The sequence below is a fragment of the Mesorhizobium sp. M1329 genome, assembly GCF_040318035.1.
Taxonomy (GTDB): domain Bacteria; phylum Pseudomonadota; class Alphaproteobacteria; order Rhizobiales; family Rhizobiaceae; genus Mesorhizobium.
The window spans coordinates 114,781-170,411 of sequence record NZ_JAMYLN010000004.1; the positions used below are offsets into that span (position 1 = coordinate 114,781).

Annotated in this window: 56 protein-coding genes, 1 tRNA gene and 1 pseudogene; 27 read left to right on the forward strand and 31 right to left on the reverse strand. The window is 62.0% G+C overall.

Annotated features, from left to right (window positions below; all coding sequences use genetic code 11):
- The first annotated feature begins 429 nt into the window (after positions 1-429).
- The 3 genes from NKH21_RS05475 (at position 430) to NKH21_RS05485 (ending at position 2,116) form a co-directional block, all read left to right on the forward strand.
- Positions 430-1,188 carry an SDR family oxidoreductase gene (locus NKH21_RS05475; RefSeq protein ID WP_352863411.1) on the forward strand — a complete coding sequence of 253 codons (759 nt, stop codon included), beginning with the start codon at positions 430-432 and terminating at the stop codon, positions 1,186-1,188.
- A 121-nt stretch (positions 1,189-1,309) separates the two neighbouring features.
- Positions 1,310-1,585: a hypothetical protein gene (locus tag NKH21_RS05480; protein WP_352863413.1), complete on the forward strand. Its 276-nt coding sequence runs from the start codon at positions 1,310-1,312 to the stop codon at positions 1,583-1,585.
- A 120-nt stretch (positions 1,586-1,705) separates the two neighbouring features.
- Positions 1,706-2,116 (forward strand): cupin domain-containing protein, encoded by a 411-nt coding sequence (locus tag NKH21_RS05485; protein ID WP_352863415.1) that lies wholly within the window; start codon positions 1,706-1,708, stop codon positions 2,114-2,116.
- Positions 2,117-2,808: 692 nt separating this feature from the next.
- Here NKH21_RS05485 and NKH21_RS05490 read toward each other — a convergent pair.
- The 4 genes and pseudogenes from NKH21_RS05490 to NKH21_RS05505 form a co-directional block, all read right to left on the reverse strand.
- Positions 2,809-3,090 (reverse strand): PAS domain-containing protein, encoded by a 282-nt coding sequence (locus NKH21_RS05490; protein WP_352863417.1) that lies wholly within the window; start codon positions 3,088-3,090, stop codon positions 2,809-2,811.
- Between the two features lie 568 nt (positions 3,091-3,658).
- Positions 3,659-3,796 (reverse strand): LuxR C-terminal-related transcriptional regulator, encoded by a 138-nt coding sequence (locus NKH21_RS05495; RefSeq protein WP_352863572.1) that lies wholly within the window; start codon positions 3,794-3,796, stop codon positions 3,659-3,661.
- A gap of 267 nt (positions 3,797-4,063) precedes the next feature.
- Entirely contained in the window at positions 4,064-4,426 is a 363-nt protein-coding gene (locus NKH21_RS05500; protein WP_352863574.1) for an SPW repeat protein, read from the reverse strand.
- A gap of 336 nt (positions 4,427-4,762) precedes the next feature.
- Positions 4,763-5,948: pseudogene (locus tag NKH21_RS05505) on the reverse strand (ABC transporter ATP-binding protein/permease); the annotation flags it as partial.
- Positions 5,949-6,806: 858 nt separating this feature from the next.
- On the opposite strand from NKH21_RS05505, the gene NKH21_RS05510 reads away from it, so the two are divergent.
- From NKH21_RS05510 to NKH21_RS05535, 6 genes are all read left to right on the forward strand, one after another.
- Positions 6,807-7,391 carry a glutathione binding-like protein gene (locus NKH21_RS05510; protein WP_352863419.1) on the forward strand — a complete coding sequence of 195 codons (585 nt, stop codon included), beginning with the start codon at positions 6,807-6,809 and terminating at the stop codon, positions 7,389-7,391.
- Positions 7,392-7,458: 67 nt separating this feature from the next.
- The gene (locus NKH21_RS05515) at positions 7,459-7,698 is read left to right on the forward strand and encodes a hypothetical protein (RefSeq protein ID WP_352863421.1); all 240 of its coding nucleotides are present in this window, start codon (positions 7,459-7,461) and stop codon (positions 7,696-7,698) included.
- A 65-nt stretch (positions 7,699-7,763) separates the two neighbouring features.
- Positions 7,764-8,828: an alpha/beta fold hydrolase gene (locus tag NKH21_RS05520; protein WP_352863576.1), complete on the forward strand. Its 1,065-nt coding sequence runs from the start codon at positions 7,764-7,766 to the stop codon at positions 8,826-8,828.
- Between the two features lie 152 nt (positions 8,829-8,980).
- A complete protein-coding gene (locus tag NKH21_RS05525; protein ID WP_352863423.1) occupies positions 8,981-9,925 on the forward strand; it encodes a Dyp-type peroxidase in 945 nt (314 codons plus the stop codon).
- A gap of 102 nt (positions 9,926-10,027) precedes the next feature.
- Positions 10,028-10,468, forward strand: a complete 441-nt coding sequence (locus NKH21_RS05530) for a VOC family protein (RefSeq protein ID WP_352863425.1) — start codon at positions 10,028-10,030, stop codon at positions 10,466-10,468.
- 188 nt (positions 10,469-10,656) lie between these two features.
- Positions 10,657-11,601, forward strand: a complete 945-nt coding sequence (locus tag NKH21_RS05535; RefSeq protein ID WP_352863427.1) for an alpha/beta fold hydrolase — start codon at positions 10,657-10,659, stop codon at positions 11,599-11,601.
- A gap of 454 nt (positions 11,602-12,055) precedes the next feature.
- On the opposite strand, the gene NKH21_RS05540 is transcribed toward NKH21_RS05535, so the two are convergent.
- Both NKH21_RS05540 and NKH21_RS05545 read right to left on the reverse strand, forming a co-directional pair.
- Entirely contained in the window at positions 12,056-12,379 is a 324-nt protein-coding gene (locus NKH21_RS05540; protein ID WP_352863429.1) for a conjugal transfer protein TraD, read from the reverse strand.
- Position 12,380: 1 nt separating this feature from the next.
- Positions 12,381-12,707: a conjugal transfer protein TraD gene (locus NKH21_RS05545; protein ID WP_352863431.1), complete on the reverse strand. Its 327-nt coding sequence runs from the start codon at positions 12,705-12,707 to the stop codon at positions 12,381-12,383.
- 172 nt (positions 12,708-12,879) lie between these two features.
- Here NKH21_RS05545 and traA point away from each other — a divergent pair, with 172 nt between their 5' ends.
- The gene (gene traA, locus NKH21_RS05550; protein WP_352863433.1) at positions 12,880-15,927 is read left to right on the forward strand and encodes a Ti-type conjugative transfer relaxase TraA; all 3,048 of its coding nucleotides are present in this window, start codon (positions 12,880-12,882) and stop codon (positions 15,925-15,927) included.
- Between the two features lie 127 nt (positions 15,928-16,054).
- The gene (locus NKH21_RS05555; protein ID WP_352863435.1) at positions 16,055-16,258 is read left to right on the forward strand and encodes a helix-turn-helix transcriptional regulator; all 204 of its coding nucleotides are present in this window, start codon (positions 16,055-16,057) and stop codon (positions 16,256-16,258) included.
- Here NKH21_RS05555 and NKH21_RS05560 read toward each other — a convergent pair.
- Entirely contained in the window at positions 16,249-16,479 is a 231-nt protein-coding gene (locus NKH21_RS05560; RefSeq protein WP_244734471.1) for a helix-turn-helix domain-containing protein, read from the reverse strand. The genes NKH21_RS05555 and NKH21_RS05560 overlap by 10 nt on opposite strands.
- A gap of 154 nt (positions 16,480-16,633) precedes the next feature.
- On the opposite strand from NKH21_RS05560, the gene NKH21_RS05565 reads away from it, so the two are divergent.
- Positions 16,634-17,224, forward strand: coding sequence for a hypothetical protein (locus NKH21_RS05565; protein WP_352863437.1), 591 nt, complete (start codon positions 16,634-16,636; stop codon positions 17,222-17,224).
- Positions 17,225-17,663: 439 nt separating this feature from the next.
- Entirely contained in the window at positions 17,664-19,292 is a 1,629-nt protein-coding gene (locus NKH21_RS05570) for a recombinase family protein (RefSeq protein WP_352863578.1), read from the forward strand.
- Here NKH21_RS05570 and NKH21_RS05575 read toward each other — a convergent pair.
- A tRNA-Met gene (locus NKH21_RS05575) sits at positions 19,249-19,325 on the reverse strand. The genes NKH21_RS05570 and NKH21_RS05575 overlap by 44 nt on opposite strands.
- A 236-nt stretch (positions 19,326-19,561) precedes the next feature.
- Here NKH21_RS05575 and NKH21_RS05580 point away from each other — a divergent pair.
- Positions 19,562-20,521, forward strand: coding sequence for a Gfo/Idh/MocA family protein (locus NKH21_RS05580; RefSeq protein ID WP_352488920.1), 960 nt, complete (start codon positions 19,562-19,564; stop codon positions 20,519-20,521).
- Between the two features lie 12 nt (positions 20,522-20,533).
- Here the strand turns inward: NKH21_RS05580 and mnmA are convergent, their stop codons facing one another.
- Positions 20,534-21,724 (reverse strand): tRNA 2-thiouridine(34) synthase MnmA, encoded by a 1,191-nt coding sequence (gene mnmA, locus NKH21_RS05585; RefSeq protein ID WP_352863440.1) that lies wholly within the window; start codon positions 21,722-21,724, stop codon positions 20,534-20,536.
- A gap of 261 nt (positions 21,725-21,985) precedes the next feature.
- Here mnmA and sciP point away from each other — a divergent pair, with 261 nt between their 5' ends.
- A complete protein-coding gene (sciP, locus tag NKH21_RS05590; RefSeq protein ID WP_023679563.1) occupies positions 21,986-22,261 on the forward strand; it encodes a CtrA inhibitor SciP in 276 nt (91 codons plus the stop codon).
- A 57-nt stretch (positions 22,262-22,318) separates the two neighbouring features.
- On the opposite strand, the gene NKH21_RS05595 is transcribed toward sciP, so the two are convergent.
- The gene (locus tag NKH21_RS05595) at positions 22,319-23,245 is read right to left on the reverse strand and encodes an NADP-dependent oxidoreductase (RefSeq protein ID WP_352863442.1); all 927 of its coding nucleotides are present in this window, start codon (positions 23,243-23,245) and stop codon (positions 22,319-22,321) included.
- Between the two features lie 92 nt (positions 23,246-23,337).
- On the opposite strand from NKH21_RS05595, the gene NKH21_RS05600 reads away from it, so the two are divergent.
- Complete coding sequence (locus NKH21_RS05600; protein WP_352863444.1) at positions 23,338-23,733, forward strand: winged helix-turn-helix transcriptional regulator; 396 nt, start codon at positions 23,338-23,340, stop codon at positions 23,731-23,733.
- 53 nt (positions 23,734-23,786) lie between these two features.
- Here NKH21_RS05600 and NKH21_RS05605 read toward each other — a convergent pair whose 3' ends face one another.
- Complete coding sequence (locus NKH21_RS05605) at positions 23,787-24,164, reverse strand: flagellar export protein FliJ (protein ID WP_023719275.1); 378 nt, start codon at positions 24,162-24,164, stop codon at positions 23,787-23,789.
- A gap of 449 nt (positions 24,165-24,613) precedes the next feature.
- Here NKH21_RS05605 and ctrA point away from each other — a divergent pair, with 449 nt between their 5' ends.
- Positions 24,614-25,309, forward strand: a complete 696-nt coding sequence (gene ctrA, locus NKH21_RS05610; RefSeq protein WP_006203583.1) for a response regulator transcription factor CtrA — start codon at positions 24,614-24,616, stop codon at positions 25,307-25,309.
- A gap of 106 nt (positions 25,310-25,415) precedes the next feature.
- Here ctrA and NKH21_RS05615 read toward each other — a convergent pair whose 3' ends face one another.
- Both NKH21_RS05615 and chpT read right to left on the reverse strand, forming a co-directional pair.
- Positions 25,416-25,784, reverse strand: coding sequence for a response regulator (locus NKH21_RS05615; RefSeq protein ID WP_292659972.1), 369 nt, complete (start codon positions 25,782-25,784; stop codon positions 25,416-25,418).
- Between the two features lie 239 nt (positions 25,785-26,023).
- Entirely contained in the window at positions 26,024-26,653 is a 630-nt protein-coding gene (gene chpT / locus NKH21_RS05620; protein ID WP_292659970.1) for a histidine phosphotransferase ChpT, read from the reverse strand.
- Positions 26,654-26,993: 340 nt separating this feature from the next.
- On the opposite strand from chpT, the gene NKH21_RS05625 reads away from it, so the two are divergent.
- Together NKH21_RS05625 and NKH21_RS05630 are read left to right on the forward strand one after the other, a co-directional pair.
- Positions 26,994-27,575, forward strand: a complete 582-nt coding sequence (locus NKH21_RS05625; protein WP_352664551.1) for a DUF1134 domain-containing protein — start codon at positions 26,994-26,996, stop codon at positions 27,573-27,575.
- 147 nt (positions 27,576-27,722) lie between these two features.
- Positions 27,723-28,886: a coiled-coil domain-containing protein gene (locus tag NKH21_RS05630; RefSeq protein ID WP_352863447.1), complete on the forward strand. Its 1,164-nt coding sequence runs from the start codon at positions 27,723-27,725 to the stop codon at positions 28,884-28,886.
- A gap of 40 nt (positions 28,887-28,926) precedes the next feature.
- On the opposite strand, the gene NKH21_RS05635 is transcribed toward NKH21_RS05630, so the two are convergent.
- Complete coding sequence (locus NKH21_RS05635) at positions 28,927-29,724, reverse strand: TrmH family RNA methyltransferase (protein ID WP_352863449.1); 798 nt, start codon at positions 29,722-29,724, stop codon at positions 28,927-28,929.
- Between the two features lie 314 nt (positions 29,725-30,038).
- On the opposite strand from NKH21_RS05635, the gene NKH21_RS05640 reads away from it, so the two are divergent.
- Entirely contained in the window at positions 30,039-31,043 is a 1,005-nt protein-coding gene (locus NKH21_RS05640) for a L,D-transpeptidase (protein WP_352863451.1), read from the forward strand.
- 54 nt (positions 31,044-31,097) lie between these two features.
- Here the strand turns inward: NKH21_RS05640 and NKH21_RS05645 are convergent, their stop codons facing one another.
- The 4 genes from NKH21_RS05645 to NKH21_RS05660 all read right to left on the reverse strand — a co-directional run bounded on the left by NKH21_RS05645 (position 31,098) and on the right by NKH21_RS05660 (position 33,749).
- The gene (locus tag NKH21_RS05645) at positions 31,098-31,436 is read right to left on the reverse strand and encodes an ArsR/SmtB family transcription factor (RefSeq protein ID WP_292663671.1); all 339 of its coding nucleotides are present in this window, start codon (positions 31,434-31,436) and stop codon (positions 31,098-31,100) included.
- A 173-nt stretch (positions 31,437-31,609) separates the two neighbouring features.
- Positions 31,610-32,371 (reverse strand): HugZ family pyridoxamine 5'-phosphate oxidase, encoded by a 762-nt coding sequence (locus NKH21_RS05650; protein WP_352863453.1) that lies wholly within the window; start codon positions 32,369-32,371, stop codon positions 31,610-31,612.
- Positions 32,372-32,387: 16 nt separating this feature from the next.
- Complete coding sequence (locus tag NKH21_RS05655; RefSeq protein WP_352863455.1) at positions 32,388-33,149, reverse strand: 3-hydroxyacyl-CoA dehydrogenase; 762 nt, start codon at positions 33,147-33,149, stop codon at positions 32,388-32,390.
- A 63-nt stretch (positions 33,150-33,212) separates the two neighbouring features.
- Complete coding sequence (locus tag NKH21_RS05660) at positions 33,213-33,749, reverse strand: GNAT family N-acetyltransferase (RefSeq protein WP_352664563.1); 537 nt, start codon at positions 33,747-33,749, stop codon at positions 33,213-33,215.
- A 282-nt stretch (positions 33,750-34,031) separates the two neighbouring features.
- On the opposite strand from NKH21_RS05660, the gene NKH21_RS05665 reads away from it, so the two are divergent.
- The gene (locus tag NKH21_RS05665; protein WP_352863457.1) at positions 34,032-35,021 is read left to right on the forward strand and encodes a glutathione S-transferase family protein; all 990 of its coding nucleotides are present in this window, start codon (positions 34,032-34,034) and stop codon (positions 35,019-35,021) included.
- A 10-nt stretch (positions 35,022-35,031) separates the two neighbouring features.
- Here NKH21_RS05665 and NKH21_RS05670 read toward each other — a convergent pair whose 3' ends face one another.
- Positions 35,032-35,517 carry an ABZJ_00895 family protein gene (locus NKH21_RS05670; RefSeq protein WP_352863460.1) on the reverse strand — a complete coding sequence of 162 codons (486 nt, stop codon included), beginning with the start codon at positions 35,515-35,517 and terminating at the stop codon, positions 35,032-35,034.
- 63 nt (positions 35,518-35,580) lie between these two features.
- Complete coding sequence (locus NKH21_RS05675) at positions 35,581-36,081, reverse strand: NUDIX domain-containing protein (protein WP_352863462.1); 501 nt, start codon at positions 36,079-36,081, stop codon at positions 35,581-35,583.
- A gap of 53 nt (positions 36,082-36,134) precedes the next feature.
- Between NKH21_RS05675 and NKH21_RS05680 the strand changes: the two genes are divergently transcribed.
- On the forward strand, positions 36,135-37,079 hold the full coding sequence (locus NKH21_RS05680) for a metallophosphoesterase family protein (protein WP_352664768.1): 945 nt from the start codon (positions 36,135-36,137) through the stop codon (positions 37,077-37,079).
- A gap of 39 nt (positions 37,080-37,118) precedes the next feature.
- On the opposite strand, the gene NKH21_RS05685 is transcribed toward NKH21_RS05680, so the two are convergent.
- The 4 genes from NKH21_RS05685 to leuA form a co-directional block, all read right to left on the reverse strand.
- Positions 37,119-37,736, reverse strand: coding sequence for a hypothetical protein (locus NKH21_RS05685; protein WP_352863464.1), 618 nt, complete (start codon positions 37,734-37,736; stop codon positions 37,119-37,121).
- A 133-nt stretch (positions 37,737-37,869) separates the two neighbouring features.
- Positions 37,870-38,673: an alpha/beta fold hydrolase gene (locus NKH21_RS05690; protein ID WP_352863466.1), complete on the reverse strand. Its 804-nt coding sequence runs from the start codon at positions 38,671-38,673 to the stop codon at positions 37,870-37,872.
- A gap of 212 nt (positions 38,674-38,885) precedes the next feature.
- On the reverse strand, positions 38,886-40,676 hold the full coding sequence (locus tag NKH21_RS05695; RefSeq protein ID WP_352664571.1) for a tetratricopeptide repeat protein: 1,791 nt from the start codon (positions 40,674-40,676) through the stop codon (positions 38,886-38,888).
- A gap of 143 nt (positions 40,677-40,819) precedes the next feature.
- Positions 40,820-42,556, reverse strand: coding sequence for a 2-isopropylmalate synthase (leuA, locus tag NKH21_RS05700; protein ID WP_352863468.1), 1,737 nt, complete (start codon positions 42,554-42,556; stop codon positions 40,820-40,822).
- A gap of 811 nt (positions 42,557-43,367) precedes the next feature.
- Here leuA and NKH21_RS05705 point away from each other — a divergent pair.
- From NKH21_RS05705 to NKH21_RS05715, 3 genes are read left to right on the forward strand one after another with little or no spacing between them, the layout of a single operon-like run.
- Positions 43,368-44,534 (forward strand): ATP-grasp domain-containing protein, encoded by a 1,167-nt coding sequence (locus tag NKH21_RS05705; RefSeq protein WP_352664575.1) that lies wholly within the window; start codon positions 43,368-43,370, stop codon positions 44,532-44,534.
- A 4-nt stretch (positions 44,535-44,538) separates the two neighbouring features.
- Positions 44,539-45,315, forward strand: coding sequence for an esterase family protein (locus NKH21_RS05710; protein WP_352620494.1), 777 nt, complete (start codon positions 44,539-44,541; stop codon positions 45,313-45,315).
- An 18-nt stretch (positions 45,316-45,333) separates the two neighbouring features.
- Positions 45,334-45,648 (forward strand): nuclear transport factor 2 family protein, encoded by a 315-nt coding sequence (locus NKH21_RS05715; protein WP_352664577.1) that lies wholly within the window; start codon positions 45,334-45,336, stop codon positions 45,646-45,648.
- Between the two features lie 18 nt (positions 45,649-45,666).
- On the opposite strand, the gene NKH21_RS05720 is transcribed toward NKH21_RS05715, so the two are convergent.
- From NKH21_RS05720 to NKH21_RS05735, 4 genes are all read right to left on the reverse strand, one after another.
- Complete coding sequence (locus NKH21_RS05720) at positions 45,667-46,755, reverse strand: AbrB family transcriptional regulator (protein WP_352664579.1); 1,089 nt, start codon at positions 46,753-46,755, stop codon at positions 45,667-45,669.
- A 422-nt stretch (positions 46,756-47,177) separates the two neighbouring features.
- A complete protein-coding gene (locus NKH21_RS05725) occupies positions 47,178-47,486 on the reverse strand; it encodes a putative quinol monooxygenase (protein WP_352664581.1) in 309 nt (102 codons plus the stop codon).
- Positions 47,487-47,535: 49 nt separating this feature from the next.
- A complete protein-coding gene (locus NKH21_RS05730; RefSeq protein ID WP_352664583.1) occupies positions 47,536-48,333 on the reverse strand; it encodes an SDR family NAD(P)-dependent oxidoreductase in 798 nt (265 codons plus the stop codon).
- A gap of 73 nt (positions 48,334-48,406) precedes the next feature.
- The gene (locus NKH21_RS05735; RefSeq protein WP_352664585.1) at positions 48,407-48,865 is read right to left on the reverse strand and encodes a DsrE family protein; all 459 of its coding nucleotides are present in this window, start codon (positions 48,863-48,865) and stop codon (positions 48,407-48,409) included.
- 101 nt (positions 48,866-48,966) lie between these two features.
- On the opposite strand from NKH21_RS05735, the gene NKH21_RS05740 reads away from it, so the two are divergent.
- Positions 48,967-50,055 carry a hypothetical protein gene (locus tag NKH21_RS05740; protein ID WP_352863472.1) on the forward strand — a complete coding sequence of 363 codons (1,089 nt, stop codon included), beginning with the start codon at positions 48,967-48,969 and terminating at the stop codon, positions 50,053-50,055.
- A 222-nt stretch (positions 50,056-50,277) separates the two neighbouring features.
- Here the strand turns inward: NKH21_RS05740 and NKH21_RS05745 are convergent, their stop codons facing one another.
- Positions 50,278-51,207, reverse strand: coding sequence for a cation diffusion facilitator family transporter (locus NKH21_RS05745; RefSeq protein ID WP_502911853.1), 930 nt, complete (start codon positions 51,205-51,207; stop codon positions 50,278-50,280).
- Between the two features lie 32 nt (positions 51,208-51,239).
- Positions 51,240-53,429 carry an anthranilate synthase gene (locus tag NKH21_RS05750; RefSeq protein WP_352863474.1) on the reverse strand — a complete coding sequence of 730 codons (2,190 nt, stop codon included), beginning with the start codon at positions 53,427-53,429 and terminating at the stop codon, positions 51,240-51,242.
- Between the two features lie 320 nt (positions 53,430-53,749).
- Here NKH21_RS05750 and NKH21_RS05755 point away from each other — a divergent pair, with 320 nt between their 5' ends.
- On the forward strand, positions 53,750-54,520 hold the full coding sequence (locus NKH21_RS05755; protein ID WP_352863476.1) for an isocitrate lyase/PEP mutase family protein: 771 nt from the start codon (positions 53,750-53,752) through the stop codon (positions 54,518-54,520).
- A 14-nt stretch (positions 54,521-54,534) separates the two neighbouring features.
- On the opposite strand, the gene NKH21_RS05760 is transcribed toward NKH21_RS05755, so the two are convergent.
- Positions 54,535-55,584, reverse strand: coding sequence for a M14 family metallopeptidase (locus tag NKH21_RS05760; RefSeq protein ID WP_352863481.1), 1,050 nt, complete (start codon positions 55,582-55,584; stop codon positions 54,535-54,537).
- Between the last annotated feature and the right edge of the window lie 47 nt (positions 55,585-55,631).

Here is a 55,631-nt window from a genome sequence, read left to right on the forward strand (position 1 = left end):
CGAAGCGCCCCGAACGGCGACAACAAAGTCGTGAGCCGAACGGCGGCTTTACTCGTCCCTCGGCAATAGCCGATCGGACAGCAAACGGCCCCAAAGCTGCCTGACCAGAATGCGCCTCAGTGCGGTCGAAGAGCAACTTGCGGCCGGCCGAAGCGGCCTCTCGGCCGACCTTAATGGTGATGGCCCTGACCGGTCCCGGGCGGCATGCCGGCTTAGCTAGTACCTCAAGTCGCTGTCTCCCTGCTGACAAGAATCCCCATTCGACGGATGCATTCGTCCTAGACCTTCGCATCGCATGACAGATGCTTCCGGTCGATAGCCTGGACCGGCAGCCCCGGTGCACTGTCTCGAACGAAGACAAGCGATGCGCCGGCCACTTGGCCGCTCGATCAGAAATCGAACCCGAATCACGAACCGAGGAAGTACGTCATGAAGATCGTTGTTATTGGTGGAACCGGGCTGATCGGCTCGAAGACAGTCGAGAGGCTGCGTAAGAAGGGCCATGATGTGCTCGCAGCGTCACCTAACGGCGGCGTCAACACGATCACCGGCGAGGGTCTCTCCGAAGCGCTTGCGGGAGCGCAGGTCGTCATCGACCTGGCGAATTCGCCCTCTTTCGAGGACAAGGCCGTTCTGGAGTTCTTCGAGACCTCTGGCCGGAACTTGCTCGCAGCAGAAAAAACCGCCGGCGTGAAGCACCACATCGCCCTTTCGATCGTAGGCGCCGAGCGTCTGCCTGATAGCGGCTACATGCGCGCCAAGATGGCCCAGGAAAGACTGATCCGAGGCTCCGCAATCCCATACACGATCGTCCACTCGACGCAGTTTTTCGAATTCCTGAGCGGCATTGCCCAGTCGGGTACTATCGGGGACATCACGACAGTCCCAAGTGCCTATTTTCAACCAATCGCGTCTGACGACGTCGCGGACATCATGACGGACGTGGCGCTTTCGCCACCGGTCAATGGCGTGATCGAGATTGCGGGCCCAGAGCCGATCCGCATGAGCGACCTCGTTGCGAGATTTCTGAAGGCAACGAACGATCCGCGTAAAGTAGCAGCGGATCCCCACGCACGCTATTTTGGCACGGAACTTAACGATCGCTCCCTCGTGCCAGGCGACCATCCGCGCATCGGTGCAACGGACTTCGAAGACTGGTTCGGCCACGCCCAGCTCCAGCGGAACTGATCTGTGATTTGCGTGCCGCTCGACGCATCGGTTGCCTCAAGATCGGATCTCCGTTGAGCAACCAAATTAAGTTGCTTTCCAATTTAGCACGAAAGTTCAAGCAGCGTGTAAGGCAGATAAAATGACATACCGCGTAAAGAAGGAAGCGGACGCCAACGGCTACTCTGTCTTCTTTGTCTACAAAGACGAGAAATATGTCGCCGGCCCGTGGCCAAAATACTGGCAGGCGTCGCGTTTCATCGAAACATTGACTGAGGGCCGCTACATGGCAAAAGCCGACAGAACGGCTGTAATGCGGGGCCGAAGAAGCAACGGCAAATTGGTTTTGCGCGATCAGCGCGAGAACCAACCCCCGCTTCTTTCCAGTCAATGCATTGGCCGACCCAGCTCGACATAGCTCGCCTTCATCAGGTCATAGGCTCACGCCGCTTCCCCCGGCAAGAGCCTGATCGCCGGCCGCCCCTCCCATCGGCCGGCGATCCCTTCTTCACCTCATCGCAAACAAGGAACCAAACCTATGATTAAGACCATCCTCTGTACCGCTGCTCTTGCAGCTGTTTTTGCTACCGGGGCCAAGGCCGACGATTCTTCAGGCGCAAAGGTGACTATGGTCTACGACCACCAACTCCCGAATGTGCCCGGCAAGAGCATGCGTGCCGTGCTGGTCGAGTATGGGCCTAGCGGTAGCTCCCCGTCACATACTCACGCGAAGTCGGCCTTTATCTTCGCAACGGTTCTGGAAGGCGCGATCCGCAGCCAGGTCAATAACGGGCCAGTGACCACCTATCGGACTGGCGACAGTTGGTCCGAGTTCCCCGGTGATCATCACGGCGTCAGCGGAAATGCCAGCACCACCGAGCCTGCTCGATTGCTTGCCGTGTTCGTCGTCGATACAGACGACACAAACTTGACGACCTTCGAAAAGTGAGGTCGACGGAAGGTAGGGCGATCTCGGAGGACTTTGATGCACATCGAACAACTCAACGCGCTGACAAAGGCTCGCCTTATGGTGATCGAGGCCAACTCGGCGGTACAAGCCGCGGCGCTTTCGCTTTCGAAGCCTGGCATTGGCCTTGTCGTTGTATGCGGCGAAAACGGAGCGGTGGCTAGCGTGCTAAGCGAATCCGACCTCATCCGCCACCTCACCAGCCCGATATCGCAGGCCCCCAGCGTCCGCCCTCATGTCCAGCCCGCTCGTGTCGTGCGGTCCGGGAGATGATCTCCGCTGGCGGCGCGCAGGGCGCGCGAGCCGCTCGTACACCACGCAGTGATTCCTGCGCGCGGACCTCGTCGTCGATGTCGAAGTTGACGCCGTACCAGCGAAGGATTGTTTCGTCTTCGTCGCGCAACGGTTCGAAGCGCGAAGATATTCGCCATCCTTCCGGCACAGCCGACCTCTGTGCTGGAGTGGCTCTCCCCGGGCAATGACTTCTGAAGCACGGCGTTGACGCCCGCCTGGTCATCCGGATGGAACAACTCCACATGCGAGGCGAACTGCCGCGTGCCTCGCGGTTCCTCCCTTGGCTGAACTGATGCCCGCCCAGTCTGCGAACAGTTTGTTGAAATAGTACGGCAATCCCGCCGGCGTCATCAGCCAGATCATCGTGGGCACCGTATCGATCAGCAGCCTGAACTCCTCTCGCTCCTTCGCAGCGCGGTCTCCGCTTTGCGCCGGTCGATGTCCTCGGTGTGGCGATGCCAGCCGAAGATTCGCCCCTGGTCATGGCGCGAGGCAACACCGGTATCGCGAAACCACAGATAGGTGCCATCGAGCCGGCGCAAACGCTTTTCTTCGATCATAGGCTCGCCCGTCTTTAGGCTGTGGCGCCATTGCGCCATGCTCGCCTCGACATCGTCGGTATGGACAAATTTCCGCCACCAAGAAAAGTCGTCGGCATCCATGATCTCGCGCATTTCCTCGACCGTGACGCCAATGTACCCAAGGGCTGCGGGAGTGAGAAACCGAAGGCGTCCGTCCGGACAGGCGGACCAGGCGATGCCCGGAATATCGGCGATGCCCGACCCGGCGCCCTGGTAAAGCCGGTCATAGAAGCTGATGGTCCCGAAGATTCTTACCACCAGCCAAAGTGCAAACGCCCCGAAACAAACGCCGCGAACCGAGCAAGACCGTTCTCTGTGACGTATTCCGGCGACAGCAGATAGCCGCTGACAGCAAGCTGGCGGCTGCTACCGCACCCAATCCCGCCTTCCAGCCCATGCAAACGCAGACAATTGCGACCACGACCAACAGGTCGGATGGCTCATGGGTTGAAAGCGTAACCAAAACGCATCCAACGCTAATCGCGGCAGCCATGGGGGCGCGCTGCCGCGATGAGGTTAGTTCCATCTGAGACCTTTTGGATGCGGTTCCCCGGCCGACCTGTCATCGTGGCCGCGTCTACTCAGTTCGCAAAGCGCCCCGTTTTTTTTACCGATTCTGCGACTGCTTTCCCAGCAGCCGAAGCCATCTTCAACTGGCACTGAAATAGGTTGGAGGCGGCTGACAATCGTTGAATGGATGTGAGACGGACCGCGCCTTTTTCTTCTTCATCACATTGGTCCGATGAACGTTCACAGTCACTTCGCTAAAACCAAGATCGACCGCAATCTCCTTTTATCGCGCCGGAGACCACGAATCCGGGGCTGAGGAAAACGACAACTTCTCCTCAATATCTGACGTCACGGAAGCATTGAGGCCAGTGCAACACGACAAAGGATTATTAGGCATGGAGGTTTTTTTAGACAGACTTAGCCTGAGTATAGGGCTCCATCTGGTTTGAGCGCTGCAGCCGTGCAGCAGCATTGGAGGCGCCGAGGCGTAGGAGGCAAGCCGAAACTCCCATCGCCGCGCCGCGGCGCCCTCCGGGCAACAGAGTTAGTTGGGGCTCGAATGGGCTTGCGCCCTGCGACTTGCCACGAGTTGCGCCGCAGCTATTGTCCCTACGCAACCCCCGACCAGGACATGCGTCCACATCGGCCCCTGCGCCGATCCGAACCCGAGCAGGAATGGAGCGACCACCGCCCAGCACCCCAAGGTGAGGTTGGACCATTCCGCCCAGTCCCCGTAGCGGTAGAGGGCCACGGCAGAGCTGCACACAATCAGCGCGCCCACGACCCCAGCGTCCCAAGCCGCAGCAGGTAGCCCGACGAACATGATTGCGGCGCAGGCCAAGCCTGCGCCGAGAATAAGGTTGGTCCATTCCAACCCCTTGTTTGGTGCATCATTTCTCATTTTCATCTCCTTCTTCAGCCGTGCCACGGAGGTGGCCGGTACGCGGAGAATGGGGCAGTCCCAGGTACCCGCCAATTCTACGCAGGCACCTGTTCGTCGATGCTAAAGTCTAGGGCCTCCGGGCGCGATGATTGTAGAAGATATCGATGCGCTCGGTCACAGCTCGTCAGGGATGTGCGATCCCCAGCATACATGCCAAGTGGCATTCCTCCGCTCCGAGGAGCAAAGACGTTGCCCGGCCAATAGCATTTAGCAGACCGTGTAAGTTGACGTCTGTCCTTACTCTCAAAGCAATCCGTGAGGGGAGTGTCCAGCGGCGAGAAGAGGCTGCTTGCCCTTCTATTCGGGACAGCAGGTCTCAAGTTTCTCGGGGGTCAGGCCCATCGGCATTGTCGCCGACTTCGATGGGCTTTTTCATGTCGTGCACCACGTCGGTCTTATTCAGCGCGATGCGAAAATCGGCAACACGCATCAGCGTGGCGCGCCAGTCGGCGATGCTGCCGACGTTGTTGATGAACCAGCGCAGCGAAGAATTCATCTGGTTAAACGCGCCGACTGCCATCATCAGTCCGCCGAATCCTATCTGGCCCGAGAAATACACAGGTGCCGCGATAAGGATTGGGACCACGATGCCAATCCAGCCGTAAGTGTTGGTCACCCATGACAGGTTGATCTGGGCGGTGTAGATGCGCCGCATTGCTGTCAGCACCGCACTGAGGTCCATTTCGAGCCGTCGCTTAGCGTCGGCCTCGCCATGGTAGAGCGCGATGGCATCGACATTTTCGTTGATGCGCACCAAGGAGGAGCGCAGTTCCGCTTCCCGTGTGTAACGATCACCGTCGAGGTTGACCAGCGGGCGCCCCACCAGCCAACTCAGCCGCGATGCTATGCCGGCATAAAGCAGCGCCGCCCACACCATGTAACCTGGTATCGCCAAGGGATAACCGCCAATGTGGAAAACGAAGCCAGAAGAAACCCGCCAGAGCACCTCAACAAAAGACGCCAGCAGGATGAACGACTGCAGCAGCCCGACCCCGAGGTCCGTCGACAGATCGGAAAGATGCGCGGCGTCCTGCTGCATGCGCTGATCGGGATTGACGCCGATAGCACCGGCATTTGTCAATCGCAACGCCGACGCCGGGTGCATCCATTGGTCGATCAGGTCGAGCGTCAACGCCTCGCGCAGCTTCAGCCGGATCATCTGGTTAAGCCAGACCTGGCTAATATTGAGCACCAGAAGGCTGCCGGCAATAAGGGCAAAGATCACAAGCTGATATAGGAGAACCGGCAAGTCGCGGCGCGCCAGCGCGTCGTAGAAGGGCTGGTTCCAGCTGTTGAGCACGACCTGGCCGATCGATGTCGCGCCAATGACTGCCACGATCCCAACCGACGTCCAGAGCAGCCACTTACGGACCGGCGATGCCTTCAAACCTAGATGGATCGTCGCCAATTGGTCGCCGAGGCTGCTGGCCTCGACCGAGACGGCGGCCATCTTGACACCGGAGTTGTCGTCCGCTTGGTCAACCATACATGAGATCCATGCTCACGAGGCGGGTCACATCGGCGCCACAGACGTGCCGCGAACTCGGATTGCGAGCGGGTTCGTCGCGGTTACCGTGCTGGCCAGGGTTGGGAATGCCGTTTGCCGGTTGAGACGGCGGAAAGACCGAGGCCTCGCCCGGTCCTGAAATCAATGCCCGCCGGTTAATAGCCCCGGTTGCCCCGGCCAGATTCTTACTTGGGACTGATCGGCCTGCGGACGGTCTGCGGTACGCCGGCGTTCTTGTCTGCTTTTTTGCTCGATGCCGTATGCACTGCGTCGGTCGCAGACATCTGCGGATCGGCGCCGGACCCATAATGGTCACCTCCGGCATGATGATGACTCCTGGCTTTGAAAAAAAGCTGCTTCATTGCGTCGGCGGCGCTTCGCGCAAATCCACGCTTCGGTCTTCGCGCCGCGTGTCAGCTTGAAATATGCCAACCAAGGCAGGATGTGAGCCATCGTGCCAAGGGCACGCGCTTCCGACACCTTCGTCTATGGTCTCCCGAGCGAAGGAGTGGTCGGACTGTCGAGCGCGCCATGTCCAGGAGGGCGGGGACTCTGGTTCCTCCTGACCCATTCCTGATTTGAGCCGAGACGCTCGGCGTTGAGCGTGCCGCAACCACGGAACAATGTTTCAGCTCGACCGATACCTCGGCATAGGCACGGCTAGCAGTCGGTGTCGTAGCCATCCCCACCGCCAAGTGCGAGTTCTGTGGAGCGTCGTGGATGCCGACGGCGTGGATGCCGACTGCAAGGACGACCGGCGCATCGCACTGAGCAGCCTTCCGCCCGACGACAGCCAATTTTTCGAAACGTCATCGGGATTTCAGAAAGGGAAAGACCGTGAAACTCTACTACAGCCCTCTCGCCTGCAGCCTGGCCGACCACATCGCCTTGGAGGAGGCTGGTGCTTCCTTCGAGCGCGAAACCGTCAATCTCAAAACCAAGCGGACCGGTTCCGGGGAGGATTTCACCACCGTGACGCGCAAGGGGTATGTTCCAGCCCTCGTGCTGGATAGCGGGGAAACGCTGACAGAAAACATCGCCGTCCTCGATTGGATCGCGTCGCAATACCCGGCACTGGGAGTGGAAGGGCCAATGGGCCGTACGCGCGTTCTCGAAGCGCTGACCTACGTCTCCACGGAAATACACCGAAGCTTCAAGCCCATGTGGCACCAAGGCAGCGATGCTGAAAAGGCCAAGGCGCGCGCGACGATTACGACGCAACTCGGCCTGTTCTCGGACGAACTCAAGACCGACTATCTGTTCGGCGACAAACCCAGCGTCGCGGATTTCTATCTTTTCGTGATGTTGCTCTGGGCCGCCCGCTTCCAAGTCCCCGTTCCCGCGCCTTTGGAAGCGCTCCACGCCCGAATTGCGGCCCGTCCGGCTGTTCGCGCCGCGATGGTTCGTGAGGGTCTCGTCTAACTGCGGAAGTTGGCCGGTGGCGCGTCCTATCGCCCTTGAGCCAAGGCATACAACAGAGGAGCTATTCATGCTTGCGTTGCTGCAGAATCTCCACCTGATCGCTGCCGGGCGCGGCGATGGGTTACGTCCCGAATTTCTAAAGATGGAGGCCGAGGCGCCACTCAGCATCGTCTTCCCGCACGTACAAAAGCAGGTTCCTACGTTGCCCGGCAAGGGCGTCAAACTTCAGGTGGTGGCGTCACTCACGCCCGGCCGTCCTGAACGATTGCCACGGCATGCAGCCTGGCACTGCCAAGTCGATGAATGAAGGTGATGCCAAAGCTGCGTCAAACAGCAGGGCATCCGATCTTGCCCTGGAAAGAGGTTGCAACAATGGAAAATGCAGAACCGCCGAAAGAGATCGATCGATCTCGCAGGGCTTTTGTCGGCGCCGCGGCGATCGGTCTGGCTGCTACGCAGTTCACGACAGTTCTCACAGCTCAGGCACGACCTGTTTCAGGGTTGGATGGAGCAACGACAGAGCGGTCGACGGCCGCTTCCTTCGCAGTGCTCAGGCAAGCCGACGCTGGCGTCCTGAATGTCGGTTACGCTGAGGCGGGTCCGCCCGACGGTCTCGTGGTTATCCTCCTTCATGGCTGGCCCTACGACATCCACAGCTTTGTCGACGTCGCTCCGTTGTTGGCGATGGCGGGCTATCGCGTGATCATTCCGTATGCACGCGGCCATGGCACGACACACTTTCTTTCCAGTCAGACGGCCCGCAACGGCCAGCAGTCTGTGCTGGCTGTCGATGTCATCGAATTAATGGATGCGCTGAAGATCAGCCATGCGATCATCGCCGGCTATGACTGGGGCGCGCGCACGGCCTGCATCGTCGCAGCGCTCTGGCCTGAGCGTTGCAAAGCCCTTGTCTCGGTCAGCGGCTATCTGATCGGCAGTCTCGCGGCAAACAGAATGCCGTTGCCGCCGAAAACGGAGCTCCAATGGTGGTACCAATACTATTTCGCCACGCAACGCGGTCGGGCCGGCTATGAAAAATACCGGCGAGACTTCGCAAACCTTATCTGGCGGATCGCCTCGCCGAAGTGGGACTTTGATGACGCCACGTTCGATCGCAGTGCAGCGTGCCTCGACAACCCGGATCACGTCAGCATCGTCATCCACAATTATCGCTGGAGGCTCGGCCTGGCACAAGGCGAGCCGGAATTTGACGCCCTGGAAAAACGGCTGGCCGAAAGTCCCCTGATCACGGTGCCCACCATCACACTCGAAGGTGATGCCAATGGCGCACCCCATCCCGACAGCAGCGCCTACGCCAAGAAATTTTCAGGCAGATACGACCACCGGATCATCACTGGCGGTATCGGCCATAACTTGCCGCAGGAAGCCCCGCAGGCCTTCGCCCAAGCGGTCATCGACGTCGGCGAATACCGATGAGGCAGGCAGATACTGGTGAGGCAAGCTGATGATCGGCTGGTCGCGGAGCTGATCCTGGGCTTGCCTCGAACTGGGCAAATCGCAACTCGGCATTTCCGCGCTTTTGCCGTCAACTCAGCGGAGTTCCGAGTGATGTATCGAAAGGATCTATCGTGGATTCAACTGTGCCATCTGCTGTTTCGCAACCGGTCGTCACGCAACTGACGCGGGCCGCAATATTTCTCGTCGTGACGATCAAATCCGGGCCCGAACATGACGCGGCCGTGCGCGCCTTGTGTGGCGATCTCTCCGCGCTCCTGCGCGCAGTTGGGTTCCGCGACCTCGAGGGTCGGTTGTCATGTGTCATGGCGTTTGGGTCTGAAGCGTGGGACCGCTTCTTTGGAGCGCCCAGGCCGAAGGACTTGCATCCATTTCGCGAGATCCATGGCCAGCATCACGCTGTCTCGACGCCAGGCGACATCCTGTTTCACATCCGGGCCGCCCGGATGGATCTTTGCTTCGAACTGGCGACACAGATCATGTCGCGGCTCGATGGCGCGGTATCGGTGGCGGATGAGGTGCACGGCTTCAATTACTTCGATGACCGCGACCTGATGGGTTTCGTCGATGGGACCGAAAACCCGGTGGATCACGACGCCGTCAAGGCGGCGATCATCGGCGAGGAGGACCCCTCCTTTGCGGGAGGAAGCTACGTGATCGTGCAGAAATACCTGCACGATCTGAAAGGCTGGAACACGCTTCCCATCGAGCAGCAGGAGGGGATTGTCGGCAGAAAAAAGATCTCTGACATCGAGCTCGACGATGCCGTGAAACCGATCTTCGCGCACAATGCGCTGACCACGATCGTCGAGGACGGAGAGCAGTTGCAGATTGTGCGCGACAACATGCCGTTCGGCGACGTCGGCAAGGGTGAGTTCGGCACGTATTTCATCGGCTACGCCCGTTCGCCGCGCAGAATAGAGCAGATGCTGGAGAACATGTTCGTTGGCCGGCCGCCAGGCAACTACGACCGCCTGCTGGATTTCAGCCGCGCCGTCACCGGCACTCTGTTCTTCGTGCCGTCGGCGACATTCCTCGAAAACGTTGCCAAGGAGTAAGCGGTCACCTCGATTGCTGGCCCGGCCCGTCGGGCGGCCACCGAATTTGAGAACATACGAAGATATGGTGGGCAAACCACCCTTTAAGGAAACGATTGGGTTTTGTTGAAAGACGACGTCCCTCCGGTGCCCATAGCCGTTGATTTGAAAGGTACGGACATGCTCAAGGATCATGCATCGTCGGCGATTGTGCCGTGCGCCAATCTCGCTCGGGCTAGGGCCTTCTACGAGAGTATCCTCGGCTTGCCGCTTCTCGCCGACCACGGCAACGGCTTCGTCTTCGGAACCGGTGCAACGAAGCTCAATGTCTATCTCAGCGATTACGCCGGTACCAATCGAGCAAATGCCGTCATCTGGGCGGTAGCCGACGAAGTCGAGATGATCGCCGCGGACCTGCGTGCAAAGGGGGTGGCGCTCGACGAATATCCCGAGGGCTTTGACCGGGTAATCGACGGAGTTCACGTAAGGGGCGCGCTTCGCGTGATCTGGTTCAAGGATCCGGATGGCAACATCCTCCACCTCACCAGCGGTAGCGCCAATTGACGGCGATCGTAATTTTCTCGTGCAGCGGTCCCGGCATGAAGACGGGATCCGCACCCCTTGCCCACGCGATGCATCAGGTCGCCAGGGCGTTTCACCAAGTGGCGACATACCATTATGGGGGGAACTAATGCCTTGGAATAGATGCCTCGAGGGCACCGGCGCCATATAAAAAGGGCCTGCCGTAGGAGATGAGCTTGCCCGATCGCCTTTTGAACAAGTTTCCATTCGCCTTCATGGCGGCTGCTTTGCTCGCGGTGTCCGCACCCGCTCAGGCACAGGAACTGCCCTATCCAGCCGACTTTCGCACCGAGGAGATCGAGGCGCATGGCGTGACGATCCACGTGCGCATCGGCGGCAGCGGACCTGCGATTATCCTGATCCACGGCTTTGGCGAAAGCGGTGATATGTGGGCTCCGCTGGCTGCAAGCCTCGTCCGAAATCATACCGTTATCGTTCCTGATCTTCGGGGCATGGGTCGATCGTCGAAGCCGGCAGGCGGCTTCTCTAAGATGAGCCAGGCTACCGACACTGCTGAGTTGATGGACAAACTGAAGATCGTGCAATCCGATGTCGTTGCGCATGATATTGGCAACATGGTCGCTTTCGCCTTTGCGGAGAAATATCCAGACCGGGTAGCCAAGCTCATAGTGATTGATGCGCCGATCCCCGGGGTTGGCCCATGGGATGAGATCGCAAAGAACCCGGCGACCTGGCATTTCCGTTTTGGTGGCCCCGACATGGAGCGGCTCGTGAAGGGGCGCGAGCGCATCTATCTCGATCGCTTCTGGAACGAATTTTCGGCAGACCCAGCGCACTTCACGGAGCGGTCGCGACGCCATTATGCCGCGCTTTATGCGCTCCCTGGTGCAATGCACTCTGTGTTCGAGCAATATCGTGCCTTCGATCAGGATGCGAAAGATAACCGGGCATGGGCGGTCGCTCACGGAAAGCTGGCGATGCCCGTGCTGGCGTTGGGCGCAGAAAAGGGTCTCGGCATGCAAATGGCGGACATCATGCGCGCCGCTGCTTCCGATGTAACCGCCGGGCTGATCCCGAACTCCGGTCACTGGGTCATGCAGGAAAACCCTGCTGCAACGGTTCAACTCGTCCAGGCCTTCGTTGATAAGCCCTGAGCAGCCTTTCATCAACCCGGATCGGCGGTGGGTGAAGCGGACCGTCTCGTCAAGGCTCGGTACCTTTTAGAGATCGAGGCGCGCGGTGAGCTCGACCTGGCAGTGCATATGCAGGCCGCTCTCCGCTCTGCGATGTGGAGGGGATGAGGCGGCCGAGGCGCGGTCGGTCAGCTACTGAATGTCTGGTATGCCCTAACAGGACGTTGATTGTTTTCGCGCTGAGCGTCAGCAGTTGGCGCACGGCTGACCTCTGTCGTGTCGACAGGAACATCGACTCTCGGACGCGATCAGCGGATTGCCTTCAAAGACCTTCGGCTACCGTCCGGGAACTCAAAGCGCCTGAATCTGCCTGCGCCTCTTCCGGCTGAACGACCATCATCGCATGGATTGTGGCTGCGACCTTGTCGGCCGCCGAGATCAGGACGCTGTCTATATGATGATGCGCTAGGTCGATCTAGCCGCGATGCCGGGCGGCGATGCGATATTTGAGGTCTCCACGCCGCCCGGCATCGGTCACATTCAGTCCTATGACGGTTGCTTTCTCAAACGCGCCTATTGAACGTTCCGCATCGAATGCCTCCTTCCCCTTTCTGGCCCACAGTTCCCGCGCCCGTCCACCGTCCTCGCTGTTGAGCTTTTCGGCCATCCAAATCATGGCGCCGTAGATGGTGGCGCGGTCGTCGCCGGTCTGGTCCACGATCCGGGACTTGACGACGAGACCGCCAAGTTCGATGAGCTGCCTTGTACGCTTGCGACGCTCGACCTGCCAGGTGCGCATATCATGCTGAGCCAGAGCTGCTTGCCGGCGATTGTGTGCTGCCTGGTTGCGCTTGAGCGCTGCGAGGGTTGCGCTGAGATGCCGGAGCAGTTCGCCGGGACCTGCTTTCGAAAAACATCACTCCACGCTTGGCCCATGCCTCACGCTTCGAGGTGTCTTTCGTCTCAGCAATTGCGACCAGTGCGCCGGCCAGTTCGTCGGTATTGAGCTGATCGGCCCCGGTGGCGATCACCAGCTCGCCAAGCCGCTGGACCTTGCGCGTTTTGAGGTCTCGCGCTTTTTCTTCCAGCGCCTTCAGTTCGGCGTCAAAGTCCCGCGGTTTGCGCATGGCTGTCTCCATTGATTGTCGATCTCTGGATGATAGTTGAGCGTCCGCCGGAAGGCTTCAGGGTAGCCGAGACAGCCCGGGACGGGCTGGTCCATCCCGAGATTTTTTCAAGGGAGGGCGCGCTTATACGTCGTGCCGACGTGCGCTTTGACGTGCAAATGATCCTGTCGCGATGGCGATCTATCATCTTCACGTCAAGGTCATTGGCCGCAAGGCCGGCTCGAGTGCTGTGGCGTCGGCCGCCTACCGCTCAGCCTCACGGCTGCGTGACGAGCGCATCAATCGCACTCATGACTTCTCGGCCAAGCGCGGCGTCGTCCATTCCGAGGTGATGCTGCCGGAGGATGCACCCGAAGCCTGGCGCGACCGCGAACGGCTTTGGAACGATGTCGAGGCCTTCGAGGTGCGCAAGGATGCGCAGCTTGCCCGAGAGGTGGAGTTCGCCCTGCCGCGCGAACTGAGCCAAGCGCAAGGCATCGAACTGGCGCGCGACTTTGTTCAGGCTGAGTTTGTCAGCAAGGGCATGGTCGCCGATCTTAACGTGCATTGGGACAGGGCGGAGGATGGCAGTCCCAAGCCGCATGGTCATGTCATGCTCACCATGCGGGCCGTGGACGACAATGGCTTTGGCGCGAAGGTTCGAGACTGGAATGCTACCCAGCTGGTCGAGCGCTGGCGCGAGCGGTGGGCGGAGCTGGCCAATGAACGCCTTGCCGAACTCGACATCGACGCCCGCATCGATCACCGCAGCCTGGAAGCGCAGGGTATTGTCCTGGAGCCGCAAACGCAGATTGGTGCGCCGGCCCAACGCATCGAGGGCAGCGGCCTTGCTGCTGGGGACATTGAAGCGGATCGCGCCGAACTGCATCGCGAGATCGCGCGCAACAATGGTGCGCGCATCATTGCCGATCCATCCGTGGCGCTCGATGCCATCACGCATCAGCAATCGACCTTCACCCGAAAGGACATTGCGAAGTTCTCGCATCGCCACAGCGATGGAGTGGAGCAGTTCAACGCAGTGGTGGCCGCCATCAGGACTGCACCTGATCTGATTGAACTCGGCAAGGACGGACGCGGCGAAGACCGCTTCACCACAAGGCAGATGATCGAGACCGAACAGCGCCTTCACCGCGCTGCGGAGCGTATCGATTTGGACGAGCGACACGCGGTGAGTGACGCACATCGCGAGGCAGCGCTGGCGCGGGCTGCGCATCGCGGGCTTGTCCTTTCGGGCGAGCAGACCGATGCGCTTGCGCACATCACCGGGGATCGCGGTCTTGATGTCATTGTTGGCTTTGCCGGAACGGGCAAGAGCGCCATGCTGGGGGTTGCGCGCCAAGCATGGGCAGCGGCGGGCTACGAGGTCCGAGGCGCCGCACTCTCCGGCATTGCCGCTGAGAATCTTGAAGGCGGAGCAGGCATCTCGTCACGCACCATCGCCAGTATGGAGCATAGCTGGGGACAGGGCAGGGATCTGCTCACCGCGCGCGATGTCCTGGTGATCGATGAGGCCGGCATGGTCGGCACGCGCCAGTTGGAGCGCGTGCTCTCCCATGCTGCTGAAGCTGGCGCAAAAGTCGTCCTCGTCGGCGATCCGCAGCAGTTGCAGGCAATCGAAGCCGGCGCTGCATTCCGCTCGATCCACGAACGCCACGGCGGCGTCGAGATCGGCCAGGTGCGTCGGCAGCGCGAGGACTGGCAGCGCGATGCTACGCGCGATCTGGCAACCGGCAGGATCGGCGCTGCTATCAGCGCCTATGACGCGCAAGGCATGGTGTATCAGGCTGCAACGCGCGACGAAGCGCGAGCTGAACTCGTCGAACGCTGGGATCGCGACAGGCAGGCGCACCCAGAGGCAAGCCGGATCATCCTCACCCATACAAACGACGAGGTGCGCGCCCTGAACCAGGCAGCGCGTGAACGCATGCGCGCTGCGGGCGATCTCGGCGACGAGGTTCAGGTGAATGTCGAACGCGGTGCAAGGGCCTTCGCCAGCGGCGACCGGGTCATGTTCCTGCGCAACGAGCGCGGACTTGGCGTCAAGAACGGCACGCTTGGTATCGTGGAGGAGCTCAGCACACAGAGCATGACCGTGCGCACCGATGACGACAGATCGGTTCGCTTCGACCTCAAAGACTACGCGCACGTCGACCACGGCTATGCCGCGACCGTTCACAAGGCGCAGGGCATGACCGTCGACCGGACCCATGTGCTGGCGACGCCGGGCATGGATGCGCATGGCAGCTACGTCGCACTGTCGCGGCATCGAGACAGGATGGACCTGCACTATGGCGGCGATGACTTCAGGACGCGGGAGCGGCTCGACCGGACGCTGTCACGCGACCGAGCCAAGGACATGGCGTCGGATTACGAGCAGGTCGACCCGGCGCAGAGCTATGCCGAGCGGCGCGGCATCACGTTCCGCGAGCGTGTGGTCGAAATCGTGCGCCGGATTGTTCCGGAGAAGCTGCGCGACAGGATCGGCGGATTGCTGGACGGGTTGCGCTCGCCCGGAGATGGCGAGCCCATGCAGGAAGGTCGACCTGGGCCGGGAAGGGAGAGTGTTGGGGTGCGGATCGGAGATGCAGGCCCGACGCCCGGCAGAGGAAATCTCGCCACAGGCGTGCCGCACGACACGAATGTGCCGGTGGACGCGGAAACGGCGTTGCGCAGCGCTCGTACGAAGGCGCTTGTGCGTCACGCGCGCGCGCTCGACGCGATGACGCACAACGCAGATGCGGACGGGCAGGGCAGTCCCGACCAGATGCGCGAACTGAAAGAAGCCCGTATCGCTTTCGAGGAGGTGCGGCCGCATGGCTGGCGCGATGCCGAAGCGGCTTATGTGAAAAATCCCGAACTTGTCCGCGAGGCGGGCGCCGGCCGCGTCAGCCGTATCGTGCTTGCTCTCCAGCTTGAAACGGAAATCCGCACCGGATTGGACAACGATCCCTGCCGCCGCGCCGAGCGGTTCGTGGAACGTTGGCAAAAGCTCGACCGTGCGGGACGGGAGCAATATCAGGCCGGCGATATGTCCGGCTACAAGTCAACGCGCTCGGCCATGTCCGATATGGCCAAGAGCCTTGAACGCGATCCTCAACTGGAATCGCTGCTGGCAAACCGCAGGCGCGAACTCGGCATTCACGTCGACTCCGGCCGCCGACTCGGGGCGGAACTCGCGTTCAGCCATGGCATCGGTAAGGGGCGAGGCATCGGGATCTAAGGCATCCGATTTGCCGTCGTTTCCACCCCGCAGGCGGCCGAGACGACAAACCTGATTGCGCCTGGCAGCGGTTTGTCCTGTCTATCCCCGCAGACATCAGCAAGAACCAGTAAGGTGCAGGCAAGCCATGACCGAGCCGGATCGTATTATACGCCTCAAAACTGTCCTTGCCCGGACTGGCCTGTCCCGTTCAACCCTCTATCGCAAGATCGCCGAAGGCACGTTCCCGGCTCAGATCAAGATCAGTGTCAACGGAGCTGGCTGGCGGGAATCCGATATCATTCGGTGGGTCGACAATCCAGTTGCATGGCGACCAGAGCGTCAGGTCTGATTGCGCGACAAACGAACGCCAGGGCCGCCGCCGTTCTCTGGGATAAACTCTATTCCCGCTGCTTCGAATGTGTTCCGTAGTGCAGAAACGGTCGTCCCCTTTAGTTGTTCTCCCCGTTCAAAGCGGGCAACAGTATCAGGTGAGACCCCGGCATTTCGAGCCAAGTCTCTCGTCCCCCACCCAAGGGCAACGCGCGCCATCTTGCACTGGATGACGTTCATTTCGTAACGTCGATACGATTTGCGTTGATCTGCATCGTCACTTGAGATATCGTAACCCTGATACGATTATGGGAGTCGCTTACTGCGGCTGCTGATGGTGTTACGACCACCCTCAGCAGCCTTGCCACGCCCCAAGCTGTTAGGAGCTCGGATCATGACTGATTCCGACAATAGCACGACTTTGCCTTCCGTCACGACCAGTCGCCGCGATCGGCAGAACGCAAGTGAGCCTGGACATTTGGAGGATACAGACCCAGCAATTCTGCTGATGCGAGGCTGGTCGCGGGCACAGCACGTTTCGCACGTCCTTTGCCGACTTCAGCAGCGCCTAGAGAGGCGCGTTCTCGACGCTGCAGACCCAGAAGGGATAGATGAGAAGGTCGGTTATTCAATCGCTTGCCAAGCGGAGGTAGAGGCCACAACTGCGGCTCTAAAGCTTCAGGACAAACTCCCCCACATACAGGCGAGGTCGCTTCTTGGCATCGTCGCCAAGCTCGAAATCATCGCTGGCGCGGATCGCGACATCGACGATCCAACAGACTTCCCTTGGCCGCACATCGCGTCGGTCCTCCGTGATTTGAAAAAGATCGCGGGCGGCCTTCCTCTTGAACGGCCTGAGCGATCCATCGTTCAGGCTGACTGTAAGCGATTTCAAGCGAAAGCGGCCGATCTGCTCGGTCTGGAAAAGCATGCATCTAAACTACGTTTGGGGGCGGCAACCGTCGTTGGCACCAGCTCAGGATAGAAATCCTTCTGTCCACCGTGTTTGTTCAACCGACGCGACTCAGTGCTAACGCGGGTTTTTCGTTACGACAGGTTTGAGCCGGAGTATCGGATCAGGGCGAAGTTTGTCCGAATAGCACGCCTTGCTATCCCTTTCTGCGAGCGTCCATTGTGGCGAATTACCTTGTCTCGCGCATGAGTGCATCTTGCGAGACATGGAGGAGCTACGTTTTCTTGGCATGCTTGATAGTCGGCGGCCATCCTGCCGACTGCTATCGTTTGGGGTGCGATGCCCTCCGCTATTTTTGCCCCGTTGCAAGCTGTTCCTGCAATGGTGGTGAAGTCCCGTAAGCGGGTCTTGCGCAAGGCGCCCGACCGGGCGATTCTCCGCCTTGCAAGAGCTCTCGCTCGCCAAGCGGCCCGCGAAGACCATGCGCGAGAACAGGCCGAGAAAAATCACCATGAATCGGACCGCGATCTACGCTCGTTTCTCAACCGACCTCCAGAATGAGCGATCGATAGACGATCAACTCGCTTTATGCCGAGCATACGCAGAACGTGAGGGGTTGAACGTTGTCGGGACGTTCGATGACCGAGCCCGCTCCGGCGGCTCCGTCCTGGGCCGTGACGGTTTGCTTCAGCTGATGGATAAAGCGCGTGAGCACGAATTCGACGTACTCGTCGTAGAGGCGCTTGATCGACTATCGCGCGACATGGAAGACCTTGCGGGCATTCACAAACGCCTTTCGTTTCTCGGCATCGAAATTCGTGCCGTCCACGAAGGCGTAGTGAACACGGTCTTGGTCGGCCTACGCGGTCTTGTTGGCCAACTCTACCGGGAGGACATCGCTCACAAAGTCCGTCGCGGCCAAGCCGGCCGAGTCAACTCGGGACTCCATGCCGGTGGATTAACCTATGGCTACTCTTATGTGCTCGGCGATCCTGGAAAGCGGCTGATCGCCGAGGGTGAAGCGGAGATCGTGCGTCGTGTCTTCAGGGAGTATGTCGATGGACAGACCCCGCGCGACATCGCCCACAAACTTAATAACGACCGCATACCGCCGCCCCGTGGGCGAGCCTGGAATGCATCTACTATCAATGGAAATGTGCAGAGAGGGACGGGGCTGCTTCACAATGAGCTTTATGCTGGCCGCCTGATCTGGAACAGGGTCAGAATGATCAAGGATCCTGACACGGGGAAACGTGTCTCGCGCCCAAATCCCCAGGGGGACTGGCGAGTAGTCGCAGTGCCCGACCTCGCTATTGTTCCGTCCGACCTGTTCGACGCAGCACAAGCACGCAAGAAGGCGCGTGCAACCACTCATCCAAGCCACCAGCGCCGACCACGGCACATGTTGACGGGGCTCCTGAGGTGTGGTGCCTGTGGTGCGGGAATGTCGTCAAAAGGCGTGGACAAGTCCAAGCGCATTCGCATCCGCTGTTCCGCCGCGACTGAAAGCGGAACATGCGCCGATCCCAAGACCTTCTATTTGGATACGGTCGAAGCTGCAGTTCTGAACGGCCTTTCCGCCGAGTTGCGCCATCCCGAAGTGATTGCCCAGTACGTCCAGACCTACCACGAAGAACGGAAGCGCTTGGCAGCCGACACCCATGCCAGGCGCAGCCGTTTGGAGCGACGGCTTGAAGAACTAACTCGGGAGATCGAGCGCCTAGTCAACGCCATTGCCAAGGGCTATGGCGACCCAGCCGTGCTGGGACCGCAATCAACAACGCTGAATGAAGAGCGTAAGGGAATTCTAGCCGAGTTGGATCGGGTGCCGGCCGCTACGGGAGTGATCGCGCTGCACCCTGCGGTGCTCGCTCGCTATGAGGAACAACTAAACCAACTTCGGACCGGGCTTGCTAAGGGCATTGCTTTTGGCGATTCCGAATGTGCAGAGGCAATGCGCGACTTGGTCGAAACCGTCACGGTGTTTCGAGATCCATCGAGGATCGGCGGCGTCGAAGTCGAAATCGCTGGGCGGTTAACGGCACTCTTGGGCGAGGGTGCCTTCCCCCACGGCGTCAAAGGAGCGGGGGGAATGGTGGTAGCGGGAGAGGGACTTGAACCCCCGACCCCAGGATTATGATTCCCGTGCTCTAACCAACTGAGCTACCCCGCCAGGGCGGCGAAGGCCCGAAATCCAGCTTAAATCGGCAGGCATATCGGCGCGTTCGCCAAGGTCGCGCGGATATAAGGTTGCGAGGCCAAGCCTGTCAAGCATCGAAGTGGCTGCCGCGCCGGCATATTGCTGGCGCCCAAAGCTTTGCCGGGCAGACATTTGGGCGCACAGGCCGGGGTTGAGTTCAGCGAGGCACGTCGCTATGTCTCGGCCACGAAAGCCATGGTCATGAATTGATGAAACCGCGCATTGCAGTCCTCGGTTGCGGATACTGGGGCAGCAACCACATCCGCACCCTCAAGGCGCTCGGCGCGCTGCATGCGGTTTCGGACGTCAATCCGGCGCGTGCGGAGGGTTTTGCCAGCGAGCAGGATTGCCTGGCAATCGAGCCAGAGGCGCTGTTTGCCCGCGACGATGTCGATGCCATTGTCATGGCGCTGCCGCCGCAGTTCCATGCCGACATGGCGGTGCGCGCCGTGCTCGGCGGCAAGGACGTGCTGGTGGAGAAGCCGATCGCGCTGACGGTGGCCGATGCCGAGCGCTCGGTGCAGACGGCCGCCGACAATGGTCGTGTCTTCATGGTCGGCCACGTGCTGCGCTTTCATCCCGCCTTCGAGACGCTGAAGGCGCTGATCGACAATGGCGAGCTAGGCGAGGTCCGCTACATCCACTCGCATCGGCTCGGCCTCGGCAAGTTCCACACCGAAAACGACGCGTTGTGGGATCTGGCGCCGCATGATCTGTCGATGATCCTGGCCATCACCGGCACGGAGCCGGTCGAGGTGCGCGGCGAAGGCGCTGCTCTTCTCGACAATCTGAGCGATTTTGCGCATCTGCACATGCGCTTTCCCAACGGCTTGCGCGGCCATCTGTTTGCCTCGCGGCTCAACCCTTACCGCGAACGGCGGCTGACCGTTGTCGGCACCAAGGCGATGGCGGTGTTTGACGACGTCGAGCCGTGGGAGCGCAAGCTTGCCGTCTACCGCCACGCGGTCTGGCAGGACAGCGGCCAATGGGCGTTCACCGCCAACGAGCCGTCCTATGTCGCGGTCGGCGAGGGCATGCCGCTGACGCGCGAGCTGGAGCATTTCATCCACTGCATCGAGACACGGGCCGAACCGCGCACCAGCGGCGAGGAAGCCATCCGCGTGCTGCGCATCCTGACCGCCGGCACCGTCGCCCATACAAGGTCCTAAGCGAAACGCCGCCTATTCGGCGGGAACCCGCGCCGGCTGGACGGCCAGCCGCGTCAGCATCGCCTCGGCTTCGGCGCCGCGCTCGGAGCGCTCGATGAAGCCGCCGCCGAACACACGCGCCTCGTTGCCATCGTCGGAATAGAGCACGCAAGCCTGACCGGGCGCGATGCCGGATTCGCCGTCGACCAGCTCCACCGAAGTGACGCCGGCGCGGTGATGCAGCACGGCTGGGCGCGGCGGCCGCGTCGAGCGCACCTTGGCGAAAAGCTCAAGCCCGGCCGGCGGGATAGCTGTCAGCGGGCCATCGCCCAGCCAGTTCATGTTGCGCAAGAAGATCTTGTGGGTCTCCAGCGCCTCGCGCGGGCCGACCACGACACGGGCCCGGTCGGCGTCGAGATGAACGACGTAGAGCGGCTCGCCCGAGGCGATGCCGATGCCGCGGCGCTGACCGACGGTGTAGCGCAAAATGCCCTCGTGGCGGCCAAGCACGCGCCCGTCTATATGGACGATGTCGCCCGGATTGGCGGCAGCCGGCTTCAGCTTGGCGATGATGTCGGAATATTTGCCCTGCGGCACGAAGCAGATATCCTGGCTGTCCTGCTTGGCGGCGACTGTCAGTCCCATCTCCTCGGCGATGGCGCGAACCTCAGGCTTCGACAGGCCGCCGAGCGGAAAGCGCAGATAGTCGATCTGCGCCTGGGTGGTGGCGAACAGGAAGTAGCTCTGGTCGCGGTCGGCGTCGACCGGCCGGTAAAGCGCGCGGTGGGCGCCATTGGCGCCGGAACGGATGTAGTGGCCGGTGGCCAGCGCGTCGGCGCCGAGTTCCTTGGCGGTCGCAAGCAGGTCGGCGAACTTCACCGTCTGATTGCAGGAAACGCAAGGGATCGGCGTTTCGCCGGCGACATAGCTCTCGGCGAACGGGTCGATCACCGCCTTGCGGAAGCGCTCCTCGTAATCGAGGACATAGTGCGGGATGCCGAGCGTCTCGGAGACGCGACGGGCATCGTCGATGTCCTGGCCGGCGCAGCATGAGCCGGCCCGATGCGTTGCCGCGCCGTGGTCATAAAGCTGCAGCGTAACGCCGACGACGTCGTAGCCCTCGCGCTTCAGGAGACCGGCAACGACCGACGAATCGACACCGCCCGACATGGCGACGACGACGCGGGTGTTTTCGGGGCGTCGGGGAAGGTCGAGGCTGTTCATGGTTCTTTCGTTCTGCGCGGCGCTTCAATGCCAATGGCCGGAATATAGGTCAAGCGTCTCGGCTGCGCCAGCTTTGCCGGGGCGGCTCATTTTTCCTGCCGGGTTCAACGCGCTTGCCGGCAGATGTTTCAAATGCCGATGAAAAGGCTAACGCCGCGTTCATGATCCTTACCTAACCATTAGGGTCTGCTTAGGCAAATTTTAAAGCTGTGGCGGTAATGTGGTGGGGATTGGGTCTTTGAGTTTTTTGTAGAGAGTACGATGACCGATCTAATTAGACCGCGAGTCAAATATGTTATCGGGCCAGACGGCAGCCCACTTACCATCGCCGATCTGCCGCCGACAAACACACGTCGCTGGGTTATCCGGCGCAAGGCGGAAGTTGTGGCGGCGGTGCGTGGCGGGCTTTTGAGCCTCGAAGAGGCGTGCCAGCGCTACAAGCTCACCACCGAGGAATTCCTGTCCTGGCAGGCGTCGATCGACGAATATGGCCTTGCCGGCCTGCGCACCACGCGCATTCAGCAATACCGGCATTAGGCCGATAAGGGCGCTGATCCGCGCCCTTACGTTTGCGAGGGGCGACGATCTGCGATTTCAGACCGTCAGCACCACCTTGCCGATCGGCCTGGTGGCGAGAAAGGCATGGGCGGCACCGGCCTGTTCGAGCGGAAACGCCTTTGCCACGTGGACGGCCAGCTTTTTTGCGTCGATCAATTTGCCGAGTTCCACCAGAGCGGCACGGTCGGGCACTACGGACATGCGCTCGACGCGGATGCCTCGCGTCCTGGCCTTTGCCTTGGTGGCATCGCTGACATCGAGCAGCGACACCAGAACGCCGCCGGCCTTGAGCACTTCCAGCGATTGCTCCGCATGCTCGCCGCCGAACGGGTCCAGAACCAGATCGATGTCGCGGGCCTTCCCGGTGAAATCATCCCTTGTGTAGTCGATCACCTCGTTGGCGCCGAGCGAGCGGACGAAATCGAGCTTTTCCGGGCTGGCGGTTGCGACGACGTGAGCGCCGCGCGCCTTGGCGATCTGCACCGCCAGATGGCCGACGCCGCCGGCTGCGGCGTGGATCAGCACGCGCTTGCCAGGGTCGAGCCGGCCATGGCGGACAAGGCCTTGCCAGGCCGTCAGGCCGGCCAGCGGCAGCGCGGCGGCTTGCGCGTGATCTATGCCTTCAGGTTTCGGCGCAAGCTCATCAGCCGGGACTGCGGCGAGTTCGGCGTAGGCTGCCCCCTGTTTGGGAAAGCGCGTCATGCCGAAGACGGCATCGCCGACCTTGAGGCCGGAGACGCCGGAGCCCAGCGCATCGACAATTCCCGAAACATCCCAGCCAAGGACAAAAGGCGGCTCGCCAAGCAGCGGATAGTGGCCGCCGCGCACCGCGCCGTCGACCGGGTTGATGCCGGCCGCCTCGATGCGGACAAGCACTTCGCCGGCCTCGGGTGATGGCGCGGGGCGATCGGCGATGACGAGGACGTCGGGTCCGCCGAAGGAATTCTGGATAATGGCACGCACGGGAGACTCTCCTGCTGGTTTGATATGCCACTATCATTTGGATAGTTACTTTCTCTTGTCTAGTATGTACCTTTATGATATATACGCACCTTATGGATAGCGACGATTGTTTCCCTTCTGGCTATGACGCGTTCCGACGGACGTGCCCGTCGCACGCCGTGCTTGAGACGCTCGCCAGCAAATGGGTCTACCTGGTGGTCTGTGCGCTGCGCCGGGGCCGGCTCCGCAACGGCGAATTGGCGCGCAAGCTCGAAGGCATCACGCCGAAAATGCTGACGCAGACGCTGCGTATCCTGGAACGCGACGGCCTGGTCCGGCGCGAGGTTTTCCCGGTCATTCCGCCGCGGGTCGAATATGAGCTGACCGAACTTGGCCAGAACCTGGCAGGACTGCTCAATCAGATCAGAGCCTGGTCGGAGCAGCATGTGCCCGACATCAAAAATGCGCGCGCACGGGCGGCGGAACAGCAAGAAGACCTGGGTGTCTGAGGCGGCACCGTTCGGTGCCCAGCAATGGCGCAGCGGGCATTAAAGCCTTGTTTTCAGCCGATCATGGCGCTGCGGCCGCCGGCTTCCGTGTCGCGCGCCTTGGTGTCGCGCGATTCGAGCATCTCCGCCTTGGAAAGTTCGGCTTCGGCTTCGCTCAGCAATGACTCGGCGACATTTCGCTGCTGGGCGAGGTCGCTTTGCGAATTTCTAAGGTTGTCGCGGCGCAGGCGTGCCGCCTTGGCGAAGGTCGGATAGGCAAAGTGATTGATGTCGGTGATGCCGGCCTTCTTCTCTTCGGCAGCGATCTGAAGTTCCAGCTCGACGGCCATGCGCTCGAATTCGGCGATCATCATGTCGAGCTGCAGCAGCTGCCGCCGCTTCTCGCTCACCTGAAATTGCTTCAGCCGAACGAGGTTTTCACGTGACTTCATGATTCGGTACTCCCGGAAACGCACACCTGCACATATCGTCCAATTCACCCGGCAAGGCCCAGGCTTGACCCGTTTCCACCGGCTTTCCCCGAACTATGGGAAACAAACTCCTAAAGTTTTTTGCCGGCGGTAACCATTCGTTTACGGGCATTGTTAATCATACGGCTCAGGACTTAAGGGCGGGTAAAAATTCTGCTTCTCGTCGCGAAACCCGGCCAACGAGTCCGAAGAGTCACTTAGTCTGGCTTATTAATGTGCCGCATTAACGGTTTGGGTCTGTGATTCGTTATTGGATTCAGCAAGGTGTAGAAAGGGGTTAAAAAATCTGATACCGTCACGGACGGGAATTAGGTTTTATTAACCATTCGATGGCAGCCTCTGCTCAGGCAATCACTGCTCCGGTCCTGGACGGGTCGTGAAATGGTCCGGCAGCAGAAAAGGGGAATGAAATGCGCGTTCTGCTGATAGAAGACGACAGTGCAACCGCACAAAGCATCGAGCTGATGCTGAAATCGGAAAGTTTCAATGTCTATACGACCGACCTTGGTGAAGAGGGTGTCGATCTAGGCAAGCTTTACGATTACGACATCATTCTCCTCGACCTCAATCTCCCCGACATGTCGGGCTATGAAGTTTTGAGAACACTTCGCCTTTCCAAGGTGAAGACGCCGATCCTCATCCTCTCCGGCATGGCCGGTATCGAGGACAAGGTGCGCGGCCTCGGCTTCGGCGCCGACGACTACATGACCAAGCCCTTCCACAAGGACGAACTGGTCGCCCGCATCCATGCCATCGTGCGGCGTTCCAAGGGCCATGCCCAGTCGGTCATCACCACCGGCGACCTGGTGGTCAATCTCGATGCCAAGACCGTTGAAGTCGGTGGCCAGCGCGTGCATCTGACCGGCAAGGAATATCAGATGCTGGAACTGCTCTCGCTGCGCAAAGGCACCACGCTGACCAAGGAAATGTTCCTCAACCATCTCTATGGCGGCATGGATGAGCCGGAGCTGAAGATCATCGACGTCTTCATCTGCAAGCTGCGCAAGAAGCTCGACGCAGCGTCGGGCGGGCAGAATTACATCGAGACCGTCTGGGGCCGCGGCTATGTGCTGCGTGAGCCTGAAGATATCCGGGTCAGCGCCTGAACCAGGGGTGTGATCTCAAAAAGTGGGCGCCCGGTTTTCGGAAAGATCCTGGCAAAACAACAAGATAGAGCTCATCCGATTTTCATCGGAATGGAACAGGCTCTGATCAGGCGGCAATCTTCAAGGCGCGGAAGCACTCGAGCAATTGCGGCCGGTTGAACGGCTTCAGCAGGTAGCCCTGGGCGCCGGCGCGCTTTGCCCGCATGATCGCCCCGACGTCGACCTCGACCAGCGAAATCAAGACTTGCGGCAACACCGGGCTTTCCATGGCGCGCACGCGGCGGATGAGGTCCTGCGCCTGCATGTCCGGCAAGGCGCCGTCGACGACGATGATATCAGGCATGTCGACCGCGCACATCTCGATCGCCTCATGGCCGCTGGCGGCTTCGATTACCATCATGCCGGAACCGCCCAGGATACGCCTTGCAACCTTCCTGATGACGCTCGAATTGTCGACGAACATGCAGCGTTTCATTCCCGGACCCTCTTTGCCATGCGGCGAACCGGCAGCGTCGTGGCATCTGCCGGGGACCATAGGCCGATCTGGTAAAGAAGCCGAAAAGCCGTTAGGTAAAATTTTCCTGAAGTTTTTTTAGCGGGATCTTCTTTCGCAATGCTTCATGCGATCAAAACTGCAAACCCATCTCACAGGTATTGAGACAGCGCCGCAAATATGACTTGGATAAAATACTTTCCCCGCTCTTCCGGAGAACTTCAGGCTGCAGAAAGGACGATCTCGTCGGCGGTTGCATGGATCGATATCGTCATGTTGGCTTCGCGGGCCAGGAGCAGGGTGTAATAGGGCTGCACCGAATGCGCGTCGATCGGCTCTTCCGGCCTGTGGCCGGAATGCAATTCCAGGAATTTGGGCGGCACGCGCAGCATCGGGCCGCTCGCCGCGAGCGCAAAGCGCGGCTCGGTCTCGAGGTTCTCCAGCGTGACCACCAGCCTGCCGCCGCGCGGAATGGCGGCGTTGGCGACGAGGATGAGATTGAGCAGCAGCTTGACCTTGTTCTTGGGCAACAGCGCGCGGGTCCCGTTCCAGATCAGTTCCGGCTTCTCGTTCTTCAGGAAGGCGAAGGCCACGGCCTCGGCGTCCCCGGTGTCGATCAGCATGCCGGCGGAACCGGCGGCGCCGAAGGCGATGCGGGCGAATTGCAGGCGGGCGGAAGCGTTCTTGGCGCTTTGGCGGATCAGCTTCATGGCGTCTTCGTCGGCGCCGCCTTCGTCGAGCAGCTCAAGCCCGTTGTTTATGGCGCCGACCGGCGAAATGATGTCGTGGCAGACCCGGCTGCACAGCAGTGCTGCCAGGTCGGGTGCGGAAAGGGTGAAAAGCTCGGCCATCGGCAAAAATCCCTGCAAATTTCACAACACAATGACCGGGCGATCATGATCACGCCTGTCCACACGAATCACGCTCTCTCCCAAGCATTCTGAATACACAGCGCTTGTGCGTGCAGCAACAAATCCAAAATCATGGTTGTCGAAAATGGCGTGTTCACGCAGCCGGGTGCTGCGCGGGCGATGCGAAAACAGCCTTCGAACCGCCATCTTCATGTGGGAGTTTAATGGTTGAAAAAGGATTACGGCATAGTTTGCCCCTAACAGTCATCCTTAACGGCCGCCAAAGAGCCGTACGGGTGCGAGGCGTCGGCGAAAGTGCTCCCTGACGGAGATTGGAAGCATGGTTTCCCGATTCTACGACCGGACTTTTTTCCGTGTCATCTCAATGACGATCGCGCTCATCGGCCTTGTCGCCTTTTCGGCATCGGCCGCGCGGGCGCAGGAATACACCGCCCAGGAGATCGTTGATTCCGGTCATAAATTCTTCGGCGCGACATCGGGCGGGCTCGCCACCGTCGTCGAGAAGATTTTCGCCACCTATGGCCTGCCGAACGGCTATCTGCTCGGCGAAGAGGGGTCCGGGGCGCTGATCGGTGGCCTGACCTATGGCGAAGGCACGCTCTACACCAAGAATGCCGGCGACCACAAAGTGTTCTGGCAAGGCCCGTCGCTCGGCTGGGATTTCGGCGGCGAGGGTTCGCGCGTCATGATGCTGGTCTACAATCTCGACGATGTGAGCAGCCTCTATAATCGTTTTGGCGGCGTCGCCGGCTCCGCCTATGTCATCGCCGGCGTCGGCTTCAATGTGCTGAAGAACAACAATGTGCTGCTCGTGCCGATCCGTACCGGCGTCGGCGCCCGTCTCGGCGTCAATCTCGGCTACCTCAAGCTCACCCAGCGCGCGACCTGGAATCCGTTCTGACCGGCATGATCGCGCCACTGCGATTGGAGCTGTGATCCCACGGTCCGAGCTTTGCCGCGGCATACTCTTGCCGTGGCGCCGGATTTCCGTCATGCGAAGATGGCAAAGTCGACCTTTGGCGGTTGCCATGCACAACGGATAGTCATCTTGGTCCAGTCGATCCTGTTCTTTGTCCTCGGCTTTCTCTGCGCGGGCTTTCTGGCGCTGATGATTGCCCCGGCCGTGTGGCGGCGGGCGGTGGCGCTGACGCGCAAGCGCGTCGAGGGCTCGATGCCGTTGACGCTTGCCGAGATCCAGGCGGACAAGGATCGCATTCGCGCCGAGTTCGCGGTTTCGGTGCGCCGGCTTGAAATGACCGTCAAATCATTGCGCGAGAAGGCCGCCGAGCAGCTGGTCGAGATCGGCCGCGACCGCGAAGCCCTGAAGGAATTGGCGGCCGAGCGGCAGGACAAGAACCGGGTCGTCGCCGATCTTACAACCAAGGGCGAGGAGCTTCGCAAGCGCGATGAGCAGCTGCAGCAGCTGTCGGAGCGGCTTGCGGAGACCGAGCGTGCGCTCGAAAAGCGCGGGCTCGAACTGCGGAAACTGGAGCACATGTATGACGACGCCAGTTTTTCATCCAGCAGCCGGCAGATCGAGCTGGTGGCGCGCGAATCCGAGCTGCAGAAGCTGGCAAGCGACATTTCGCTGCTGCGCGGCCAGCGCAAGGAGGCGGACAGGCGCAGCCAGGAATTGGCAGCCGAAAGCAAGGCTTTGCGGGACGCGCTGAAGGCCGAGAAGAAAAGAACTGGCGACCTGGAAAAGAAGGTCGAACGCCTGCTCGCCACGCTGGCCGATCGCGAGGACAGGCTGGAGCGCCGCGAGAAGGAACTGGTGCGCCTTCGCGAAAAGCCGAAAGGCGGTGAAAGGGCGCCTGCGGTGGGTCTTGCCGGCGTGCCAGGCAGTCAGGTCAATGTGGCCGCCAACGGCGACATCGAAAAGACAACCGCCAAGCTCGATGCCGACCGCGAGCGGCTGGAGGCCAGGCTGACGTCGCTGGCACGCGAGAACAGGCGGCTGAAGACGGATCTTGCTGCCGTCGAAACGTCGAAATCACAGGCCGGAGACGATACCGGCAGCGCCAGCGCCGCATTGCGCGAAGAGATGAATGATCTGGCGGCGCAAGTCGTGGCCTTGACGGCAAAGCTCGACGGGCCGGATTCGCCGATCGCCCGGGCGCTTGCAGTGCCTGAGGATACGCGGCCGGGGAGCGGCGGACGCAGCCTTGCCGATCGGGTGCGGGCGCTGCAGAAGGCCGCTTCGACCGACTGAGATTCCGAAGATCCAAGAGCAGGGCCCGACGGCTCTAAATTTAGGCTCCGGAAAAGTGATGCAGCGCGATGGCCGACGCGGCGGCGACGTTCAGGCTGTCGAAACCTTGCGCCATACCGATCCGCAGCGTCTGCAGGCGGGCAAGCAGGCTTTCCGGCAGGCCTTCGCCCTCGGTGCCGAGATAGAGCGCCAGCCGCTCGTTTCCCTTGGCATCGCGAATGTCGATCTGCCCGCGCGGCGACAAGGCGAATTGGCTGAAGCCTTGCCGGTCGAGCATTGCGGTGCAGCCGGCGGCGTCGGCAAAGCAGGCGAAGGGGACTTTCAAGGCCGCGCCCACCGAGACGCGGATTGCCTTGCGGTACAGCGGATCGCAGCAGGTCGGATCGAGAAGCACGGCATCCGCGCCAAAGGCGGCGGCATTGCGGAAGATCGAGCCCATATTGTCGTGATTGGCGATGCCGACCAGCACCGCGATCAGCGCGCGGGCGGGCAGTGCGCCGAGCAAGGCCTCAGCGGAGATGGCCGGACCTTTGCGGCCGATCGCCAATATGCCGCGATGCATGTGGAATCCGGCGATCCTGTCGATGATTTCGCCGGATGCGACATAGATCGGAAGCCCGGCAGGCGCTTTGCGCAGAACGTCATCGAGGCCAGCCAGCCGGTTTTCGAGTACCAGCACCGATTCTGCCTCGAAGCGCCGGGCGGCAAGCAGCGTGTCGAGCACCACCTTGCCTTCGGCGACGAAACGGCCTTGCCGGCCGGCAAGATCTCGCTCGCGGATGTCGAGATAGGCGGCGACGCGGGGATCCTGCGGGTCGTCTATGCGGATGGGGTGCATGGCTTCCTCGGCGGACCATGGCGCCGGCCGCGAATCGGGATTCGGTTTCGGAAGGCATGATGCCGGATCCGAAGCTCGGACCGTATCTCAGCGTCCAAATGGATGCACGTCGTTCGAACGGTCAAGCCCAATCAGGTGGTGCCGGGATCAGATTGGGCCTGCCTGCCTCTCAGCGACAGGGAAATCTTGATTCCCGCGGCACGGCTCGTCGGCCAAGCTGCTTCAATGCAGAATTTTCGATGGAACGAAGGAACCGCATGGGGCCATGCCGCGTCATAGAAGCGGGCTCCTGCTGCGGTCCTGGGAGGACATCGATGATCAGGCTCCTCCTCGTCTTTGCCGCCACGCTTGCCCTCGCATGCGGCGTGGCCCGCGCGGCCAAGCTCGATCCAGCCACCGTCAATCAGGCCCAATTCACTGTCGGCGAACCGAAAGGTGTCGATCCGACGCTGCTGAAGGCGCAGATCCTTCTGGATCGCGCCCGGTTCTCGCCGGGCCTGATCGACGGCCGCCTTTCCCAGAACTTCGCCAAGGCCGTTGCTGCGTTTCAGGCGGCAAACGGACTTCCGCCCGACGGCAAGCTCAGTCCACAGACCTGGAGCAAACTCATCGCAACCTCTGCCAAGCCGGTGCTGGTGACCTATGAGGTGATGCGCAAGGATGTGCGCGGACCTTTCACCAGGCGTATTCCGGCTCGCTTGGAGAGGATGGCCCGCTTGCGGCGGCTCGGCTACCGCAATGCGGTGGAGAGGTTGGCCGAGCGCTTCCACGTCAGCGAACAATTGCTGCGAATGCTCAATCCGGGCACTAGCCTCAGGAAACCAGGCAGGACCTTGGTGGTGCCTGATGTCGGTAGGGGCGATCCTCCCGCCGGCGTTGCCGCCATCGAGGTCGACAAGGGCGCTCGCCTGGTGCGTGTGCTCGACCGTGCCGGCAAATGGCTGGCGGTCTACCCCGCCTCGATTGGGAGCGAGGAGAAGCCGGCGCCAAGCGGCACGGCAGAGGTCAGGCGCGTGGTGCACAAGCCTACCTACCACTACGATCCGGACTTCGCTTTCAAGGGGGTCAAGACCAAGCGGCCCTTCACCATCGCTGCCGGGCCGAACAATCCCGTAGGATCGGTCTGGATCGATCTCTCTATCGAAAGCTACGGCATCCACGGCACGCCGGAACCGGGCAAGATCGGCACGACCTTTTCGCATGGCTGCATCCGCTTGACCAATTGGGATGCCGAAGACCTTGCCTCCATGGTGCGGCCAGGCACCAAAGTCGAGTTCAAGGACGAGATTGCGCAGGCCGCCGACGAGCGCGTCCAGTAGCAAGGCTGACTTGACAGCAATGCGGATTTGGCAGGGCGTTCTCCGCCCGGCCGCTCAGGTCCCGGCGCGACGCAACCGGTGAGCCATCTGCGACAGTTCACCTTCGCCGAAAATGCCGTCCAGCATGTGCAGCAATTCGCGCACCGCTTCGGATTTGCAGGAATAATAGATCATTTGCCGATCGCGGCGGGTCTCGACAAGGTCGGAAGCCCTGAGCTTGGCCAGATGCTGTGACAGGGCGGATTGGCTGAGCGACACCTTCTCGGCTATGGCGCCGACCGACATCTCGCCCTCGGCCAGATAGCTCATGATCAACAAACGTTTTTCGTTGCCCATCAGCGTCAGAAACGCAGCCGCGGTTCCGGCGTTGGCGACTAGCTTGTTCGAGACCATAGATCCCCCATACGTTCTTGCTCATCCGCCGCTATGGGGGCAATAGCGTCGAATTCCATAGACTTTCCCTATAGATGCACGCCAGCGATTCAGCGTCACTCGCAAAGGTAGAACATTTCGCTCAAATCTCAAGGCTTGCTTTCCATGCAAGCCGATTAACTGTGCGGCTGTGATTAATTTGCCGATCGGGCAGCCTTTGCCATGTCGACCAGGACAGGCTTGAGGTCGCGTGCCGTTCTCAGCGGCTCGGGGAAGAAAACCCGACAGACATTGTCGCCCGATACGAGATCCATCCCGTCGGCGTCGAACCCGGTGACGATCCAGCCGTCACTCTCGGCCCCGCCGAAATGACTTGCGTAGAGGGCAATCGCATCGAGATGGTCGGCGTTCATGTGGTCGAGTGCCGATTGCTCGCCGGCGGCAAGCTCGTCGACGATCGCTCCCGTCGCGACCAGATCGGTGCGGTCGAGCAGATAGGCCTTGCCGAAGCCGCCGTTCAGGCTGGCGCGCTCCGGTTCGAGCCGGAAGATCGAGAAGTCGCCGAGCCCGGCATAGAGTTTTGCCTTGGGATTGCGGTTGAGGTAGCGCCGCTCGGCGCAGGCGTGTTCGTTCGATCCGCGTTCGAGCCGCACGGCGCGGCAGACGAGCGTCAATCGCGGATGCGCCAGCGGATCGCCCCTGCCGGGTTCGCCGACGAGCAACGAGCAGCGCGGGTCGGCAAGGATGGCGCCGGTATGGGCGGACAGCATCGACACCAGGATCAATGGCGTGCCGTCGATGTCGGTGGCGACGCCGACCCGGCTGGCCAGCGGCGAACCGGTTCCTGGCTCGAGCACCGCCAGCGCGCCGAAACGGGCGCTGCGGATCAGCGTCTTTGCCAGCCTGATCGCCTCGGCGTCGGTCGCGCGGATCACGTCTTTCCTGGGTTCGTCCAAGGCATCACCGTCGCTTTCATTTCGGCGCCATGCGGATGGCGCCGTCGAGGCGAATGGTCTCGCCGTTGAGCATCTGGTTCTCGATGATGTGCAAGGCAAGTGCGGCATATTCCGAAGGCTCGCCCAAACGGGAAGGGAAGGGCACCGCGGCGCCGAGCGAATCCTGCACCTCCTGCGGCATGCCGGCCATCATCGGCGTCCTGAAGATGCCGGGCGCGATGGTGCAGACGCGAATGCCGGAGCGGGCAAGATCGCGCGCCACTGGCAGCGTCATGCCGACGACGCCGGCCTTGGACGCGGAATAGGCCGCCTGGCCGATCTGGCCGTCATAGGCAGCGACCGATGCCGTGTTGACGATGACGCCGCGCTCGCCGCCCTGCAGCGGTTCGAGCCTGGCGGTCCGGTCGGCGACCAGGCGGATCATGTTGAAGGTGCCGATCAGATTGACCTCGATCACCTTGCGGTATTGATCGAGCGGATGCGGTCCGTCCTTGCCGATCGTCTTCATGCCGATAACGATGCCGGCGCAATTGACCAGGATGCGCGGCTCGCCGAGCGTCTCTGCCACTTCCGCGACTGCGGCGGCACCGCTCTCGACGTCGCTCACATCGCATCGGACGGCGATGCCGCCGATGTCGGCAGCCACCTTGGCCGCGCGCTCGATACCAAGATCGAGGACGGCAACCCTGGCGCCGCCGGCGGCAAGAGCGCGCGCCGTCGCCTCGCCAAGGCCGGAGCCGCCACCGGTGACGATCGCAATCTGGCCGTTCGGGTTCATCTCGACGTCCTCCTCCGTACCCAGACTATGCCGCCAAGCCACCGTGCGACAGCACTGGCATGGTCACGCCATCGCGGCGATGTGCGCGGCAATCCTTGCCTGGTCGGCATGGCAAACCTCGCCCGCCAGCCTCGCCACCGCGCCCGGCACGATCTCGTGCGCCAAAAGCCGGTCGGGGTCGACCGGACGCGGCATGGAGATCTGCCCGCGCGGCAGCCTCCTGAAGCCGAGCGGGCCGTAGTAGGGTTCGTCGCCGACCAGCATCACGGCCAGTGCGCCAGCCTTGGCAGCGGCTTCCAGCGCGATTGCCACCAGCCGGCGGCCGATGCCGAGATTTTTGAAGGCCGGCCGCACAGCGAGCGGCCCGAGCATCAGCGCGCGGCCGGCACCGGCGGCGATGCGCGTCATCCGTACCGAGGCGACGACGATTGCGCCATCGACGGCCACGAAGGACAAAGCGCGTTCGTGCGGGCCACCTTGGCGGATCTTGTAGGCGGCAAGCACGAAACGGCCCGGCCCGAAGGCCTCGTCGTTGATGGCTTCGATTTCAGGATCATGCGCCGGAGTTTCCGGCAGGTATTTCACGTCGGCAAGGCTCATGGTCTTTGCGTTCCGGTATACGAGGAAAGGTTTGCTGCAAGCGGCAGCGTTCGCCAGTCAGCGCTTCATCAAGCGCGGGCGCTCTTTCGTCGTCGGTCGAACCGGATCACGGCAAAGTCGAACATGCGGATTGTCCGCTAGCACCAATTTTCAGCCGCCGCAATCGGCAGGCGCACCCGACACGCATTCGACGACGCAGCCGTTGACGATCTGTTCAGCGTCGGGGATTTCCACGGCGCCGCTTGGTGCCCTACATCAAGCAGGAAGACGAAAGGATATTGCATGGGATTGCTAGTCGAAGGCCAATGGCAGGACCACTGGTACGATACCGGGGAGAGCGGCGGCAAGTTCGTGCGGGCGCAGTCGCAGTGGCGCGACTGGGTGACCCGCGACGGCACGCCGGCCGAAGGGCGAAAACGCGGCTTCCAGGCCGAGCCCGGCCGCTATCACCTCTATGTCTCGCTCGCCTGCCCGTGGGCGCATCGGACGCTGATCTTTCGCGTGCTCAAGAAACTCGAGGATGTGATTTCCATCTCGGTCGTCCATCATTTCATGGGCGCCGACGGCTGGACGTTCCTGGCCGAGGACGACGCCACCGGCGACACGCTCTACGGCCTTGATTTCCTGCACCAGATCTACACCAGGGCCGATCCCGGCTATTCGGGCCGGGTCACCGTTCCGGTGCTGTGGGACAAACGCGAGCAGACCATCGTTTCCAACGAATCCTCCGAGATCATCCGCATGCTCAATTCGGCCTTCGACGAATGGGGCGATGCGAAGCTCGATTTCTATCCGCAGCCGCTGCGCGGCGAGATCGATGCGATCAACGCGCTGGTCTATCCCGCGGTCAACAATGGCGTTTACCGTGCCGGCTTCGCCACCACGCAGGCAGCCTACGAGGAGGCATTCGGTGAATTGTTTTCGGCGCTCGACATGCTGGAGGACCGTCTGTCAAGGCAGCGCTATCTCGTCGGCGGCCGCATTACCGAGGCCGATTGGCGGCTGTTCACGACACTGGTCCGCTTCGACCCGGTCTATGTCGGCCATTTCAAGTGCAATCTGCGTCGCATCGCCGACTATCCGAACCTGTCGAATTACCTGCGCGACCTCTACCAGGTGCCGGGCGTCGCCGGCACGGTGAATTTGCACCACATCAAGTCGCATTATTACCGCAGCCACGAGACGATCAATCCGACGCGCATCGTGCCGGTCGGGCCGGAGCTGGACTACGCCGTGCCGCACGACCGGGACAGGTTCAGGAAGGCGGCGTGAAATCAGCGATCTAGCGGAAGGTCTCGGCGTCGATCCGGGTCCGTCTGGCAAGTTCAGCTTTCAGCATCGTGTTTCCAAACCGATTGGAGTAGCCGGCGATATTCAAGACGAAAACCAAAATACTGGCGAAGAGAAGGATGCCAATCCAAGCTACGGGAGGAATACTGCCATAATTCTCCTGGCCTCCTCCTCTCGATCCAAATGTAATCAAAATTTGCACCGCGGCAATCAAACAAGCTGCCAATGTCGAGAATGAAACTATTTTCCAATACTCATTACGATTAAACAAGCGGACGTTATTCCTGATGAATTTTGAATAAGTGAACATCGTCGCCGCTATATTGATTGCATATCCGGATGCCTTGGCCAAACCCTCCGGCGGTGAGGGAACAAGCGCAAACAATACCGCGAAGGCGATAGTTACAACGATGGTCGTAAGGATGTAATAGCCGACATACGGCCAAATATTTACGGATTTCACTCGATCAATATTCACGATCCCGCCCCGAGAAGATTTGCCTTAAATACAAAATAGAATTTTTCAAATGCCAAAGGCAAGCTACCAGTATGCCGACACAGGTTGACCCCCAAAAATCTCGGCAATCCGCCGCAGCGTGGCCGGCGTCGTTCCCTCCGGCAAGCGGTCAAGCGGGAAGAAGCCGGCTTCGGCGATCTCGCGATCGGGCAGTTTCGGTGCTGTCTGGTTGAACTCCTCGACCAGATAGAGGCCGACATGGTCGCGGCGGCTGGCGCGGCGGTTGAAATGCAGCGATTTCAGCACCGGCGGTCCGGTCAGCGCGATGTTGCCTTCCTCGAAGACTTCGCGTGTCAGCGCTTCGATCATCGTCTCGCCCAACTCGACGCCACCGCCGGGCAGGTGCCAGCCAGGAACATAGGTGTGGCGGATGAGGAAGACGGAATTGGAGGCGCGGTCGTGGATCAAGCCGCGCACGCCGAGCGTCATCGGCCGCCGCAGCACGAAGTACAGGTGAAACAGCCGTGCTCTGACGCCTGGCCATCCGGTCTGGCGCAGGGCTTGCTCCGGATCCGGCGCCGTCATCGTCCGCGAAACCGTGAGTGGAAAGCGGGGCGCGCCTCGCCTATGAAGAAAAGATGTTCAGGCTCGCGCATATTTCCGATGTCCATCTGGGGCCGCTTCCCGATGTAACCTATCGCGATCTCGCCTCCAAGCGCGTGGTCGGTTACGTCAACTGGCAGCGCAACCGCCGTCGCCACATGCACGACGCCGTCATCGACACCATCGTCGCCGACATGAAGGCCAGCGGGCCGGACCATCTCGCCATCACCGGCGACCTGGTCAATCTGGCGCTCGACGGTGAGATCGAGATGGCCAAGCACTGGCTGGAGACGCTGGGCTCACCCAACGACGTATCGGTGGTGCCGGGAAACCATGATGCCTATGTGCCGGGCGCCTTCGACAAGACCTGCCGGTCGTGGGCGGCGTGGATGACCGGCGACGGCGTCAGTACGCCGGTCGATCGCAACACTTTTCCCTATCTGCGGGTACGCGGCGATGTTGCGTTGATCGGCGTCTCGACGGCGCGCGCCACGGCTCCCTTCATGGCCAACGGCTTCTTTCTCGAAGGCCAGGCGGAACGGCTGCGCGACATGCTCGACGCCACGGGCAAGCGCGGCCTGTTCCGGGTGATCATGATCCACCACCCGCCGTTGCGCGGTGCCGTTTCGCAGAACAAACGCCTGTTCGGCATCTCGCGCTTCCACAAGGTTCTTCACCGGCACGGCGCCGAGCTTGTGCTGCACGGCCATTCGCATGTGCCGTCGCTGTTCTTCATCGGCGCCCGCAAGACAAAAATCCCGGTGGTCGGGGTCGCCGCCGCCGGGCAGGCCCCCGGCAGTTCGCATGCGCCGGCGCAATACAATCTGCTCGATATCGACGGTGAAAAGGACAATTGGCGGATCAGGCTGACGCGCCGCGGCCTGACCGGGCCGGCATTGCCGCCCAGCGACCTGCAGACGCTGGAGCTTGGCGTCGAGGCCGAGGCGTCGATGGCTAGAGCAATTCCAGGAAAAGTGTGAAACGGTTTTCCGTCCGGAATTGCGTCAAAACAAAGAGCTTTAGAAACTGATTTTCATCGCGACGATGCGGTCCCAGAACAGCACGAGCGAAATCGCCAGGCCGACCAGGGCGCCGGCGGCGATCAGGCCGAGGCCCGAGAAGAACGCCGACCAGCCGTTGGCGCGCGCAGCGATCCGCAGCGGCGGCTCGGCCTCCGCCACCAGGGCGCGTTTCAGGCCGGCGACGGCCTGCTCGATGCCGCCTTCCATCATTCTCTGGCGTTCGACGACTCGCTCGGCGACATAGCGCGTCACCTGGTCGGCAACGACCTTCATGTCGGTCGATTCGGCGAGCACGACGCGGCCGATGCGCGTATCCTTGAGAAAGCGGTAGGTGCGGCGGTCGCGTCCCATGGCGACATGGCTGACGGCGTCGATCCACAGCCGTGGCTGCAGGCCGGACGAGACGGCGAAGTCGAAACTGTCCATGTCGCTGGGTACGTCGCCGAACACCGGCGCGAGTTCGGCGGCAAGCAGATCAAGCCGCATGCGATGCGCTTCGCGCATGTCGACGACGACGTCATCGCGGTCGGCGAAGGCGTTCTTGACGTCGCGAATGGCATCGGACAGCTTTCGCGACTGATCGATCTGGGTGATGTTCTCGCCTGCGTCCTTCATCGGCGTTGCCTCGCGGGTTTGGTTAACACCGAATTAACACAGCCGCCGGCAAAATGCACTTGCGAGATCGATGGGCGAGCAAGGGTTCGCTGGATGAGCACCAGCGCCGCCGCCGTGCCTGCGCGAGGACCGATCAGCTCGCCGCAGCGGCGAATCCCGGGCGAAGCCGCCTGTTGCGGCGCCGCATATTGCGACGGACGGCCTCGACGACCAGGCCGGGCGCTTCCTCGACCAGCATATGGCCGGCTTCCAGCACGTGGTGCAGATGAAAATGCTTCGGCACGCCCTCCGCCTGGCTGACGGGCAGCATCGCGTCGTCGGTTCCCCAAACCACCATGATTGGCATATTCAACGTTTCAAGCCGCTCGTTCGGGATGACGCCTTGCCGATCATCCCTGGTCATGGCGGCTGCGAGCTCGACAAGTGTGCGTAACTGGCCGGGACGCTGGCGCATCTCGTCGAGGAATTCGACCCTATGCTGCGGCGGCCGGCTTTGCGGTCCCGACAAGGCGGCAAGACAGGCGCGGATTTCATCCGCGCCGGCAGCGGCGGCGTAGGGACGCAGCAGCGGACCATTGATTTCAGGACCGAAACCACCCGGCGCCAAAAGCGTCAGCGAGGCAATCTTTTCCGGCTCGCTCAATGCCATCAAGACGGCCACGGCGCCGCCCATCGAATGGCCGACCAGATGGGCCCGCTTTATTCCGCGAGCGGAAAGATCGGCAAGGACGGCACTGGCAGCGACCCTGGCCGGACCGCCTCCGGGAAAATCGCGCGACAAGCCGTGACCCGGCAGATCATAGGCCAAGGTCCGCGCGCGGGGCGCCAGGGACGCGGCCACGTCGCGCCAGTCGTCGTGGCAGCCACCGAAACCATGCAGGAAGGCAATCGTTGTCGGGCCGGTGCCCCGTTCGGCAGCGTAAAGGGATGGGGTCATGCAAACTTTGTGGCTTGGTGCCGGATCAGTCAGGATGCCGGGATCGGTCTTACGCGAGGATCAATCTTTACGGGGGATCAGTCTTATGCGGAGATCAGTCTTATGTGGGGATCAGCCGGGCCGGTTCAATGATGTCTGAATTGCGCTTTGGCCGTGCGGATGGCCAGTAAAATTTTCGCGATAAGCTGATGTCGTTCACGCGCCGGGAGACGTCAGCTGGCGCCGCCAAGGCCGGCGGCGCGCAGGGCCTCCACCAGCCGGTTGGTCAGATCGGCGGGATATCTTCGCTCGACGAAGGTTGCGCGCGGATCGGCTGCGAATTTCGGGAATTTGGTGGTCAGTTCCTGCAGCAGCCTGCTCACCAGCTTCTCGCGGCCGGCAGCCTTGGCGCCGATCAGCCGCGCCGCCAGATAATGCGATTTCATTTCCGTCGTTCGCAAGCCGTCGCTGGCAAGCGTGGCCTTGTTCATGTCGCCCATCATGAATTCTCCGGCGAACAGCCCGTAATCCCACCATGTCGGATGGGCGCTGGCGATATCCACGGCGTGAGCAAGGATCGGGGTGCCCTCGCTGTACCTGCCGGCGAAAACCAGCCCGTAGCCATAGGCGGCGGCCATTGCGAGATCGTAGGGATTGAGCTCATAGGCCTTGCGCATCCAGCGGATCGATTCCGCGGAATCGCCCATGCGCGAATTGAGATAACCAAGGGCGCGGTGCGCGTAGGGGCTGGTCGGGCCCATCTGGATGGCGCGATGGGCAAACGTCATCGCTTTGTCGATCGTCGCGTCGGCGGGGTAGGGATAGTGGTCGGTGACCGCTTCGAGATGCAAGGACGCGAGTTCCGAATAGACGAGCGACGACTTCGCCTCCCGGTTGGCAAGATCTTCGAGGCAGCGGTAGGCGGCTTCGTGCGTCTGGGCATTCTGGTCGAGATAATATTTGCCGTTGAGCACCAGACACGCCGTCAGCCCGGTCTGGATGCCGCTCTGCTCGATGTAGTTGTAGATCGTGCCCGAGGCGGGAAGAGCCGAGCTCAAAATGCCGGAGATCTGGTCCTCGATGGCGGTGTTCGCGCTGTCGCCGGCGGTCAGGTTGCGTGAGAGCAGCACGCGGCCGGTCGCCACGCTTTGCAGCTCGAGCATGATGTCGCCGCTGCGCGGCCCGGGCAGGACGTCGAATACGAAGCTGGCGGCGTCGGTCACTGGATCGGGCGGGCTGTCGGCGTCACGGCCGATGAAATTGATGGTATCGAAGCCGCTAAGGCCGGCGCGCAGCGATGCGGCGACACGGCGAGCCACATCGCTGTCGGCCTTGATGGCGATGTAGACCTGGGGGAGGGTTTCAACCGGAGGCGCTGCTATGCTGCCGGTCGCCACCGCGGTCTCGACCGCCGTGTCGCCGCCGGTCAGCAATACCACGCTGCCCTGGCGAAGGATCAGCACACCCAGCATGAGGATGACCAGCGCGATCGCCAGCCAGAAGAACTGCAAATGGCGCTGCAGCGAAGGTGCAGCAGGGGCCACGGCTGGAACGCTCAGCAATGCAGCCGGATGTGCCCGGTTGCGGGCATCCTGTGGCGATCCGGGCGGGGCCGTCGCCGCCGCCTCCTCTGTCGCCGGCTGCGGCTTGCCCTCTGCCTCGGCCTCCGCCGGCAAGCGAATGGCGTTGAGTTCGTAGGATGGAACATAGCCGCCGCGCGGAATAGCGATGCGGACCGGTTCGGCAACGCCCTCGTTGGCGAAATACTGCTGTAGCAGGTCGCGCAGCCTGCCGGCCTGCACCCGCACCACCGCATCGGTCGACGGGTCGAAATCGCCGTCCTTGCCGAAGACGTCCATCGCTATGGAGAAGCCCTTGAGCCTATCGGCTTCGCCTGCCTGCTCGCGCTCGACCAGGTAGCGGAGCAGCTTGCGCGCGCGCTCGGATCGTCCGAACGTTTCGCTGGCAAGCAATCGCTCCAACGTTTCGCGCACTGCGGGGGCGGCAGGCGTGGTATGCTGCAAGTGTCGATCCCTTCGAATTCGGCACAGGTTGAGGTACGATCATATAGCGCTGGCGCCGCCATACAAGCATCTGCTTATGGTGCGATAGCGTACCCACCGGATAAAATTCCGGTGGGCTGATGGCGCGAGCCCGGCAGTCCCGGCTAGCCGCCCTTCCGGCCGACGATGCGGTTGGCCGCCGAAACCACGGCTTCGAGCGAGGCGGCGACGATGTTGGTGTTGATGCCGGCGCCGAACAGCTTGCCGCCCGGATGTTCCATCTCGACATAGGAAATGGCCGAGGCATTCGAGCCGCGCTGCATGGAATGCTCGGAATAATCGAGCACCGACATCGGCACCCCGACATGACGCGACAGCGCATCGACGAAGCCGTCGATCGGGCCGGTGCCGGTGCCGGATATGGTCACCTCCTTGCCTTTGTCGAGGATCACCGCTTCAACCACGCGCCGGCCCTTGACCTCGGTGTCGGGGTAGGTGTGGTGGTCGAGGAACTTCAGCCGCGCCCCGGGCTGGTCGACATAGGTGTCGAGAAAGCGCTCGTAGATGCGCCTGGCCGGCACCTCCTTGCCTTCGGCATCGGTGATCGCCTGGATGGCCTGGCTAAACTCGATCTGCAGGTTGCGCGGCAGGTTGAGGCCGTAATCCGCGTGCAGCACATAGGCGATGCCGCCCTTGCCGGACTGCGAGTTGATGCGGATGATGGCTTCATAGCTGCGGCCGACATCGGCCGGGTCGATCGGCAGGTAAGGCACCTCCCAGTGCGGCGTGTTGGCCTTGCGCAGCGCCTTCATGCCCTTGTTGATAGCGTCCTGGTGCGAGCCGGAAAAGGCGGTGTAGACGAGCTCGCCGACATAGGGATGGCGCTCGGGGATCTTCAGCTGGTTGGAGTATTCGTAGACGTCCTTCATGCGGTTGATGTCGGAGCAGTCGAGCCCGGGATCGACGCCTTGCGTGTACATGTTGAGCGCCAGCGTGACGATGTCGACATTGCCGGTGCGCTCGCCATTGCCGAACAGCGTGCCTTCGACGCGGTCGGCGCCCGCCATCAGGCCGAGCTCGGTGGTGGCGATGCCGGTGCCGCGGTCATTGTGCGGATGCAGCGAGATCAACAGGTTCTCGCGGTTGTCGAGATTGCGGCACATCCATTCGATGCGGTCGGCATAGATGTTGGGCGTCGACATCTCGACCGTCGAGGGCAGGTTGATGATCAGCTTGTTTTCCGCTGTCGGCCTGACGATCTCGGTGACGGCGTTGCAGATCTCCAGCGCCACTTCGAGCTCGGTGCCGGTAAAGCTTTCCGGCGAATATTCGAAACGGTAGCCGCCGCCGGCCTTGGCCGCCATGTCGGTGATCATCTTGGCCGCATCGGTGGCGATGCGCTTGATGCCGGCGACGTCCTTCTCGAAGACGACGCGGCGCTGCAGCTCGCTGGTCGAATTGTAGAAATGGACGATCGGGTTGGTGGCGCCCCTCAGCGCCTCGAAAGTGCGGGTGATCAGTTCCGGCCGGCACTGCACCAGCACCTGCAGCGAGACATCGGCGGGCACGTTGCCCTGTTCGATGCACCAGCGGGCGAAATCGAAGTCGGTCTGCGAGGCCGACGGGAAGCCGATCTCGATTTCCTTGAAGCCCATGTCGAGCAGCAGGGCGAACATGCGCGCCTTGCGTTCCTGGCCCATAGGATCGATCAGCGCCTGGTTGCCGTCGCGCAGGTCGACCGAGCACCAGATCGGCGCCTTGTCGATCACTTTCGAGGGCCAGGTGCGATCGGCAAGGCCGACGGTCGGATAGGGCTGGTATTTGCGGGCGGCGTCCGGCATGCCCCTCGCGGGCTTGACGGTTTCCTCTACATTCAGACGGATATCTTCTCGTGCGTTCATCGTCTTTTCTCCCGGCGGCTCGCGGATCCAGCTTCAGGCGGATTGGTGGCGAGCAGCGCCTTTACCAGAATTTCGTTCGCTTGATGTGACGTGCCAATTTTGTAGACTGGCCAAGGAGCGTGCGCGTGAGCGGCGAATTCGACCGCCGGGCGCTCCTTCAGCGAACCCGGCGATCGCCGATAAGGCCGAGAAGCAGCAGGGTGGAGGCAAGCGCGCGAACGGTCTGGCCGGCAATGCCGGTCGGACGGGACGCAAAAGAGGTGGCTCGCGGGCTCATGGCGGATTTCATACAGGAGCGGGCAAAGCGAGGCAAGTGGGAGCATATTCGGAGTAGGCACCGGCGGCGAAACCGCCGATCTCCTCCCTTGCGGGGGAGATGGCCGGCAGGCCAGAGGGGGGTGCTGTCCCGCCGACCTGTCAGCTCACCGTAGCCACGCCCTTTGGATTTTCCGGCTCGTAGGGCTTCCTAAGCCGGACGTTGGCGATCCTACACACCCCCCTCTGTCCTGCCGGACATCTCCCCCGCAAGGGGGGAGATTGGATGTCGCCTTGGTTTTCGCCAACATTCAAAGTTGAGGGCTGGGCAACTTTGTTCTTGCTTTGTGCCGGCAGCTATGCTACTAATCTCGGTATGGTGCTAATTGGCTCCAACGACCCGCCGTCGAGGCGGGTTTTTTATTTCACGGTTTGGCGTCACCTTTCGCGGACCCAACCGCTCACCTGATCCAGTTGCTCTTCCCCGAGCCCGGCAAATGCGCCAGAGTCGATTGTCGGCGGGGGTGCGATGGCTCGCCGCCGGGAGGGATCGTCCATGAACTTCGTGTTCTTCTCGCCGCATTTTCCAGCCAACGGCGCCGATTTCTGCGACCGGCTGAAGAAGGCCGGCGCCACTGTGCTCGGCATTGGCGACGCGCCGTTCGATGCGCTGGACGGCAAATTGAAGGCAGCCCTTTCGGAATATTACCGCATCGACGACATGGAGGAGTACGAGCCGGTGTTCCGTGCGATCGGCCATTTCATCCACAAATGGGGCCGCGTCGACCGGTTCGAATCGCTCAACGAGCATTGGCTGGAGCTGGAAGCCAATATCCGCACCGACTTCAACATCTTCGGCACCAAGCTCGACTTCGTGAAGAATTTGAAACGCAAGAGCCGCATGCGGGCGTTCTTCCGCAAGAGCGGCGTCGAAACCATCGCGCAACGCAAATGCTCCGACCGCGCCGGCGCCATGACCTTCATCCGCCGCGTCGGCTATCCCGTGGTGGTGAAGCCGGATTCCGGCTCCGGCGCCTCGAACACCTTCAAAATCTCCAATGCCGGCGAACTCGACAGGTTCTTCAGGGACAAGCCGGAAGGCGTCAGCTTCGTCATGGAGCAATTCATCGAAGGGCTGGTGGTGACCTATGACGGGCTGGTCAACCGCGACGGCGAGGTGGTGCTGGCCGCCAGCCACCGCTACGACCAGAGCGTCATGGAGGTGGTCAACCGCGACCGCCATATGAGCTATGTCTGTTTTCCCGAGATCAGCCCGGCGGTCGAGGAGGCCGGCAGGAAAATCCTCAAGGCGTTCGACGTGCGCGAGCGGTTCTTCCACATCGAGCTGTTCGAAACCAGGGACGACCGGGTCATCGCGCTGGAGGTCAACATGCGGCCGCCTGGCGCCTGGATGACCGATGCCATCAATTACACCTTCGATATCGATGTCTATGCCGCCTGGGCCGACATGGTGGTCAAGGACGCCGCCGGCGGCCCTTACAGGGGCAAGTATTTCACCGCCTATGCCAGCCGCAAGCGGCACCTCAACTATGTGCACAGCCATGCCGACGTGCTAGCCGCCCATGGCGACATGATCGTCCATCATCACGCCATCGAGGAGGTTTTCAGCCGCGCCATGGGAAACTACGCCTATCAGCTGCGCTCCACGGACCCGAAGGCGCTGCGCCGGGCGGTCGACTACATCCATGCGGAAAAGGCGTGAGGCGATGGACGTTTCCTACCACAAGGGTTTTGGCCGCAACCTCGGCCGCGACATGGAATACAAGCGCTACGGCCATGCCGGCCGACCCGTGGTTGTGTTCCCGACTTCGCAAGGGCGGTTCTACCAGTTCGAGGATTCCGGCGCCGTCTCGGCTCTCGCCGAGTTCGTCGACACCGGTCGCATCCAGCTGTTCACGCTGGACGGCATCGATGCGGAATCCTTCTTCGACCGCCACGCCGAGCCGGCCCATCGCATCGCCCGGCATGAAGCGTATTTCCGCTATGTGCGCGAGGAGGCGCTGCCGGAACTCCTGTCTGTCGCAGCCGAGGCCAATGGCGGGCGTACGCTGAAGCCGCTATTTTGCGGCTGCTCGATGGGCGGCTATCATTCGTCGAATTTCGTCTTCCGCTTTCCGGAACTGGCCAGCGGGGTCATCGCGCTGTCGGGGGTCTACTCGACCCACGATTTCTTCGGCAGCGCGCTCGACGGACAGATTTTCTTCAACTCGCCGCTCGACTACCTGCCGGGTATCGTCGATCCGGGGCTGCTTGTCAGGCTGAAGGCGCTGCGGCTGATCTTCTGCTGCGGGCAAGGTGCCTGGGAGGAACGGATGCTGGCCGATACGCAGGCGCTGGAACAGATCCTGCGTGACAAGTCGATCCCGGCCTGGGTCGACTATTGGGGCGGCGATGTCGCCCATGACTGGCCGTGGTGGCACAAGCAACTGGTGTATTTCTTCGCCCGCTGGCTGGACGACGATCTGATGCACCGGCTGGATTAGGTCACCTGGAGGAAGGAAATGACCACGCCCGATGCCATCCGCCGCTTTGTCGAAGCCACCAATGCCGGCGACACCAAAGCTTTCCTCGAGACGTTCACCGCCGATGCCTTTCTGAGCGACTGGGGCAGGTCGTTCCGGGGCCGCGACCAGATTGCGCGCTGGAACCAGTCGGACAATATCGGCGTGCAGTCCAAACTTAGCATCATTCGTATCGAACCGGCGGGCGATACCTACAAGGTCCGCATCGCGGTCACAGGCAACGGCTTCAACGGCGAGGGCGACATGGCTTTCACGCTGGACGGCGACCGCATCTCCAGCCTGGTGATCAGCTGACGCGCTGCCCGGCCGGTCTTACTCCCGCAGGCTTCTCGCCACCAGCCGCGCCACGCTTGGGCCGACCAGAAGCACGATCAGGAAGCGTGCCGATTGCAGCGCCATGACGAAGGAGATGTCGACATGCTGCGCGGCGGCGGCGATGATGGCGACGCTGTCCATGCCGCCGGGGCTGGTCGCCAGATAGGCGGTCAGCGGATCGATGCCGAGCAGGCGGCTGATCAGGAAGGCGAGGCCGCCGCAAAAGACGATCAGGGCAATGATCGAGCCGACGATCTGCGGCAGCGCGCGGGCCGCGTGGCGCAAAATGGCCCTGGTGAAATTCAGGCCGATGCTCCAGCCGATCATCGTATAGCTCAAGGCGAGCAGCCAGGGTGGCAACTGCATGGTCACGCCGAGCCCGAGATGGATCACGGTGCCGAAAATGAAGGTGCCGAGGAAAAACGGCGACGGCAGCCGGAAAAGCTTTCCGGCGAGGCCGCCGACCAGCGCCACGCCGAATGTTGCGGCCAAGCCTTGCGGGTCGACCGGTGGGAACCAGACGATGGCCGGCACCTCGATGCCTGAGGTGTCGACCCACAGCTTGGCCACCAAGGCTGCCGTCATCGAGACGCAGATGACGCGCAGATATAGCATGAAGGCGACGAGGCGCTGGTCGGCGCCGAAGGCACCGGCCATCAGCACCATGGCGGTGGCGGCGCCCGGCGACGAGCCCCAGACCGCCGTGGTGCCGGGCAGGATGCGCCAGCGGCTGATCAGCCAGCCAAGCAGGCTGGATGCCGCGACCGTCGCCATCACAACGCCGAGGAACAGCGGCCATTCCCTGTAGAAGACGGGAAAGATATCGGCCGAGATCGAACTGGCGACCAGGCAGCCGACGACCGCCTGGGCTGAGCCGAACAGAACCCGCGGCACGCGCACCGTGGCGCCGTTGGTGCCGGCAGCGATGGCCGCCAGCATCGGTCCGATCAAGAGCGCGGCGGGCAGGGCGGCGAGTTCCAGCGCGCCGGCAAACAGCACCGAGACCACCACCAGGACCGGCCACTGCCAAGCCTTGTGGATCCGCGCCAGATGCTCGATGGCCGGCGGGTTCGGGGAAGAATCCATAAATCGGCTCTTAGACCGGTCGCGGAAAAATGCGAACCCTTTTTGGGAGGAAAAGGGCTTGGGTGGTAATACGCTGAACCTTGGAGATTAGCTGAGACATCCATCCCTTCGTCATCCTGGGGCGGAGCAAGGAGCGAAGCGACGCGGCGCAGACCCCAGGATCCATGCCGTGACAACTGTGGCACGCGAAGGCGGATCAGAATCGAGTGCTTCTTGGCACCGACAGCACGTCCTTTACCAACCGAGTAGGCACCGCTGCGGATGCAAGCGCCATTCTGAACCGCTGCATTCTTCGGCTGATGTAACGGCATGGATCCCAGGGTCTGCGCGACGTCGCTTCGCTCCTGCTCCGCCCTGGGATGACGAAGGCGCGGTGGCAACTCGGCTAATCGCTAGCGAAACCGGATCCCCTATCCTCATCCTCAGCTCACCTTGCTCTCCGGTAACCCGAACCCGCCAACAGGATGCGTCTCCACCTGGAACTCGAAGCCGGCGATGATCGGCCGTGCCTTGGCGATTGCCGCCTGGACTTCGGGCAGCTGCAGCGAAGCCTTGTGGCTTTCGGCGTCGGTCCACACTTCGGTCACCCAGATCGCGTCGGCATCGGCCGGGTCGGTGGCGATGATGTAGTTCAGGCAGCCGGGCATGGCGCCGGTGCTGGCGAGCAGGATATCCATCATTGCGTCACGCTGGCCGCGCATCGCCCGCATCTTGCCGATCAGTCCGTACATTCGCTTTGCTCCGTTGAGATGACGCAACCAGGAGTATGCAGTTCGCCGTCTACGGCATCAACTGCCCGCCATTGACCTCGATCACCTGGCCGATGATGTAGCCGCTCAGCAGATCGGAGGAGAGGAACAGATAGGCGCCGACGCAGTCCTCGGCGGTGCCGGCGCGGCCCTGCGGGATGGTGGCGATCATGCCTCTCATCTGGTCGTCGGTCGAGTAGCGCTCGTGGAAAGGCGTCGCGATCGTGCCGGGCGCTACCGCGTTAACGCGGATGTTGAAACTGATCAGCTCCTTGGCCATGCCGCGCGTGATGTTGGAGACGAAGGCCTTGGCCGAGCCGTAAAGGCCGGCGCCGCCACCGGCGCCGTTGCGCGCGGCGATCGAGGAGGTGTTGACGATGAAGCCGCCCTGCCGCTTCAGCCATGGGATCGCCTTGCGCGAAGCTGTCAGCACCGAACGCGCGTTGAGGTCCATCACCGCGTCGTAATGCGCCTCGGTCTGCTCGGCATAGGGCACGCGGCCGAGCATGCCGCCGGCATTGTTGACGAGGCCGTCGAGCCGGCCGAAATGTTGCGCACTGTCCTCGACGACGCGCTCGACATCGGCGGGGACCGAGAAATCGCCCTGGACGAGGAACACGTCACCGCCACCGTTGCGAATGGTCGCGGCCAGGTTTTCGGCAGCCGTACGGCTCGAATTATAGTGCAGCGCGACGCGGCATTTCTGCGCGGCATAGGCAAGTGCAAGCGCCGCGCCGATGCCGGTCGAGGCGCCGGTGACCAGGACCGCCTTTCCGGCAAGGTCGGGGATGACCAGAGAGGGGCTGACAAGGGTGGTGGTGGCTGGCACGTCTATTCCTCCGGGGGGACTCTGCCTACTCTTCGTAGGCCCTCGCAGTCCTCGCGTTCAAGTCCGTAAAAGCCTATGGCCTGAGATAGGCGTAGCCCTGGCGTTGCAATTCGGCGAGCTTGACGACGCCGCCCCGGTCGGCTGCATGGAAGCCGTCGAGCAGGTCGGCCAGGCCGATATCCATGCCGTGCATGGTGTTGGCGCAAGCGTGCGGGCTGAGCCCATCCTGGACAAGGCCGGCGAACCGCCCGGAAATGGCAGCCGATATGCCTTTCGACTTGAAGGCGGCAAGTGCCGGGCCGTGCACGACAAGCGCGATGTCGACCTTGCCGTCGGTGCCTTCGAAGTGGTTCTTGATGTTGCCGAGCACGAAATTGACCTTGTCGAGGTCGCTGAGGTGATAGGCGACCTTTTGCCTTTCCTCTTCGGCAGCCGCCGGCTTGACTTCACTAGCTGCAGCCTTGGTGGGGCGCAGCCCGAAAAGCCCGGCGGCCCCGGCAAGACCGACGCGGAAAATATCGCGGCGTCGCATGGCTTCATCTCCCATTTGGCCGGCCCGCGCAAATTGCGTGGCCTCGGCCTCGATCCTAGCATAAATTGACGCCACGTCTTGTCGGGGCAGGGGGAGCCAGCATGATATCAAGGACCATTGTGGGCGCCGGGCTTGGGGTTGCCTTGCTTGCCGCCGTCGCCGGTGCTGCTTTCGCCGACGACACGCTCAAACTCACCGAGCTCAGCCCCGACGGCAAGGACGCCTGCTTCGGCCGCGTCTACGACGCCGCGCATCTCAAGTCGCATCCGCACCAGAAGGTGGCGCGCATCTTCTTTTATTACGGCCGCGATCCGGTCAGCCGGCCAAACGAGGAGCCAAGCACTGGCATCGATTCCTCCTACAATGGCTTCATGGCGACGACGGTGCGCGGCGCCGAGGCGCCGGAATGGCTCGGCGGCTGGTGCAGCCATGAGTCGGAGGACGGCAAAACCGGTGCGATCCGCTGCGGCATGGACTGCGATCGCACCATGGCTTCGCTGAAGGTCGACGACAAAGGCCGGCTGATCGTCTCGGACGTGCAGCCCGACCTCTATCTCGACGCCGGATCGGAAGATGAGCTCGGCGAGGCGGAGTACGAACGGCAGGCGCTGGGCAAGGACGACAACAGCTTCGGGCTCGACCCGATGCCGGCCGCCACCTGCAAGGCCGAGTTCGCGCACATCGACCCGATCGACCCGGCCCTTGGCCCGCCATTGCGCGAGCGGCTGAAGCCGGACCGAGCCTTCTGCTACGGGCGTGACTACGATGCCGCGCATCTCGGCTCGCATCCCGATCAGCTGACCCAGACGATCCGGGTTTATCGCGGACCGGTCGAGCTGGCGTCTTTCGCCAAGGAGGGCGATCCGGCCAATTGGCCAAGCGGCGCCGATATCGCCGTTTCGGTTACCACGCGGCAGAAATCGGCCAAGGTCACGCAGGTCTACAACTGCCAGGGCGAGGGCGACCAATGGCGCTGCGCGGCGAGCACGAAGACGGGTGCTGCCTCCTGCGACATCGCGCAAAAGGAGGTCTTCCTTCGCCGCGGCGCCAACGGCACGATGATGCTGGCCAACCCGAACAGCGGCCTGCCGATCGTCGATCTGTGCTCGAAGGCGGCGGAAGGCGACACCAGCTCCGACGACAAGGTCTACCGGCTGGAGCCGATGCCGCAGGCCGCCTGCGGGCTGTAGCAACCGCAACGCTGGAGGGACAGTGCCCCCCTCTGTCCTGCCGGACATCTCCCCCACTTGGGGGGAGATCGGCCGTCACCGCCGCTTTCGCCAATCACCATCGTCGCAGGAGCGAGCGGCGCTCTGAAGCTGCCAATCTCCCCACTTGTGGGGGAGATGTCCGGCAGGACAGAGGGGGGCGCGAAGGATCACGACTGAGCGATTTTTCTCCGCGACGCCACCTCACGCGAACGGCACGGCCGTCGTGCCCTTGGGCAGTTTCGCCTCGTCGTCGGGCTCGACATGGATGATGACGCGGACGGAAGGGATCTCTGCCTGCAGCGCGTCCTCGATGCGGTCGCAGATGACGTGGCTGGCGCCGACCGACATGTCGGCGTCGACGACCAGATGAAACTCGATGAAGGTGGCGCGGCCGGCGATGCGCGTCTTCAAATCGTGGACCTCGAGCGCGCCCTTGCAATTGGCCGAGATGATGTCGCGGATGCGGATATGTTCCTGGGTGTCGACGGCGCGGTCCATCAGCCCGTTCATGGACGAGCCGATGACGTGCCAGCCCTGCCACAGAATGTTCAGCGCCACGATCACGGCAAGAGCCGGATCGAGAACCTGCCAGCCGGTCAGCACGGCGCCGACCAGGCCGATGAACACACCGACCGAGGTCGCCACATCGGTCATGATGTGCCTGCCGTCGGCGACGAGAGCCGGTGATTTTTCGCTTCGGCCGGTGCGGATCAGCGTCAAGGCCCAGACGGCGTTGATGACCGTTGCGACGCCGTTGACGGCAAGGCCGGTCCATGGCTGTTCCAGCGGGGCGCGATGCTGCCAGGACCACCAGACCTCATTGAGGATCAGCAAGGCGGCAAGCACGATCAGCACGCCTTCGAGGACGGCCGAGAAATACTCGGCCTTGTGGTGGCCGAACGGATGGTCCTGGTCGGCCGGCTTGTAGCTGACCTGGATCGCCCAATAGGCGGCTGCCGAGGCAATGACGTTGACGATCGATTCCAGCGCGTCCGAATATAGCGCAACCGAGCCGGTGACGTACCAGGCCACCAGCTTCAGGCCGAGCACGACGCAGGCGACAACGATCGACCAGAAGGCGAGGCTGGCGACCTTCTGCCTGGCGGCGGCCTTGATTTCTGCCGCGGTCACTGGGGAAAAGATCCCAACACTGAGCCCTCGAATTAAGCGGCCTTTTCCTTGGCCTTGCGCGGCAGGTGCGCGACGATGTTCTCGATGATGCGCATGCCGGCATTGTGGCCGAGCGTCATGATCGATTCCGGGTGAAACTGCACCGCAGCGATCGGCTCCTTGCGGTGCTCGAAGGCCATGATGATGCCGTCTTCGGTCTCGGCGGTGACGACAAAACCATCGGGCAGCCGCACCGGATCGGCGAAGATCGAATGGTAGCGGCCGACCGTCACCTCCTTGGGCAAGCCGGAGAAGATGATGCCCGGCTTCGACACGCGGATGCGCGACGGCTTGCCATGCATGGGGATGTGCAATTGCCGCAGCTCGCCGCCATAGGCTTCGGCCAGCGCCTGCAGCCCGAGGCAGACGCCGAAGATCGGCAGATCGCGCGCACGGGCCCGCTTGATGGTCGCGGCGCAGTCGAAATCCTTCGGCGTGCCGGGGCCGGGCGACAGCACGACCAGGTTTGGCTTCAGCCGGTCGAAGATCTCGTCCGGCACCGGTGTGCGCACCGTCGAGACATTGGCGCCGGTCTGGCGGAAATAGTTGGCGAGCGTATGGACGAAACTGTCCTCGTGGTCGACCAGGAGGATGTTGACGCCGTCGCCGACACGCGCGGTGCTGCGTTCGGTGCTGGCGGCATTGCCTAATTTGGCGTCGCGGATGGCGGAGAGCATGGCGGATGCCTTCAGTTCGGTTTCGGCTTCTTCTTCTTCGGGAATGCTGTCGAAGAGCAGCGTGGCGCCGGCGCGCACCTCAGCGATGCCGTCCTTGATGCGGATGGTGCGAAGCGTCAGGCCGGTGTTCATGTCACCATTGAAGTTGACCATGCCGATCGCCCCGCCATACCAGGCGCGCGGGCTCTTCTCGTTCTGCTCGATGAAGCGCATAGCCCATAATTTCGGCGCGCCGGTAACGGTGACGGCCCAGGCATGCGACAGGAAGGCGTCGAAAGCGTCCATGCCTTCGCGCAGCCGTCCCTCAATGTGGTCGACAGTGTGGATCAGGCGCGAATACATCTCGATCTGGCGGCGACCGATAACGCGCACCGAGCCCGGCTCGCAGACCCTCGACTTGTCGTTGCGGTCGACATCCGAGCACATGGTGAGTTCGGATTCGTCCTTCTTCGAATTGAGCAGCTTCAGGATCTGCTCGCTGTCGGAGATGGCATCGTCGCCACGTTTGATCGTGCCGGAGATCGGGCAGGTCTCGACGCGGCGGCCGTTGACGCGCACGAACATTTCCGGCGAGGCGCCGATCAGATATTCGCCCTCGCCGAGATTGATGAAGAAGGAATACGGCGAAGGGTTGATGCTCTTGAGCTTGCGGGAAATCTCGGAGGGCTGGGTTTCGCAGCGTTCGTAGAACATCTGCCCCGGCACCACTTCGAACAGGTCGCCACGCTCGAAGCTCTTCATCGCCTTGCGCACCAGCTTGGCATATTCGCCGGGCTCGTGGTCGCCGCGCGGCGGGATGCGGTCTGCGGTCCTGAACGGCTCGACGACTTCGTCGCGCGGCAGGCCTTCGGTCGAGAAGCCATCGCCAGAATAGTCGTAGCGGTCCGTCCAGGCCTTGGTCGAATAATGGTCGACGACGAGGATCTCGTCGGGCAGGAACAGGACGAGGTCGCGCTGGCTTGGCTTGCGCTCGAGCTTGTAGTCGACCGGATCGAACTGGAAGGCGAGGTCGTAGCCGAAGGCGCCATAGAGGCCGAGATTGGCGTCCTCCTCGGTCTTGAACAAGGCGGTGATGGCGCGCAGCACGGTGAAGACGGAGGGAACGCGGCTGCGTTCCTCTTCGGTGAAGATACGACCGGGCTTGGCGACCTCGAGGCGGATGAGTTTGTTGGACGTCTCGGCGATCGTGACATCGTCAAGGCCGGCAAGCACCGTGCCGATCACCGGTAAAAGCACCTCGCCGCGGCGGTTCAGCGCCTCGATGCGCATGGCGCGGCCGCGTGCCGAGATCACCACGGGCGGATCGATGATGGCGGTGTCCCAGCGCGTATAGCGGCCGGGATATTCGTAATTCGAGGAAAACACGGCGCCGCGGCGCGAATTCAGGCCATCGACATAGCCGTCGATCGCCCCTTCATATGGCCGGTCATGGCGCTGGCGGGTAATCGCCACGCCACCCGCGGTGACGAAGCGCTCGGCGCCATTCTCCAGAATTTTCGTCGTCATTGCCGTCTCCATCAGCGTCTTTGGGGCAACGGACCCGGGAATGGCTTGAAAAAACAAATGGCCGCCCGGACATTCCGCTGCGGCCACCCTCTATTGTCACGCGAACGCGTTCGAACAGGCCGCTGTCAGCGAGCCCACCACCAAATGGTCTTGATCGAACGCATATTCATGGCGAAATCCATAGCCGCGAAAAGCGGTGTGCGCAACAGGTTTGAAAGTCTGTGGGGTGGCTGCCGCTTTCGCAACCCATGGCACATGGCCAAGACCGGCAGTCCTGCCTAGACTCTGCATCACACAGCAAGAAGACGGGAAGACATCAAATGACCGAGCAGATCGACCGCGCACGGACGTTCCATTCCCTCCATGTCAAGGGAAACCCGATTGTCCTCTACAATGCCTGGGACCCAGGCTCAGCCAAGATCATCGAGAAAGCAGGGGCCAAGGCCATTGCCACCGGCAGCTGGCCCGTCGCGGCCGCTTTCGGATTCGCCGATGGCGAGAAAATCCCGTTGGAACTGGCGCTCGAAAACATCAAACGCATCGTTGCGGCGGTGGATGTGCCGGTAACCATGGACCTCGAGGGGGGTTACGGGGTCGCTCCGGAGGTTGTCGCCCGCAGCGTAGCGCTCGCCGTGCAGGCTGGGGCCGTGGGCTTTAATTTCGAGGATCAGATTGTCGGCGGCAGTGGGCTGCACGACGTCGCCATACAGGTGAGGCGGATCGAAGCCGCCGCAGCGGCGGTGAAGGCGTCGGGTATTCCGGCCTTCATTAACACCCGAACCGACATTTTCCTGAAGAATAAACCGAATGCGCACGACAAGGCTCTTCTCGATCAGGCGATCGAGCGGGCGCGCGCCTACGAAAGGGCCGGAGCTCATGGCTTCTTTGCGCCGGGGCTTGCCGATGAAGGCCTGATCGAGGCGCTCTGCGAGGCAACGGCATTGCCGGTCAACATCATTGCCCTGGCGCATGTGCCGCCACGCCAGAGGCTTGCCGAACTCGGCGTCGCCCGCGTGAGCCATGGTCCGGTGCCGTACCGGCAGATGGCCGAATGGCTGGAGGCTAAGGCGCGACAGGCGATTTCGGGCTAGCCTGGCAGGGTGCGTCAGTCCTCCAGCGTCCCCGACCTTGCATCGGCGCTCGTCCTGTCGCCGACCAGCTTCAAGAGGTCTTCGCCGGCGCGGATGATGCGCCGGGAACGCCGGGTCAGGATGAGGCCCGCCTGCGGCGCCAACACGTCCGTGCGGCCGTCGGGCTCACCGGGCGCGTGGACGATGGTGGCAAGTCGCGCACCCTTGGTGACGCGATCGCCCGGCTTCACGTCGAAGAGGATCGCGCCCGAGCGGGGCGCCGGCATCATCTCGATGTTTTCGATAGGTGCGACGAGCCCAACGAAGCTGCCAGGCGCGGACAGCGCCTGATCCCGGATGACGCCGCGCGCCACCAGCAGCCGGTAGAGCCCCTCGGCATCGGCGCCGGCCAAGGCGCCGTCGACATCGAGTATGCCGCGATATTCGACGGTGGTGGCGACGCGCCGGTCGAGGCGCGCCACGTCGGCGGGAACGTTTTGGTATGGCATGATCGAGGCGCCTTCGAAGGTGCCGTCGGGATCTTCGTCCCACAGCATCACCGCATCGACGCCCATGGCCGCCGCACAGTCCGCCATGGCCGGCCACAGGCTGGTGTGGACGTAGAGATAGGCGAGGCCTTCATCGTCGCAATGCAGGTCGAGCATGATGTCGTGGCCGATGGAGAGCTGCAGCAGCCGCGTCTTCAGCCGCTGGTCGACCGTGCAGTGCGTCGGCAGCAGCGTGAGGTCCGGCGCGGCGAGCCGCGGAAAGCCACGGTTGAAATTGGTGCGCGTGCCCAGATGGAAGCGGCCCTGATGGTCGCCGTAGAGATATTGCGCCCGGCCGATCGGATTGGCCCAGGGCACGATGGTCATATTGCCGCTGATGCGGCCTTCGGCTTCGGCCCTGCTGAGCATCGGCATCAGTGCATCGATGGCGACGACGCCCGGCAATTCGCCGGCATGAAGTGCCGCCTGCAGATAGGCGGAAGGCGCCGTCTTGTCTGTTCCGGTGAAGCGGAAGACGGGGAATTCGTAGGAAACGCCTTCGCTGTCGCCGGCGATGCGTTCGATGGATTTCTGCATGGGATGCCTCCGGGAGAAGAGGCGGAACACATGCCCTTTTGCCCCTG

What these genes read in the sequence shown, in the direction of transcription:
- NKH21_RS05755 (WP_352863476.1), top strand. Translation starts at nt 53,750, where the DNA reads ATGACCGAGCAGATCGACCGCGCACGGACGTTCCATTCCCTCCATGTC.
- NKH21_RS05660 (WP_352664563.1), bottom strand. Translation starts at nt 33,749, where the DNA reads ATGAGCCTTGCCGACGTGAAATACCTGCCGGAAACTCCGGCGCATGAT.
- NKH21_RS05615 (WP_292659972.1), bottom strand. Translation starts at nt 25,784, where the DNA reads ATGAAACGCTGCATGTTCGTCGACAATTCGAGCGTCATCAGGAAGGTT.
- NKH21_RS05680 (WP_352664768.1), top strand. Translation starts at nt 36,135, where the DNA reads ATGTTCAGGCTCGCGCATATTTCCGATGTCCATCTGGGGCCGCTTCCC.
- NKH21_RS05750 (WP_352863474.1), bottom strand. Translation starts at nt 53,429, where the DNA reads ATGACGACGAAAATTCTGGAGAATGGCGCCGAGCGCTTCGTCACCGCG.
- NKH21_RS05535 (WP_352863427.1), top strand. Translation starts at nt 10,657, where the DNA reads ATGAGCTTGCCCGATCGCCTTTTGAACAAGTTTCCATTCGCCTTCATG.
- NKH21_RS05600 (WP_352863444.1), top strand. Translation starts at nt 23,338, where the DNA reads ATGGATAGCGACGATTGTTTCCCTTCTGGCTATGACGCGTTCCGACGG.
- ctrA (WP_006203583.1), top strand. Translation starts at nt 24,614, where the DNA reads ATGCGCGTTCTGCTGATAGAAGACGACAGTGCAACCGCACAAAGCATC.
- NKH21_RS05740 (WP_352863472.1), top strand. Translation starts at nt 48,967, where the DNA reads ATGATATCAAGGACCATTGTGGGCGCCGGGCTTGGGGTTGCCTTGCTT.
- NKH21_RS05645 (WP_292663671.1), bottom strand. Translation starts at nt 31,436, where the DNA reads ATGGTCTCGAACAAGCTAGTCGCCAACGCCGGAACCGCGGCTGCGTTT.
- leuA (WP_352863468.1), bottom strand. Translation starts at nt 42,556, where the DNA reads ATGAACGCACGAGAAGATATCCGTCTGAATGTAGAGGAAACCGTCAAG.
- traA (WP_352863433.1), top strand. Translation starts at nt 12,880, where the DNA reads ATGGCGATCTATCATCTTCACGTCAAGGTCATTGGCCGCAAGGCCGGC.
- NKH21_RS05545 (WP_352863431.1), bottom strand. Translation starts at nt 12,707, where the DNA reads ATGCGCAAACCGCGGGACTTTGACGCCGAACTGAAGGCGCTGGAAGAA.
- NKH21_RS05520 (WP_352863576.1), top strand. Translation starts at nt 7,764, where the DNA reads ATGGAAAATGCAGAACCGCCGAAAGAGATCGATCGATCTCGCAGGGCT.
- NKH21_RS05555 (WP_352863435.1), top strand. Translation starts at nt 16,055, where the DNA reads ATGACCGAGCCGGATCGTATTATACGCCTCAAAACTGTCCTTGCCCGG.
- NKH21_RS05720 (WP_352664579.1), bottom strand. Translation starts at nt 46,755, where the DNA reads ATGGATTCTTCCCCGAACCCGCCGGCCATCGAGCATCTGGCGCGGATC.
- NKH21_RS05485 (WP_352863415.1), top strand. Translation starts at nt 1,706, where the DNA reads ATGATTAAGACCATCCTCTGTACCGCTGCTCTTGCAGCTGTTTTTGCT.
- NKH21_RS05685 (WP_352863464.1), bottom strand. Translation starts at nt 37,736, where the DNA reads ATGAAGGACGCAGGCGAGAACATCACCCAGATCGATCAGTCGCGAAAG.
- NKH21_RS05725 (WP_352664581.1), bottom strand. Translation starts at nt 47,486, where the DNA reads ATGTACGGACTGATCGGCAAGATGCGGGCGATGCGCGGCCAGCGTGAC.
- NKH21_RS05760 (WP_352863481.1), bottom strand. Translation starts at nt 55,584, where the DNA reads ATGCAGAAATCCATCGAACGCATCGCCGGCGACAGCGAAGGCGTTTCC.
- NKH21_RS05625 (WP_352664551.1), top strand. Translation starts at nt 26,994, where the DNA reads ATGGTTTCCCGATTCTACGACCGGACTTTTTTCCGTGTCATCTCAATG.
- sciP (WP_023679563.1), top strand. Translation starts at nt 21,986, where the DNA reads ATGACCGATCTAATTAGACCGCGAGTCAAATATGTTATCGGGCCAGAC.
- NKH21_RS05665 (WP_352863457.1), top strand. Translation starts at nt 34,032, where the DNA reads ATGGGATTGCTAGTCGAAGGCCAATGGCAGGACCACTGGTACGATACC.
- NKH21_RS05540 (WP_352863429.1), bottom strand. Translation starts at nt 12,379, where the DNA reads ATGCGCACCTGGCAGGTCGAGCGTCGCAAGCGTACAAGGCAGCTCATC.
- NKH21_RS05500 (WP_352863574.1), bottom strand. Translation starts at nt 4,426, where the DNA reads ATGAAAATGAGAAATGATGCACCAAACAAGGGGTTGGAATGGACCAAC.
- NKH21_RS05515 (WP_352863421.1), top strand. Translation starts at nt 7,459, where the DNA reads ATGCTTGCGTTGCTGCAGAATCTCCACCTGATCGCTGCCGGGCGCGGC.
- NKH21_RS05490 (WP_352863417.1), bottom strand. Translation starts at nt 3,090, where the DNA reads ATGGATGCCGACGACTTTTCTTGGTGGCGGAAATTTGTCCATACCGAC.
- NKH21_RS05640 (WP_352863451.1), top strand. Translation starts at nt 30,039, where the DNA reads ATGATCAGGCTCCTCCTCGTCTTTGCCGCCACGCTTGCCCTCGCATGC.
- NKH21_RS05580 (WP_352488920.1), top strand. Translation starts at nt 19,562, where the DNA reads ATGAAACCGCGCATTGCAGTCCTCGGTTGCGGATACTGGGGCAGCAAC.
- NKH21_RS05560 (WP_244734471.1), bottom strand. Translation starts at nt 16,479, where the DNA reads ATGAACGTCATCCAGTGCAAGATGGCGCGCGTTGCCCTTGGGTGGGGG.
- chpT (WP_292659970.1), bottom strand. Translation starts at nt 26,653, where the DNA reads ATGGCCGAGCTTTTCACCCTTTCCGCACCCGACCTGGCAGCACTGCTG.
- NKH21_RS05635 (WP_352863449.1), bottom strand. Translation starts at nt 29,724, where the DNA reads ATGCACCCCATCCGCATAGACGACCCGCAGGATCCCCGCGTCGCCGCC.
- NKH21_RS05475 (WP_352863411.1), top strand. Translation starts at nt 430, where the DNA reads ATGAAGATCGTTGTTATTGGTGGAACCGGGCTGATCGGCTCGAAGACA.
- NKH21_RS05705 (WP_352664575.1), top strand. Translation starts at nt 43,368, where the DNA reads ATGAACTTCGTGTTCTTCTCGCCGCATTTTCCAGCCAACGGCGCCGAT.
- NKH21_RS05570 (WP_352863578.1), top strand. Translation starts at nt 17,664, where the DNA reads ATGAATCGGACCGCGATCTACGCTCGTTTCTCAACCGACCTCCAGAAT.
- NKH21_RS05655 (WP_352863455.1), bottom strand. Translation starts at nt 33,149, where the DNA reads ATGAACCCGAACGGCCAGATTGCGATCGTCACCGGTGGCGGCTCCGGC.
- mnmA (WP_352863440.1), bottom strand. Translation starts at nt 21,724, where the DNA reads ATGAACAGCCTCGACCTTCCCCGACGCCCCGAAAACACCCGCGTCGTC.
- NKH21_RS05480 (WP_352863413.1), top strand. Translation starts at nt 1,310, where the DNA reads ATGACATACCGCGTAAAGAAGGAAGCGGACGCCAACGGCTACTCTGTC.
- NKH21_RS05715 (WP_352664577.1), top strand. Translation starts at nt 45,334, where the DNA reads ATGACCACGCCCGATGCCATCCGCCGCTTTGTCGAAGCCACCAATGCC.
- NKH21_RS05735 (WP_352664585.1), bottom strand. Translation starts at nt 48,865, where the DNA reads ATGCGACGCCGCGATATTTTCCGCGTCGGTCTTGCCGGGGCCGCCGGG.
- NKH21_RS05605 (WP_023719275.1), bottom strand. Translation starts at nt 24,164, where the DNA reads ATGAAGTCACGTGAAAACCTCGTTCGGCTGAAGCAATTTCAGGTGAGC.
- NKH21_RS05675 (WP_352863462.1), bottom strand. Translation starts at nt 36,081, where the DNA reads ATGACGGCGCCGGATCCGGAGCAAGCCCTGCGCCAGACCGGATGGCCA.
- NKH21_RS05690 (WP_352863466.1), bottom strand. Translation starts at nt 38,673, where the DNA reads ATGACCCCATCCCTTTACGCTGCCGAACGGGGCACCGGCCCGACAACG.
- NKH21_RS05565 (WP_352863437.1), top strand. Translation starts at nt 16,634, where the DNA reads ATGACTGATTCCGACAATAGCACGACTTTGCCTTCCGTCACGACCAGT.
- NKH21_RS05710 (WP_352620494.1), top strand. Translation starts at nt 44,539, where the DNA reads ATGGACGTTTCCTACCACAAGGGTTTTGGCCGCAACCTCGGCCGCGAC.